This is a genomic window from Streptomyces sp. NPDC054047 (assembly GCF_055585065.1).
Genome location: NZ_JBVJKV010000007.1, coordinates 331,944 through 389,275 on the forward strand (window position 1 = coordinate 331,944; position 57,332 = coordinate 389,275).

The following is a 57,332-nucleotide window of genomic DNA, read 5'->3' on the forward strand; positions in this document are numbered from 1 at the left end:
TCCGCGTCGGCGGAGCGGATGCGGTCCATGGTGGCGAAGTGCCGGGCGATGCGGCGGGACATGGAGCGGCCGGTGCCGCGCACGCCCAGTGCGCACAGAACTCTGGACAGCGGCTGGGTCTTGGCCGCCTCGATCGCGGCCAGCAGGTTGTCGGTGCTGGTCTCGCCCATCCGCTCCAGGCCCAGGAGCTGTTCACGGGTGAGGGTGAACAGGTCGGCGATGTCGGCGACCAGGTCGGCCTCGACCAGCTGGATGACGCGGCTGGCGCCCAGCCCCTCGATGTCGAGCTGGTCGCGCCCTGCGGCGTAGGACAGCGAGGCGACCAAGTGGCAGTCGCGGCCGCGCTCGCACCGCCAGCGCTGCTCGCCGGCGTCGATGGGGGAGCCGCACTGCGGGCACACCTCGGGGAAGGCGATCGGCTGTTCGTCGCCGGTGCGCAGGTGGGCGACCGGGGCTTCGACGCGGGGGATGATGTCGCCCGCCTTGTAGACCATCACCTGATCCCCCAGGCGAAGGTCGCGCCGGGTGATGTCGGAGGGGTTGTGCAGCGTGGCGTACGTGACGGTGGAGCCGTCGATGTCGACCGGCTCAAGGACCGCGCGCGGGGCGATGATGCCGGTGCGGCCGACGTTCCACTCCACCCCGACCAGCCTGGTGATCTTTTCCACGGCCGCCAGCTTGAACGCGATCGCCCAGCGCGGGGCCCGGCTGCCGGATCCGGCAGCCTGCTGGTCGGCGGCCAGGTCGGCCTTGATGACGATCCCGTCGATCCCGAAGGGCAGTTCGGCCCGCAGGGCCGCGATCTCCTCCACCCGGGCCAGGACGTCCTCGACGCTCTCCAGCGTGAGCCCGGGTACCGCGGTACCGGCCGGGGTGTGCACGCCGAGGTCGGCGGCGTACCGCAGAAGGTCGCCGTGGGCCAGCCCGGCCAGGTGCTCGGCGGCGTCGGCAGGTGTGGCGGGCAGCGGCAGCAGGCCATAGGCAAAGAACGTCATCGGCACCGTGTAGGCGCGATCCTTGGCCCGCAGGGTACCGGCCGCCGCGTTGCGCGGGTTGGCGAACGGGGAGCCGCCGTGCGCGGTGCGCACCGTGTTCGCGTGCTCGAACTGGTCGGTGGTCATCAGGACTTCACCGCGCACCTCCACGGTGACCGGCTCGGTGAGCCGGCCGGGCAGACCCTCGATGGTGCCGATGGCGTGCGAGACGTCCTCCCCGGCGGCGCCGTCCCCGCGGGTGACCAGCCGGGTGAGGCGGCCGTCGGTGTAGCGGGCGGCGATGGCCAGGCCGTCCAGCTTGGGCTGAACGTTCCACCGCGTCACCTCCCGGCCGATGCGGCGGGCCACGGAGGCGGTCCAGGTGGTGAACTCCTCGGGCGTGAAGACGTTGTCCAGGCTCAGCATGGCCGCCGTGTGCGGCACGTCGCCCTGTACGGCCCCGCCCGCGACCTTCCCTGTCGGGGAGTCGGGCAGCACCTGGTCGGGATGCTCGGCCTCGAACGCCGCGATCGCCCGCACCAGGCGGTCGTAGGCGTCGTCGTCCAACACCGAGGTGCCGCCCGTGTAGTAGGCGGCCGCGGCCTTCGACGCGTCCTCGACCGCCTGCACGTAGGCAGCGGCATCGGCAAACACAGGAGCTGAGGTTGTCATGTGCGCCATCGTGCCTGGCGCCACTGACAATCGGCCTCAGCCTGTCGACGAGGCAGGCTGAGGCCGTGCGGGGCGGGCGGGGCCGGGCGTGGCGGCTGCGTACGCCGGGGCTTGCTGTGCCTCGGACGCCTCGGAGGAGTTCAGGTCAGGCGCGGCGCGCGGCCCACACCGTGCGTTCGGTGCGCACCGCGAGGTCACCGCGGCGCAGGACGCTGTGCGGGCCGTCGGTGTCGAGGAGTTGGTCGAGGACGATGAGGTCGTCCGGGGATAGGGCGTGGGCGGCGCCGGAGCGCAGGTGCTTGAGGCTGCTGAGCGCGTACCGGCCGACCGCCGAGCTGTGCGAGCCGTCGACGTTCACGGGGATCGTGCGCTCGCCCTCGACGGTGAACCCGGCGGCCGCCAGCTTGGGACCCCAGTCGGCGCCGCGGTGCGGCATGTGCTCGGCGTCGTGGTGCGCGAGGGCGGCGTGGCAGCGCTCCTCGAGGCCGGGCCGCTCCGGGGGAGCGTCGGCGGGCAGGAAGCGCGGGAAGCCGGCCAGCTCGACGACGGCGAACAGGCCGCCGGGCGCGAGCAGGTCGTGGACGCCGCGCAGGGTCCGGTCGGGGTCCGCCATGTGGTGCATCGACGCCGACGCCCACACCAGGTCGGGGCGCCCGAGTTCGGGCCACTCGGCGTCCAGATCGGCGAGCACGGTGCGTACCTGGCCGGCCACCCCGAGGGCTTCGGCCCGGGTCCGCAGGCGGGTGAGATGGCCGGCCGATGTGTCCACGGCGGTCACCTGCGCGTCGGGGAAACGCGAGAGCAGAGCGAAAGTGCCTGCTCCCGTCCCGCATCCCAGGTCCACGATCTGGCGCGGCTTCGTTTCGAGGGGCAGCCATGCGGTGATGGACGCGATGTGCTCGGCGAGCACCTCCGCGTCCAGATCGAGGATCTCCGCCTGGTCGTCGGCGTCCGGCTTGTGCGGGGCATGGGGGTGAGCGCCGTCGTGGGCTGCGTGCGGGGAAGCGTGGCTCATGACAGCGACGCTAAGTCGATCCTCCTGTGGCGTCATCACCGATCCCGGAGTGCGCAAGAAGAAGGCGCGCTGCACTGCCGTACGCGCAATCGGCCGGCCGGCGCGTGGGGCGTGCGCGTGCTCCTGAGGCCGTGGGCATCACGCGCTGGACTGGTCGCTGTCGCCCTTGTCCTCGCGCTGGTGGCCGCGGCGGGCGTCGCGGTCGAAGATGCCCAGGATCTCGCACGGCCCGCCCTCGGCCCCGATGGCATGCGGGAGCATCGTGGGGAACTCCGCGGCCTGATTGGTCTCGATGCGCAGGCGCCGGTTGCCCAGCAGCAGGACCGCGGTGCCGGACAGGACTACGAGCCATTCACGGCCCGGGTGGGCGCGCATGCGTGCCGGATTGTCGGGCGGCGGATTGGTCATGCGCTGGCGTACGACGCTCATGCCGGGCTCTGCCTTGATGGGCCAGCGCATGAGCCCATGGGCGCCGTCGATCGTCGGGCTGGTGATGACATCCTCGGTGGCCGTCTCGACGAGCTGGTCCAGGGAGGTGTCCAGGGCCCGGGCGAGGGTGACGAGCTGGTCCAGGGCCAGGCGGCGCTGGCCGTTCTCGATGCGGCTGAGCGTGGACTGGCTGACCGAGGCGCGGGTGGCCAGTTCCTCCAGGGACCAGCCCTGCGCCACACGCAGGGCACGGATCCGCTTGCGTACCAGGCTGTCCATCTCGCCATTGTCTTGCGTCATGGGCAACATCCTATGCCCTGTCCGCAAGTCGTGCCTATCGTCGTGAGCACAGCCCACGAATCGCTGGGGGCTCATGTGAAGGAGAGGTGCGACGCCATGTCCGGGACCACTGCCGCGTATGCGACCGAGACCAGCGCCCGTGCGAGCGACCAGCTGCCGGGCGAGACCGTCGATGCCGTGGTGATCGGCGGCGGCGCCGCGGGCTTGAACGGCGCGCTGATGCTCGCCCGCTCCCGCCGTGCGGTCGTCGTGATCGACAGCGGCAGCCCGCGCAACGCACCCGCCGACGGCGTGCACGGACTGCTCGGCCTCGACGGCACTCCGCCGGCCGAACTGCTTCAGCGGGGGCGCGACGAGGTGCGCCGCTACGGCGGCCTGGTCGTGATCGGGGAAGTGGCCTCCGCCGCACCGGCCCCTGCCTCCGCTGCACCGGCCCCTGCCCCCGCCGAAGGCGATCCGCGCTTCAGGGTCACTCTCACCGACGGCAGGACCCTGTCGGCGCGCCGCCTGCTCGTCGCCACGGGACTGCGCGATGTGCTGCCCGACGTGCGCGGTCTCGCCGAGCACTGGGGGCATGGGGTGGTGCACTGCCCGTACTGCCACGGCTGGGAGGTGCGCGACGAGCCCATCGGGGTTCTCGCCGTCGGCCCGGCCTCCGTCCACCACGCCCTGCTGTTCCGCCAGTTGACCGACGACCTCGTCTACTTCACCCGTGGCACCGATCTGGACGACGAAACCCGTGCGCGCTTCGCCGCGCGCGGCATCCGCGTCGTCGACGCCCCGGTGAGCGAGGTCGCGGCCACCGGGGACGGCGGCATCGCGGGCGTACGCCTGAGTGACGGACAACTGGTGCCCCGGCGTGTCCTGGCCGTCGCCACCACCATGTGGGCCCGCACCGAGGGACTGGAGGAACTGGGACTGGCGACGCAGGACCTGCCCGGCGGGATGGGCCGCCACTTCGTCACCGGCATGGCCGGCACCACCGACGTACCGGGGGTGTGGGTGGCCGGCAACGCCACCGACCCGTCCGCCCAGGTCGGCGCCTCCGCCGCGGCCGGCGCCCTGGCCGGTGCCCACATGAACGCCGACCTGGTCGCCGCCGACACCGACGCGGCCCTCGCGGCCACGGAGCACGGCCTCACCCGCGTCTGAGTTCCCGCACATCCCCGCCCCCCAGTCCCACCCGCAGGCCCCGCAGTCCGCTGCACGACGACGACCGTGTGCGCCCCGCGCGGGGCCTGTGCCTGCCCCCTCACCGCGGCGCCCATCGACCGATCCGGCGCTGATCTCCGCATGCCCTTGGAGAGGAATCCATGCGTACGAACCAGCCTCCACCGCTGCGTGCCGCCGAACCCGGCGGCGACCCTGGCGCGGGCGCGCCGGACGCGCGCCGGCGACGCACCACCCTGATCGCCGTCTGTGTCGCCTTGATGGCCGTGATCGCATCGGTGTCCGGGCTGAACGTCGCCCAACCCGACCTCGCCGTCGCCTTCGGCGCCTCGCAGAGCACCATCCTGTGGATCATCAACGTCTACACCCTCAGCCTGGCCGCACTGCTCCTGCCGCTGGGCGCGCTCGGCGACCGCTGGGGCCGCAAGCCCATGCTGCTCGCGGGCCTGGCCGTCTTCGGCGCCGCCAACGTGGTGGCCGCGCTTGCCTCGTCGGCCGAAGTCATGCTCGCCGCACGCCTGTTCAGCGGCATCGGCGCGGCGATGATCATGCCGATCACGCTGGCCGTCATCACCTCCACGTTCCCCGTGGAGGAACGCGGCCGGGCGATCGGGGTGTGGACCGGTGTCGCCGGCGGTGGCGGCATCCTGGGCATGTTCCTCTCCGCGGCCCTGGTCGACGTGGCGAGCTGGCGCTGGCTGTTCGTCCTGCCGATCGCGCTGGTCGTCGTGGCCCTGGTCATGGCGTTGCGGTCGGTTCCCAACTCCCGTGAGAAGTCCGGGCACAGATTCGACACCGTCGGTGCGCTGACTTCCGTCGTCGCGGTGGTCGGACTCATCTTCGTGCTGCAGGAGGGGCCCGAACGGGGCTGGACCGCCCCCGCGACGCTGCTCGGCCTCGTCGTCGGTGTCGTGGCCGCCGTCGGCTTCGTGGTCTGGGAACTGCGCCGCCGGGATGCCGCGTTGTTGGACGTGCGCCTGTTCGGCGACCGCTCGCCGGCCGGCGGCTCGCTCACGCTCCTGGCGGTCTTCGGTGTGCAGGCGGGCATCTTCGTGGTCCTCTTCCCGTTCTTCCAGGCCGTACTGGGGTGGTCGGGCCTGCTGTCCACACTGGCGCTGATGCCCATGGCCGCACTGATGATGATGGCCTCGGGCCTGGCCCCCAGGCTGGCCGTGCGCATCGGGGCCCGCTCGACCATGGCGACAGGAATCCTCGTGGCCGGCGCGGGTCTGGCGCTCATGGCCGCGTTCGTCTCCGTCGACGGCGGCTACCTCTCCGTACTTCCCGGCATGCTCGCCATGGGGACCGGCATGGGGCTGGCGATGACGCCCTCGACCGAGGCCATCACCAGCTCCCTGCCGCGCGAGCGCCAGGGTGTCGCCTCCGCACTCAATGACGTCACCCGGGAGTTCGGCACCGCGCTGGGCGTCGCCCTGCTCGGCGCGCTGCTGTCCTCCGGCTACCGCAGCGCCATCGACGCCCGGCTCGAGGGCGTCCCCCAGGGGGCGGCCGACACCGCGCGCGAAGGCGTCGCCAACGCGATCGGAGCCGCGGAGGGAGCCGGTGCGGGCGCCCATGGCCGGGCGCTGATCCGAGCCGCGCAGGAGTCGTTCGTCGACGGCTGGCAGCAGGCCATGGGGGCAGGCGTCGGCGTCATGGCCGTCCTGTTCCTCTACATCCTGGCGCGCGGACCGCGGGACCCGGCCCGTCTCCCGGCGCATCGGCCGTAGGCCGAGCCTGCCCGTCATGCCCCTGGCGAGCGGATGGCGTGGCGGGCCCCGGCGGCGTCGGCCGCGCGTTCGACGCCCGGCGGCGCGGCGTGCTGTGTCAGAACCTGGCCGCGAATGTCCAGATGCCCCGTGCTGATGACTGCGGCGGGGGTGTACTGCCTCGCACCAGAGGGCTCAACTCGCCTTTCGCCGCCGTGCCTTAGGCGTCCTCGCTTCCACGGGCCGACCTGGAGGGTGATGACCGAAGCCGCCTTCGCGGCGCCCTCGTAAGTCCCGCCCCGTGCAGTCACATCAGAGGTTCAACCGACCGGTGCGGCGCGGATCGGCGCGAAGCCAGGGCAGGGGGCTCTGGGCCGGGAACGGCTCGGTAGGAAATCCCAACTGAAGGAGTGATCTATACGCTCGGAGGAGTGATGCTCCTTGCTGGGCCGCCGCCGGTGTTGTGACCATCGCCGGATGGACGGACAGAAGCGGCAGGCCCAGCTGGACGGCGTCGCCGAGACGACGCTGTGGACGTTGCACCATCGCGCTCTGGCCGCAAAGGACCCCGGTTCGGCACTGCTGGACCCGAAGGCGATCGAGGTCATCGACGCCGTCGACTACCCCTTCGAACGGCGCTTCGGCACCGGCAACTGGGGCATGGCGCAAGGGATGGCCGTACGGGCACGCTGTTACGACCGCGAGGTGCGCCGCTTCCTCAAGGACCATCCGGACGGCACGGTCGTCTCGCTGGGCGAGGGCCTGGAGACGCAGTTCTGGCGGGTGGACAACGGCACGGTGCGCTGGCTCGGGGTCGATCTGCCCGAGGTCGCGGCGCTGCGGCAGCGGTTGCTGCCGGACGCCCCGCGTCACCGCACGCTGTCCTGTTCGGCCACCGACGCGCGGTGGATGGACGAGGTCGACGCCTCGCGCGGGGTGCTGATCCTGGCCCAGGGGATGCTGATGTATCTCCCGCGGGATGTGGTGCACCGGCTCATCGAGGCGTGCGCCGCCCGCTTTCCCGGAGCGGAGCTGGTCTTCGACACCCCGCCCGCCTGGATGGCCGCCCGCACCGAGCGGGGCCGGTGGAGCTACCCCGCCGGATACCGGCCGCCGCCGATGCTCTGGGGGATGACACCCGCGGAACAGCGCAAGCTGCGCGGGGTGCACCCGAACATCGCCGCCGTGCGCGCCGTGCGCGCGCCGCGGGGCCGGGGATTCCTCTGCGGGTGGCTCCTGCCACTCGCCGACTTTCTGCCTGCGATCCGCACGCGCAAACCACTCTGGGTCACGCGCCTGTCGTTCGGCCCGACGAAACATCACCAAGGAGTCAGCAGATGACGGATCGCCTGGAAGCCGAGCGGGAGCAGACACCCCTGTGGGCGCCGCGAGAGCCGCGCCAGGTGAAGGTCGATGAACGGCCCTCGCCGGTGCCGGAGCAGCGTGCGGTCCTCATCGAAGGCGCCACGCTGCGGCTGCGGGAGTTCCTGCCAAGCGACGTCGAGGGAGTACTCGGCATCTTCGGCGACCCCCGCACCACCCGCGAGTTCGGGATGCCGCCCTTTCAGCGCCACGACGCCGCGGCGCTGGTGGAGCAGGCCCGGGCGGGCGCCCGGCGGACTCCCCGCTCGCACTACCGCCTGGGCGTCAGCGAGATCGCCACGGGCGAGTTGATCGGCTCGGCGAAGCTGATCGTCGAGGACCAGTCGGGCGAGGGCGGGATGGTCCGCGTCGGCTACCGCAGCGCCGAGGTGGGTCTGGCGCTGCGCGCCGACCGGGTCAGCGTGGGCCACAGCGTCGAGATCGGTTTCCTGCTGGGCGTCTTGGGCTTCGACCGGCTCGGCCTGCACCGCGTCTGGTCGGGATTCATGCCGTCCAACATCGCCGCGCAGCGGGCCATCGAGAAGGCCGGCATGGTCCGGGAGGGACGGCTGCGGCACTACGGCCACGTCGACGGTGTGTGGCACGACATCGTCCAGTACTCCATTCTCGAGGACGACTGGAAGGCCCTGCGCGGCTACTGACCGGCGCGGCTACTGACCGGCGCGGCTGCCGACCCGCGAGTCGCGCGACGGTGGACGACGTCGCGGTGAGCCCTGCGCAACTGGCCTTCCGCTTCGGCAGGACGTAGGCAGGACGTAGGCAAGCCGTAGCCCGGGGATCGCGCGGCGCCGCAGTGCTTCTCGCCGCCCGCCCCGCTTCTCGGCTTCTCGGCGCGCCCACCCTATATGTCGCTTACTTGCCGATATGCATGACCCATGACCGTGTTGGTCCTGGCCCACTTCGTCGTCGCGCTCTGCGCCGCCCCGCTCGTCCGCCGCGTCGGGCCGCGCGCCTTCGTCGCACTCGCGCTGCCGCCCGCGGCCGCGCTCGCCTGGGCGCTTGGCCAGTGGGGCACGGTCACGGGCGGCGGAGCGCGCAGCGAGGTGTGGACGTGGATCGAGGCGTACGACGTCGAGGTGGCGTTCCGGCTCGACGCGCTGGCGCTGGTGATGGTGCTGCTCGCCGCCGGGATCGGTGCGCTCGTGCTGCTGTACTGCGTGCGCTACTTCGCGCAGGGGACACGGCAGTTGGGCTCCTTCGGCGGGAATCTACTGGCCTTCGCCGGAGCGATGCTGGGGCTCGTCCTCGCCGACGACCTGATGATCCTGTACCTGTTCTGGGAACTGACGACCGTCCTGTCCTTCCTCCTGATCGGGTACGACAGCGAGCAGCGGGCCAGCCGCCGCTCCGCGCTCCAGGCGCTGACGGTCACCTCGGTGGGCGGACTGGCCATGTTCGTCGGGTTCCTGATGCTGGGTCACACGGCGGGCACCTACCGCATCTCGCGGATCCTTGAGTCGCCGCCCGCGGCGAGCGGCACGCTGTCGGTGGCGCTGGTGCTGATCCTGGCCGGGGCGCTCGCCAAGTCGGCGATCTGGCCGCTGAGTCTGTGGCTGCCGAACGCGATGGCCGCGCCCACCCCGGTCAGCGCCTATCTGCACGCGGCGGCCATGGTGAAGGCGGGCGTGTACCTGGTGGCGCGCCTGGCCCCCGCGTTCGCGGACGTCGCGCCGTGGCGGCCGGTGCTCCTCGCGCTGGGCACGGCGACGATGCTGCTGGGCGGCTGGCGGGCGCTGCGCCTGAACGACCTCAAGCTCGTGCTCGCGTACGGCACCGTCAGCCAACTCGGCTTCCTGATCGTGCTCGCGGGGGACGGCACGTACAACACCGCGCTCGCCGCCATCGCGATGATCCTGGGGCACGCGCTGTTCAAGGCGCCGCTGTTCCTGGTGACCGGCATCGTCGATCACGCGGCGGGGACGCGTGATCTGCGACGGCTGTCCGGGGTGGGGCGGGCGCTGCCCTGGGTGGCCGCGGTCGCCGGCCTCGCGGGCGCGTCGATGGTCGCGCTGGTGCCGCTGCTGGGATTCGTGGCGAAGGAGGCCGCGTTCGAGGCGCTGTGGCACGGCAGCGTCGCCGAGCGGTGGGTGCTCGCCCTGATCGTGGTCGGCTCCGCGCTCACCACCGCGTACACGCTGCGCTTCCTGTGGGGCGCGTTCGCCCGCAAGCCCGGGCTCGCCGACAGTGCCGTACACCGCGTGGGCCCCGCCTTCCTCGCGCCGCCCGCGCTGCTTGCCGCCGCCTGTCTGCTGCTGGGCCCCGGCATCGGCTGGGTGGCACCTCTCTTCGAGGCGTACGCGGCGAGCTACCCCGCCCCGGACCACCCCTATCACCTGGCGCTGTGGCACGGGTTCGGGCCCGCGCTCTGGCTCTCCGCGCTGGCCTGGGCGGGCGGTGTGGCGCTGTTCGCGGGCCGGGACGCGGTGGTGCGGCTGGGGCGGCGCCTGGCGTGGCCGAAGGCGGACGAAGGCTTCGGGCGGATCGTGCTGGGTGTGGAGCGGACGGCGCTACAGGTGACGGGCGCGGTCCAGAAGGGCTCGCTGCCCGCGTACGTGGCCACGATTCTGGGCGTCATGCTCGCCGGGCTCCTCGCGGTCCTGGTCGTGGACCGGCCCTGGCGCGGTGTTCCCGCCCCGCGCGTCTGGGATTCGCCGTGGCAGGCCGCGGTCGCCGCGCTGACCTGTGCGTGCGCCCTGATGTGCCTGGTGGTGCAGCGTCGCATGAAGGCGGCCGTGCTCGCGGGCCTGACGGGGTACGGCACAGCGCTGTTGTACGTCGTCCAGGGCGCCCCGGACCTGGCGCTGACGCAGTTCGGTGTGGAGACCGTCTCGACCGTGGTCCTGGTCCTGGTGCTGCGGAGACTGCCGGTGCACTTCGGGCAGACGGCGCGGTCGTGGCGCAGCGTGGCCAGTCTGCTGCTCGCGTTCGCCAGCAGCGTCGTGGTCGCCTGCGCGGTGTGGCTGGCGGCGGGAGCGCGGACGGCGGCGCCGGCCGGGGCCGCCATGACCGAGGAGACCGCGCACCACGGCCTCAAGGACGTCGTGGCGACGATTCTGGTGGACTTCCGCGCCTGGGACACGATGGGCGAGTCGGCCGTCCTCGCGGTCGCCGTCCTGGGCGTGACGAGCCTGCTGTACGTCCACCGCAGACAGGGGCCGACCCCCGGTGCGCCGCGCGCGCTGCCCGGCGGGGTGACGGCCTGGTCGCTCGCGGCGCCCGCCATCCAGGTGCCGCTCAAGTACCGGCAGACCGCGCCGGAGCGCAGCTGGCTGATGGCCGGTGACACACTCGCGCCCCAGCACCGCTCGGTCGTCTTCGAAGTGATCGCCCGCCTGGTCTTCCACCCGATCCTGATGCTGTCGGTGTATCTGCTGCTGTGCGCGGAGAACCTGCCGGGCGGCGGGTTCGTCGGCGGACTCGTCGCGGGCGTCGCCCTGATGATCCGTTACCTTGCGGGCGGACGCCACGAGTTGGAGGCCGCCGCCCCGGTCCACCCCGGCTTCTTCACCGGCCTCGGCCTGGCCCTGTCGACGGGCGTCGCGCTCGCCGGCCTGGCCGACGGGACGGTGCTGCACGCCTGGACGTGGCACGGGCATCTGCCGCTGATCGGCGACTGGCACATGGGCACCGCCGTCCTGTTCGACCTGGGGGTGTACCTGCTGGTCCTGGGCGTCGTCCTCGACATGGTCCGCGCCCTCGGCTCGAAGATCGACCAGCAGACGGAACACCGGGCCGGACTGGCGCTCGCCGGAGAGGGGGAGCGGTGACCCTCAGCCTGACCCTGCTGGTCTGCGCCGTCGTCCTGACCGCTGTCGGCGGCGTCCTCATCCACACCCGCAGCCTGACCCGGGTGCTCATCGGGGTCATCGTCTGCGGCAACGGCGTCAATCTGTTCGTCCTGGCCACCACCGGCCGGGCGGGGGTGCCGCCGCTGCTGTACCCGGGCGTCGCATCCGCGCGGGTCACCGACCCGCTGCCCCAGGCCATCGTGCTGACGGCCGTCGTCATCACCCTGGCCACCACGGCGTTCGTGCTCGCGATGGTCTACCGCAGCAGCCAGCTGACCGGCTCGGACTTCGTGCCCGACGACGTGGAGGACCGGCGCGTCGTCCTGCGCGCGGAGATCGCCGAGGAGCGTGCCGAGCTGCGCGAGCTGCACCGCGGCGAGGGGCCGCGTGCCTGGCGCGACGAACGCCGCGAGCAGCGCCGGCGGCTGCGCGCCGACCGCGCCTTCCAGGCCCGCGCCCGGGATGCCACCGGCGATCTGTGGGACGACATCCTCGGCGCGGACCCGCCCCCACCGCCAAGCCCCGTACGGCAGGAGAACGCCCCCCGGTGAACGCCCTCGTCCCGCTGCCCGTCGTACTGCCGCTGACCGCGTGCGGCCTGAGCCTGTTCATCGGGCCCCGGCTGCGCATGCTGCACCGGCTGATCGGCATCGGCGTCCTGGCCGCCGTCCTCGCCGTCGACATCATCCTTCTCGTCGAATCCGACCGCGGCGGCCCCCTGGTCGTCCACCTCGGCGACTTCGCCCCGCCGCTGGGGGTGACGCTGGTCGCCGACCGGCTCTCCGCGCTGATGCTGACCGTCTCCGGCGCCGTCACCCTCATCGTCCTGATCTACGCGCTGGGCCAGGACATGGTCGACCGCGAGGAACGCGCCCCGATCGCCGTCTTCCACCCCGCCTACCTGGTGCTGGTCTCCGGGGTCTCGCTCACCTTCCTCGCCGGCGACCTGGTGAACCTCTACGTCGGCTTCGAGATCATGCTGATGGCCAGCTTCGTGCTGCTCACGGTGGGCGGCACCGAACCGCGCCTGCGGGCCGGTTCGACGTACGTCGTCGTCTCCCTCGTCTCGTCGCTGGTGTTCCTCGCCGGCATCGCGGTCGCCTACGCGGCGTGCGGCACCGCCAACTTCGCTCAGCTCGCCGTCCGCCTGGCCGAACTGCCCCTGGGCGTACGGACACTGATCGAGGCGCTGCTGCTGACCGTGTTCGGCGTCAAGGCGGCGGCCTTCCCGGTGGCCGCCTGGCTGCCCGACTCCTATCCGACCGCGCCCGCCCCCGTCACGGCCGTCTTCGCCGGGCTGCTCACCAAGGTCGGCGTGTACTCGATACTGCGCGCCGAGACCCTGCTGTTCCCCGGCAACCGGCTCTCCACCCTGCTGATGGCGATCGCCTTCGCGTCCCTGCTGATCGGCATCCTCGGCGCGGTGGCCCAGACCGACCTCAAACGGCTGCTGTCCTTCACGCTCGTCAGCCACATCGGCTTCATGCTCTTCGGACTCGCGCTCGGCAGCCGGGGCGGCATCGGCGGCGCCATCGTCTACACGGCGCACCACATCACCGTACAGACGACGCTGTTCCTGGGGGCCGGGCTGCTCGAACGTCGCTACGGCACCACCGAGTTGACCCGTCTGGGCGGCGCTGCGCGCACCGCGCCCCTGCTGGCCGCGCTGTGGTTCGTGCCCGCCATGAACCTCGCGGGGATCCCGCCGCTGTCCGGCTTCCTCGGCAAGCTGGGGCTGATGCGGGCGGGCGCGGCGGACGGCGGCATCGACGCGTACGTGCTGCTCGGCGCCTGCGCCGTCGCCAGCCTCCTGACGCTGTACGTGATGGCCAAGGTGTGGAACCTGGCGTTCTGGCGGGCCGCGCCCTCCCAACTCCCCCTGGAAGGAACCGTGTTGGAGGATGCCGAGGACATCGAGGACAGCGAGGATTCCGCGGGGGCCGAAGGAGGCGTGAGAGTCGGGAACGGCGGCGCGGTGGCCGTCCCCGCCACCGCATGCGTGCGCACCACGGCCCGCGTACCGCGCGTGATGATCGGCGCGACCGTCGGTGCGGTGCTGCTCAGCCTCTCCTACACCGTCCTCGCCACGCCCCTGGCCGGTCTGGCCGACCGCTCGGCCGCCGAACTCCTGGCGCGGGCCCCCTACATCACGGCGGTGCTCGGCCCGTGAGTTCCCCCGACGCCGCGCACCGCCCGCGCCGCCGCCTTGACCTGTCTCTGATCGCCTGGCTCACGGTGATCTGGATGCTGCTGTGGTCGGGCCCGACCTGGGGCAACCTGATCAGCGGCATCGTCGTCGCCGTCGCGCTGTGCCTCGTCTTCCCGCTGCCCGCCGTCGACCTCGCCCTGCGCCTGCGTCCGCTGGGCATCGTGCGCCTTGCCGGCTACATGGCGTACGACATGGTGGTCTCCAGCGCCACGGTGACCCGCCAGGCCCTGACCGGCCGCAGACGCCCCGCCGCGGTGATCGCCGTCCAACTTCGCTGCCGCACCGACCTGATGATCGCGGCGACCGCCGTCGCCACCTCCTGCGTGCCGGGCGGCGCGCTGGTCGAGGTCAACGGCGCCACCGCCACCTTGTACCTGCACATGTCCGACGCCGACGACCGCGACATGGTGCGCCGTACCCGCCGGGACGTGTGGCGTCTGGAGGCCTTGGTCGTGCGGGCCTTCGGCACCCGTGACGAGATCACGCGCGTAGCGGTGGACCCCGGACCCGAACCTCCCGCTCCTCCCACGCCTCCCGCACCTCCTGCTCCTCCCGCACGAAAGGATCCCCGGCCGTGACCGATGTGGACGACCTCCTGCTCGACGCCGCCCTGGCGGTGATCCTGCTCGCGGGCGCACTCCTGCTGATCCGTATCTGGCGCGGCCCGTCCATGCTCGACCGCGCGGTGGGCGTCGATGTCGCGGCCGCGCTGATCGTGGCGGGGATCGGGGTGCAGGCGGCCTCCACCCGGACGCGCTACTACCTGTCGATCATGTTGGTGATCGCCTTCCTCGGCTTCACCAGCTCGGTGGGCATCGCCCGCTTCATCGCCGTACGCGACCGCCCCGCCCTGCCGACCGCCCCGCCCGCGCCGCCCGTCCCGCCCGTCCCGACCGCCCCGACCGCCCCGACCAAGGAGGGCCCGTGACCACCTGGAACCACGTGGCCGACATCGGCGGCGCGGCCCTGCTGCTCGTCGGCGCCCTGGTCTGTCTGACCGGCGTCATCGGCCTGCTGCGCCTGCCCGACGTCCTTGCCCGCAGCAGCGCCGCCACCAACCCGCAGACGCTCGGCATCCTCCTGCTCACCGCGGGCGTCGCGCTGCGGCTGCGCTCGTGGGCCGACCTGGGCACGCTCGCCCTGGTCGTCTTCTTCCAACTCCTGACCAGCCCCGTCGCCGCGCACCTGGTGGCACGCGTGGCCTACCGCACGGGGCAGATCGGCGACTGTGCCCTGCTCTTCGACGAGCTCGCCGGGACACAGGCGACGACCGCAGCGAAACGGGACAACCGGCCTTGACCCAGGGAGCCGTCAGCGCGACGGGCTGAGGGTGGGTGGCCACTGAGCGTCCGCGGAAGGGGCGGCGTCGCCCGTCTTCCAGGCGGGGTCGTAGGCGCAGGGGACGCTGGCGCCGCCGGTGAAGTACTCCCGGTCCGCGTACCAGGTGAAGGACATCCGCTCGTCGCCGTCGTCCCGCTGGACGAACAGGTCCCAGTCCTTGCCCTTGGCGCCCTCGCGGTAGGACGACACCGTCCAGCCGTCGTCCTTCAGGTGCTGGTGCAGCCGGCGCAGACCGGATTGGGCCCGATCCGCGGGCACGTGGTCCAGCGCCCAACTGTGGTTCGCCGAGTAGGCGCCGTCGACGGTCTCGTCCTCCATCCCCAGCGGGCCTCCGTCGTAGCAGAGTCCGGAGCCGAACGTGTTCTCGGTGCTGACGCCGATCTCCTCGAATCCCGGCTTGACGCTGCGGGTGAACCCCAGGACGTCATAGGCATCTTCCGAACGCTGGAAGGCACGGTCGGCCATGTCCTCGGGCGCGACACGGGGAAAGTCCGTCGACCCCTCGGAGCGCAGAGCGAGCGGGACGACCAGGGCGACCAGAACGAGGACGACGAGCGCGGCGCAGCCGCTGAATCCGAGGCGCCCGAGGAGGGAAGGGGCGGAGCCGGTGGACGCGGTCGTGGGCGCGCCCTGGGCGGTGGCGGTACTGGTCGGGACGTTCTCCTGGGGCATGTGAGGACGGTATGCCGGTGGGGGAGCACGGCGGATGGGCGCGGATACCCGGCACCGGGTGGGTACGCGTACTCAGCTGATCACCGCGCGCGTCTCCGGGGCCCGGTGATGTCAGTGGGGCGTCGTATCGTGCGGAGCATGGAAGAGGTAGTTGACGGCGGCTCAGGCACCGACCGCTCCGCGGTGCTCGCGCCAGGGGTGCAGCGGTATTACGCGGAGTGGGCCGACGCCTTGGCCGAGCGGTACGAGGAGTTGACCTTCGAAAGCGTGCACGCGGAGATTCTGCATCTGCTGCCGATACCGCCTGCGAGGGCTGTGGACATCGGGGCGGGGACGGGGCGGGACGCCGCGGCCCTGGCCCGGCTCGGACATCAGGTGGTGGCTGTCGAGCCGGTGCGGGAGATGCGGCAGGCGGCGGCGCGGCTGCACCCCGAGCCGATCACGTGGGTGGCGGACGCGCTGCCGGCGCTGGCCGGGCTGACGGGGGAGTTCGACCTGATCCTGCTCTCCGCCGTGTGGATGCATCTGGACGCCGGGGAGCGGACCGAGGCCATGTCACGCCTGAGCGGCCTGCTGGCGGACGGCGGCCGACTGGCGGTGACGCTTCGGCACGGCTCGCCGCCCCAGGACAGGCGGATGTTCGACGTACCCGCGGCGGAGACGGTGCGGCAGGCCGAGGAGCAGGGCCTGCGGCTGCTGCTGCGCGGAGGCGGAGAGGACCGGCTGGGCCGCGACGGAGTGAGCTGGAGCCACCTGGTCTTCGAGAAGATCGAGGGTGCGCATGGCGGCTGACTCCTTCTACGTCGCCGATCCGACCGAGCGCGCCTCGTGGCGGCTGGCCGCGCCTGCGTGACACGTTGGCCCTCAGTTTGGGCAGGTCGGTGGGCGATGGCAGTACGGCACAGTGGATGCGTCTCTTCAGGGAGATCGCGGCGCTTTGACCCCGTCGTCTCCGCTGCCCTGCGGTAAGGGTCCGCGGGGGCGCTCGGGCGCTCCACCCGCGGATCTGAACAGGTGGACGCTCCCGGTGCGACAGCGATGTCAGTGCTGGGGACTACCCTCACCGCATGTCTGACGCACCGCTGCTGGTGAGCAGCGACATACCGTCCTCGTCCCTGATCATCGATGTCTCGGTGGTTCAGGTGGGCGGCGGGCCGCTGGTGGTCTGCGCCGATCGCAACGATGTCGTGTGGACCTGGGATCCGCTGCGGGACGTGTGGCAGAAGCGGCCCTTGGCGTATGGCTTCGCCGAAGATCCGCTCGCCGCCAAGTATCCCGATGCTGACAACGAGCTGGAATCGGTGACCGCGGCCGTCTCCGGCGGGCGCGTGCTGCTGGCGGCCGGCGGTCATGAACAGGGCTGCGCCCTGTGGGACTTGGACAGCGGCGAGCTGCTGCGGGGGGCCATGTACGAGGACCCCTACGTCGGGGCCATGACCACCGTGAGGGGGGAGGAGCGGCCGCGGTTCGTGACCGGTTCGTTCGACGCCGGAGTCCTGGTGTGGGGAGCGTCCCCGGACGCGCCCCCGGTGCAGCTGCCGGACAGTGACATACACGGCATCTGCACGATCGCCGCCGCACTGGTCAGTGGCCGCACGCTGGTCGCGGCGGGCGGCAGCGATGTGGGGGTGTGGGACCTGACGCGGAACGAGATGCTGGCGTCGTTCTACCCGGACCACGGCGGGATCTCAGCGATCGGCCTGTCGCGGATCGCCGATCGTCCGGTGGTGGTCGCGGCGGCGGACGTGGACCCGGGAGAGCTGTACGTATGGGGGCTGCCGGGCGACGATGGTGACGAGGACGGTGAGGTCGGTGAGGTCGGTGAGCCGCTGTACGGTCCGATCACCGGTCACGAGGGCGGCATTTCCGCCCTGGACACGACCATGGTCGATGATCGCCCCTTCGCGGTGACCGGGGGCACGGACGCGACCGTACGCGTCTGGGACCTGGGCAAGGGCGCGGTAGTCGGCGCTCCTCTCCTCGGCCACCGGGGCAACGTCGCGGTGGTACGGACCGCCGTGCTGCGTGGCCGCGAAGTGGCTGTGAGCGCGGGTGAGGACGGCGTGATACGCGTCTGGGACCTGGCTGGGTTGGTGCCGTAGAGGTCGGCTTCGGCTTAGTGGTGCGTGCTGGTCGCAAGGCGAGCCGGGCCTCGGCGGTCGGGCCGGGTGCCGTAGCGGGGGGACTTCTTTCCGAGGCGCCATTCCATGACGGTCCGGTCGCCTTTCGACAGGTTGCAGTCGGGGCAGGCCGGGACCAGGTTTCCGATGCCGTCGACTCCGCCCCGGGAGATCGGGACGACGTGCTCCTGATGCAGGGACGGGGACCTCTCGCCGCAGTAGGCACAACTGCCCTCGTACCGGCCCCACAGCCGTGCGAGATCTCGGTCGCTCACGCTGTACCGCTTGGCACGGGCGAGCATCGCCCGGCGCTGGTGGTTCCCGCGACGCTTGGCGGCCCGCACCCTTTCCGGGTTCGCCTCGAAGTAGGCGCGGCGGGAGCAGCGGCCCGAGCAGTAGACGCGAAGGGCCGAGCTGAGCGGCATTCTGTGTCCGCAGTAACCGCACGGACGTGAACGAAGAGCGGTACCGACCTTGCGCTTGTACTGGGCCTTCAAATGGCAGGACTGCCCGCAGAACTTGGCGTCACCCCGGCGGTGGGCCATCGAGCCACCGCACCACGCGCAGCCGTCAGCCTTCGGTCTGGGCACGTAGTTGGCGCGATACCAGCAGCCATGACCGCAGTACTTGCGGAGACCGTGCTCCCGCATCTCGATCGGCTGACCGCAGACCGCGCACTCCCGTTCTCGTTTTGCCTCCGCACGCTCGATCTTGCGCCGCTCGGCCTGTGCCCGGTTGTTCCTGGCGACCTGGCAGTCGACGGAGCAGTAGAGAGCGAGAGCGCCTCGCTCGGCCGGAACGGTCAGGCCACAGCCCTTGCAGGCATGAGGCCCCGAGCGCACCTGCGCCTTGTCGAGATCCCGGCATGACGGGCAGCGCTGCGGCTTGCGCCCAGGCTTGTCGCCGGGCACATCGAAGGGGGCCCCGCAGCGCTCGCACTGGAGAGTGATCGACACCGGCCGCGCGGCGGCCCTCCTCTCACGCCGCCTGAGCAGTCGCTCCTCGCGTGACACGGGCGGCTGCTGCGGAACATGCCCCTGGGCGTCATAGCGGCACTGCCCGCCGCAGTACCTCGCGCGGGGACGGCGGTGGTTGATGTCAGCCCCACAGACCTCGCACCTCCTGTCCCCCCGCAGCAAGCGAATCTCTTCCATACGGGCCTCGTGATGGGACCTGGCCCTGCGGGCTGCCGCGGTGGCCCTGTGTTCCTCGGAGCAGTAGCGGGGAGGGGCACCAGGGCGGTTCGGCCGAACGAACGAGGCCGCGCACTCCTCGCAGATGAGCATGGCGGGGCGGCGCGCTTCCAGGGCACATGTGTCGGAGCAGTACTTCGCAAGTCCGTGTCGGTGACTGATGTCCGCCCTACATACAGCGCATCTCCTCACGGGGCGTACCTCGTTCTCCACGCATGGCCTGTACGGCACCTGATCCTGGTTGGACCGCAAGGTAGCCCACGGCACTGACAGCCGTTGCTGGACAAGCGAGTTGTCCCCGACCACGTCCATACGAGCTGCCTCCTGGACTCGTCCAGGGCTCGGTCAGTTGCGGACAGGGTCCAATACGAGGTCCAAGGAGCGCGGGGGAGGGCAGAATCCTGGACTGTGATGATCAGCGCGCGTGAACTCAACCGGGCGACCCTCAGTCGCCAACTACTGCTGGAGCGTCAGTCATTGACCGTCCAGGACGGAGTGCGGCGCGTGGTCGCGCTCCAGGCGCAGCACCCGGCCTCGCCGTACCTCGCTCTGTGGAACCGGCTCGCCGGGTTCACTCCGGCCGGGCTTGATGCCGCTTTTGCCGACCGCTCGGTGGTCAAGGCGACACTGATGCGGATCACGCTGCATGCCGTGCACGCCGAGGACTATCCCGTCTTTCGCGCGGCGATGCAGCCCACTCTTCATGCCTCCCGGCTCGGTTTCCGCTTCGCCGCCGCGGGACTGAGTCCTTCGGATGCCGAGGAACTGGTGCCGGAGCTCCTGGACTTCGCGCGCGAGCCGCGGACTTCGGCACAGATGCAGGCATGGGTGGAAGAGCGGCTCGGCGCCGAGAAGAAGGACGGGGCGTGGTGGGGGCTGAAGGGGTACGCGCCGTTGCACCACGCCCCGACGGACGCGCCCTGGTCCTTCGGCCTGCGGCCGTCCTTCGTCGCCGCCCCAAGCGGCCCTGGGCTGCCTGTGCAACCTGTGCCAGGAGGGCGAGCGGCGGACCCCCAGGCGCTGAGGACCCTGATCCTGCGCTATCTGGCGGGGTTCGGGCCTGCGTCGGTCGCGGACGTGGCGCAGTTCGCCATGGTGCAGAGGACTCCCGTCCGTGCGGCGCTCCTTGCTCTGGGGGACACCGTTGAGCAGCTACAGGGCCCGGACGGGGTGGTGCTGTTCGACCTCCCTGGCTCGTCCCGGCCGCTCGCGGAAACCCCCGCCCCGCCGCGGCTCATGGCCATGTGGGACAGCACTCTGCTGGCCTACGCCGACCGCAGCCGGGTGATACCTCCGGCCTACCGACCACGGGTGATCCGGCGCAACGGCGACGTACTGCCCACCTTGCTGGTGGACGGTCATGTCGCCGGCGTGTGGCGTCAGATGGAGGACGGCATCGAGGCCACGGCTTTCCACCCTCTGGCACCCGCCACCTGGGACGGACTTGCCGAGGAGGCCAAGTCCCTGACAGCGCTCCTCGACGAGCGCGAAGCGTCGGTCTACAGCCGCTACCACCACTGGTGGGCAAAGCCCCCCGAGGCCGAGGCCGAGGCCGAGGTACGGATTCTTTGACCGGGTCCCGGGACCGGCCCCTTAGGCCGGGTTCCTGCCGGTTCGGCCAAGTCCTTTTGCGAGAAGCCTGATCAGCAACCCCTATGCAAGGGCTGCCCACCCGTAGATCCTCTGTCGTGTGACCGATACGACGAGCGATCCCGCGTGGCCCACCGGCATCAGTGCCATCACCTTGTTCGTCGAGGATCTGGAGGCCACGAAGCAGTTCTATCGCGAGGTCTTCGGGCTGCCGGTGATGTTCGAGGACGGCAACTCCGCCGTGTTCGGCTTCGGGGGCACCCTCATCAATCTGCTGAAGACCACAGCCGCACAAGAACTGATCGATCCGGCGCGGGTCGCCGCGCCCGACGACGGCTCACGCCTCCAGCTCACCCTCCCCGTCGACGACGTGGACGCGATGTGCGAGGAACTCGGCGCCCGTGGCGTGAAGTTGCTGAACGGACCGTTGGACCGGCCCTGGGGGATCAGGACCGCCAGCTTCCGCGATCCCGGCGGCCACATCTGGGAGATCGCCAAGTGAGTGGGACTTCGGACCCTGAGGTCCGGGCTCTCCTGTCGTTCCTGGACGGGCAGCGCCGCCACGTCCTCGGCATACTCGACGGGCTGGACGCGGAAGCCTTGCGGCGGCCCGTACTGCCCTCCGGGTGGTGCTGCCTGGGGCTGGTCCAGCACCTCGCCCTCGACGTCGAGCGGTTCTGGTTCCGTGCGGTGACGGTCGGCGACGAGGAAGTCATCAAGGCTCTGGACGAGGTCGACGACGCGTGGCAGGTGGGGCAGGACGTTCCCGTGGCCGATGTCCTGGACCGGTATCGCACGGAGACGCGCCTCGCGGACGCCGTCATCGCCGCTACGGCCGCGGACACGCCGCTGGCCTGGTGGCCCCAGCACCTCTTCGGCGAACCACACCTGCACACCTTCCGGGACGTCCTGCTGCACGTCATCACCGAAACCGCGTGCCACGCCGGCCATCTCGACGCGGCCCGAGAACTCATCGACGGCCGACGGTGGTTGGTCCTGACGTAGCCGCCTGACTGCTTCAGGTGAACTGGGATGGCTTTACACGCGGCGGAGGGATGGCTTCGGGGGCCGAGGATCACCGGGACGTGTGTGTCCACGTGCCCGGGGTGTGGCCGAAGGTGCGGCGGAACGTGTCGATGAAGGCGCTGGCCGAGGACCAGCCGCATTGGTGTGCCACCGCCGTGACGGGGGTGTTCTGGGCCAGCAGGACCAGTGCGTGGTGGAGGCGTAGTTGGGTGCGCCACTGCGGGAACGTCATGCCTAGGTTGGTGTGGAACAGGCGGGACAGGGTGCGGGCGCTCGCCCCTGCCTCGCGGCCCAGTTCGCTCAGGGTGCGGTTGTCCGACGGGTCGGCGCTCAGGATGGCGCACAGCGTCCGCAGCAGGGGTGCGGTCGGTGTGGGCAGGTGCAAGGGCTCCTGGGGCGAGGCCCGCAGTTGGTCGAGCAACACCGCGCGCAGGCGGGCCCGTTCGGGGCTGTCGTCCTCCGGGGAGCGTGTGTAGGCGACGATCAGTTCGCGCAGCAACGGGCCCACCGAGAGCACCGTCGGTGTCTCCAGGGCGAGCGGGTTGTCTGCCGTCGGCAGGCCCACCAGGTGCAGTTCCAGTTCGCCGTGGGCCTGATGGGCGTGCACCGTACCGGCAGGGATCCAGATGGCGCGGGTGCCGGGAGCGACCCAGGAACCGGCGTCGGTGGTGACGGCCAGCACGCCGCGGCCCGCGTAGACGATCTGGTGGTCGTCGTGGCGGTGGGTGTCGATCGCGGCGCCGGGTGCCAGTGACTGGGTGCGGGTCGGGGCGACCGGCTGATGGCGGATGTTCGTCATTGTCTGGCAGATTATCGGAAGTGCGTCATGGTCCCCGGCGTCGACCATGACGGGGTGCGAAGGAATCGATCCATCACCCTGTTGTCCGCCGGGCACGCCTGCGTCGACCTGTACCAGGGCGCCGTGGCGTCCCTGGTGCCGTTCTTCGTCGCCGAGCGCGCCTACAGCTACGCCGCCGTGTCGGGCATCGTGCTCGCCGCCTCCCTGTTGTCGTCGGTGGCGCAACCGGTGTTCGGCGTCCTCACCGACCGCTGGGCGATGCCGTGGCTGTTGCCGGTCAGCACAGTGCTGGGCGGCGTGGGCATCGCGCTCAGCGGGGTGAGCGGCTCCTATGCGCTGACCCTCGTGTTCGTGGCGGTGTCCGGGGTGGGCGTGGCCGCCTATCACCCCGAGTCCGCACGGGTGGCCCGCCTTGCCGGCCGGGGCAGCCACAGCGGGATGGCCTGGTTCTCGCTCGGCGGCAACCTCGGCTTCGCGGTGGCCCCGCTCGTGGTCACCGCCGTGGTCGCCACGGGGGGCCTGCGCCTGACGCCACTGCTGGTACTGCCGGCGCTCGTCGGTGCCGTGTTGTGCCTGCCCGTGCTGCGGGCCCTGGAGCGGCAGCGGGCTGCCGGGGCCCGTGCGGCGGTGCCGGTCGGAGGCGGCGACGACAGGGCGTCGTTCGTGCGCCTCTCGCTGGCCGTGGTGTGCCGGTCGATCGTCTTCATCGGCTTGAGCACGTTCATCTCGCTGTACGTCACGGAGCGCATGGGCGGCAGTACGGCGGCGGGTACCGCCGCGCTGTTCGTGCTCTACCTCGGCGGCGCGGTCGGCTCCGTGCTGGGGGGCGCGTTGGCGAACCGCTGGGACCGGGTCACCGTCGCGCGCTGGTCGTACCTGCTCTCGGTCGGGTGGGTGGCGGGTGTGGTGTTCGTACCCGGCCCGGCGATGTATCTGTTCGTGGCGCTGACCTCGGCCGGTCTGTACGTCCCGTTCTCGCTTCAGGTCACGCTCGGGCAGGACTATCTGCCCTCCCGCATGGGCACCGCCAGCGGGATCACGCTGGGTCTGACCGTCAGCATCGGCGGTCTGGTGAGCCCCCTCATCGGCGGCTTGGCCGACGCGACCTCCCTGCGGACCGCCCTGGCGCCCTTGGCCCTGATGCCCGCACTGAGCTGGCTGCTGTTCCGCACGCTGCCCGAACCCGCCGTGCCGCACCTTGTGGATGCGGCCCATCCGAATGCCAAGCAGGACGGCACTGATGCCGCGCTCTCTTCCCGCCCGGCCGATCGCCGCTGACGCCCGGCCCGACCCCGCTGACCGGCCCGCACCGCCACGGAGTCGGCTCAGGGCTCCCGTCGCGCCGTCGCGGCCAGTGAGCCGAGGAGCGCGAGTGCCTCGCTGCTGGGTGAGGCCGGCTCGGCGTGGTAGACGACGAGTTCCTGGCCCGGGGCCGCGCGGACGTCGAAGGTCTGCATGGTCAGCGTCAGCGGGCCGACCTCGCGGTGCTCGAAGCGCTTGCGTTCCAGGGCCTTGCCGCGGGCGTCGTGGCGGGCCCACAGGTCGGCGAACTCTGCGCTCTGCTCGAGGAGTTCGCCGAGCACCTGCCGCACCCGTGGGTCGTCGGGCGCCGCGCCGTGCCCCAGCCGGAAGCCGGCCACGGAGTTGCGCGCGACATCGTGCCAGTCGCGGTAGAAGGCGCGGGCCGCGGGGTCGGTGAACAGGACGTGCAGGAGGTTGCGCGAGTGCGCCCAGCCGTGGAAGAGCGCGTCGGCGATCGTGTTGGAGGCCAGGACGTCGTACGCGCGGTTGTAGACGACGGCCGGGTTGTGCGGCCAGGCGTCCATGAGCGCAAGCAGGCTCGGCTCGACCCGGTCGGGCACGGCAGAGGCCCTGGTGCGCGGACCGACGCCGGCGAGCCGGAACAGGTGCAGGCGGCCGTCCTCGTCCAGGCGCAGGGCGGCGGCCAGGGCGTCGAGCACCTGCGCGGAGGGCGAGCGCTCCCGGCCCTGCTCCAGGCGTACGTAGTAGTCGGCGCTGACCCCGGCGAGCAGGGCCACCTCCTCGCGCCGCAGTCCCTCCACCCGGCGGTGCCCCGTGGAGGGGAGGTTCACCTCGGCCGGGGTGACGTGGGCGCGCCGGGCGCTGAGGTAGGTGCCGAGCTCTGTGCGGGCCATGCCGTCATGCTAGATCGAGGGCCGCCGCGGTTCCTGGGTGCGCCGCACCCAGGAGAACGCCGCCTCTCCCACGGGCGCTCACGGCGGGCCAGCCTCAAAGGCATGACCACACAACAGCACCCGGCACAGCAGCACCCGACACAACAACACCCGGAAAACGCCGTGCAGGTCGACCGCAAGGTCGTCCTCGTCACCGGCGCCAGCAGCGGCATCGGCGCGGCGATCGCCGCACGACTCGTGGCAGCGGGACACCACGTGGTGGCCGGTGCGCGCCGCACCGACCGCCTGAAGGCACTGGCGGACGACACGGCCGAGGCCGCCGCCCACTCGGGCGGCAGCCTGCATCCCGTACAGCTGGACGTGACGGAACGGGCGGACGTCGCGGCCTTCGTCCAAGCCGCTCGCGAGCGCCACGGCCGCGTCGACGTCGTTGTCGGAAACGCGGGCGTCATGCCCCTGTCGCGGCTGGACTCCCTGCTCGTCGACGAGTGGGACCGGATGATCGACGTGAACGTCCGCGGCCTGCTGCACACGATCGCCGCGGCCCTGCCCGTGTTCGCCGCGCAGGGCGCGGGGCACTTCGTCACGGTCGCCAGCGTCGGCGCCCACGAGGTCGTTCCCACCAGTGCCGTCTACAGCGGCACGAAGCACGCGGCCTGGGCGATCACCGAGGGCCTGCGCCAGGAGTCCGACCCGTCGATCCGGGTCACGACGGTCTCGCCCGGCGTGGTCGAGTCCGAACTCGCCGGCACCATCACCGAGGCCGGTGCCGCCGAGGCGATGCGCACCTATCGGGCCCACGTGATCGGGGCCGACGCCATCGCGGGCGCGGTGTCCTACGCCCTGGCGCAGCCGGCCGACGTCGACGTCAACGAGATCGTCGTACGGCCCGTTCGCCAGCGGTAGTCGACCGCACCGCGCAGCCTCGCCGGCCCGTGGTCGGCGAGGCTCGGCCGGCTGCGGTGTCAGTGGCTCCGCGTACGGTCTGCGCATGGTTGATCGAGACTCTTCCTCGCCCTCGGTGCACGACTTCGCGACCTGGGAGCCCGTGCTGCGACTGCTGCGGGACAGCCGCGCCACCGAGCAGGCTGACAAGGCCGTCCGCGTGGGAGGGCGGATCGGCCGGGAGAGCTGGAATCTGCCCCTGAAGCGCAGGGTGCCGGCGCCCGGTCAGGACGGCCAGGTCGAGGACACGCGGGACGAGAAGGCGGCGGTGGAGCGGGTGCGTCGAGCGCTCGCGCACGCCGGTGTCGACGAGGTCCGGTTCACGGCGAAGATGTCGCCGGACGGGGCGAGTCGGCTCCGTCTGTGCGGGGCGAGCCCTGCCGTGGAGTCGGGCACCGACACCCCGCACCCGGGCGCGCTGCTCCTGGTCGAGGGGGCCGTTCCCCAGCCCTGGCGCCGTCTTCCCGATCCGGTGCCCGGCGCGGTGCGGGCGCCTTCGGCGGATCCGGCGTTGCTGGAGCGCACGCTGCGTGAGCGGCTGCCCGACGCCATCGGTGCGACGGAGGCGGAGATCGCCGCCGCGGAAGCGCGCCTGGGTGTCCCCTTGCCGGAGGAGCTCAAGGCGCTCTACCGGGTGACCCGGCTGCGGGCGGAGGACCGGGATGATGACGACGATGCCGCGGAACGTGCCTGCATGGCCGTCGGCGGCGAGCTCTTCGCCCTGGAGGACCTGTACGTCGCCAACGCGTCCTCCCGGCCCAGCCGTTGGGAGTTCGCGGCGATGGAAGCGGTCGTCACCCCGCCCGACGCCGCGGTGCAGGGCCTGGTCGGCTCGCCCGGCTGGATCGCCTTCGGGGACAACGGCGGTGGCGACCGGCTCGCGGTCGATCTGACCCCCGGCCCGTGCGGACACGTCGGGCAGATCATCATGCTCAGCCACGAGGAGAACGTCGGCGCCGCTCTGGTCGCCGCCTCGCTCACCGACCTGGTGCTGGACCGGCCCGGCGGGCGGCGTCAGGGATCGGGCGCGGACCGGCCTCCGGCCGTGGCCCACGTCAACAGCCGCCGCCTGCCGAGCATCGAGGCCGCCGCACACCCCGCCCTGGAGGTCTTGTCCATCGGCGTATGGGAGGCCGAGCCGCTCAGTCTCGCCCCCGTCACCGAGCTGCCCCGTCTGCGGACCCTTGCCGCCTACCCCGGCACGCTCGCCGATCCTCTGGAGATCGCCGAACTGGGCACGCTGGAGTTCCTGGCGCTCGGCCCGGAGGATTGGCGCGTCCTCCTGGACGCGGGAGCCGTCCCGCGCAGCTTGTCCGCCGCCCTCGTGAAGGTGCACGGCTGTCCGGACCCGCCGTCCACCGTGGGCATGGCCAATGAACTCCTGGCCCTGTGGGGGCGGCCCCAGATCATCCAGGCGGTCGTCGAAGGCGACCTTGGCCCCATGACGTAGAAGTCGCCTTCGCGGCAGCCTGCCTATGATTTCGAGACGGCCCGGTCAGTGGCCGTCGTCGCCCCTCACCGCCCCGAGGCACTCATGGATCCCCGTACACGGCCGTCGCGTTGGCTGGTCCGCCGCCGTGAGCGCCCCGAAGCGCCGCTGAATGTCTACGTCTTCGCGCACGCGGGCGGCTCCAGCGCCGAATATCTGCTGTGGAGCGAGGAACTGACGGAGGTTCAACTGTGGGGCGTGCAGCTGCCCGGCCGCTCGGCGCGCCGCGCCGAGCCCGCGCACACCGCGATCGGCCCCCTCGTCGCCGACCTGATCGCCCAGTCCGTGTTCACCGCGCCCTACATGCTGCTCGGTCACAGCTTCGGCGGCCTGCTGGCGTACGAGACGACACGGGCGCTGCGCCGCGCGGGACGCGAACTGCCCGAGCATCTGATCCTGTCCTCCTGCCCCGCCCCGCACACGTTCGGCACCGGAGGACCGGCCGGCTCGCTGCACACCCTCTCCGACGAGGACCTGATCACGGCGGCCGAGGGGCGCTGGGGCCCGCTGCCCGAGCAGGTGCACGCGCACGCGCGGCTGCGCCGGCTGGTCCTTGGCCCGCTCCGCGCCGACATCAGCGTCTTCGAGACGTACGTCCACCAGCCCGAGCCCCCGCTGGAGGTTCCGGCGACCCTGCTGTGCGGCACGGGGGAGCAGGAGCGGCTCGTCGGTGAGAGCGCGGGCTGGGCCCGGCACCTGAACCGCATCATCCGTCAACGCGTCCTGCCCGGCGGGCACTTCTACTTCCGCGAGAACCGCGCGCCCCTCCTCGACGTCATCCGCGAGGTGGCCGGGGAAGCCGGCGTGGGGCGGCGGCGCGCGAGCACCTGACGGACCCGCCGAGCCGGTCTGCCGCCTCCCGGGCGTCCGCACCGGCCTACCAGGCGTCCTCGTCCAGGGTCATGAGGACACGGTCCTCGCGGTCGGCGATCTCCCGCTGGGCCGCGACCAGCGGGAGCACCTCCTGGGCGAAGAACACCGCTGTGGCCACCTTCCCCTGGTAGAAGGAGCGTTGGGCCCGGCGTGTCCCGGCCGCGGGGTCCGCGAGGCGCCGGGCCGCCACGCCCGCCTGCCGCAGCAGCAGCCAGGCCACCAGGACGTCGCCGGCCGCCAACAGCAGGCGGGTCGTCCCGCGCCCCACCTGGTAGATGGCCGCGGGGTCCTCGAGCGAGGTGAGCAGGTGCCCGCCCAGGCCGGTAGCCATCGCCTGGAGGTGGGCCGCGGACCGGCCAAGCAGCCCGTGCGCGTCGGCGAGTTCGCCGCTCTCCGGCGCGTCCGCCGCGGTCTTGTCCACCTCGGCGATCAGCGCGGCGAGCGCTGTGCCCTGATCCCTGGCGATCTTGCGGAAGAAGAAGTCCATGCCCTGGATCGCGGTGGTGCCCTCGTACAGGGTGTCTATCCGGGTGTCGCGGATGTACTGCTCCAGCGGGAAGTCCTGCGTGTACCCCGCGCCGCCGAGCGTTTGCAGGGCGTGCCCCAGCTGCTCGCAGGCCTTCTCGGAGCCGTAGCCCTTGACGATGGGCAGCAGCAGGTCGTTGAGGGCGTGTGCCGCGTCGTCGCGGGTGCCCGCCGCCTCGGCCTCGGCGATCCGGTCCTGCACGGTGGCCGTGTGCAGGACAAGGGCGCGCAGCCCTTCCGCGTACGCCTTCTGCAGAAGCAGTGAGCGGCGCACGTCGGGGTGGCGCAGGATGGGCACCCGGAGAGCGGACTTGTCGGCGAGAGCGGTCAGATCAGCGCCCTGAGTGCGGATCTTGGCGTACTCCAGGGCGTTGAGGAAGCCGGTGGAGAGCGTCGCCATCGACTTGGTTCCGATGATCATCCGGGCCTGTTCGATGATGAGGAACATCTGCCGGATGCCGTCGTGCTGCTCGCCCAGCAGCTCGCCGACCGCGGGGCTCTCGGCGCCGAAGGTGAGCTCGCAGGTGGCGGACGCCTTCAGGCCCATCTTGTCTTCCAGCGCGGTGGCGAACACGCCGTTGCGGGCCCCCAGTTCACCGGTCCCCTGGTCGATCACGTGGTACTTCGGGACCAGGAAGAGGGAGAGCCCCTTGGTGCCGGGGCCGTGGCCCTCGGGCCGGGCCAGGACGAAGTGCAGGATGTTCTCGGACAGGTCGTGCTCGCCCGAGGTGATGAACCGTTTGACGCCCTCGATGTGCCAGCTGCCGTCCGCCTGGGGGATCGCCCTGGTCCGGCAGGCCCCCACGTCGCTGCCCGCCTCCGGCTCGGTGAGCACCATCGTCGCGCCCCAGGCGCGCTCGACGAGCACCCGCGCCAGCCTGCGCTGCTCCGGTGTGCCGAGGCGGTCGAGCATCTTCGCGAAGCCGACGGTCGACTGGTACATGTACAGGGCCGGATTGGCCCCCAGCACCAGCTCGGCGACGGCCCAGCGCAGCGACGGCGGCACCCCCGCCCCGCCGAGGGACTCGGGCAGGTCGATCAGGTGCATGCCGGAATCGGCCCAGCGGGCGCAGGCCTTCTTGAAGGACTCCGGCAGTGTCACCGTGCGGTTCTCGGGGTCGTACGTCGGCGGGGTGCGGTCGGCCTCGACGGCGGAGTCGGCGAGTTCGTGGACGGCCAGGCGCTCCACCTCGACCAGGAGGTCGCGGGCGGTCTCGGGCGTGGTGCCCGAAAAGGCGCCGTGCCCGTAGGCCTGCGCGCGGCCGAGGACCTCGAAGAGGTTGAACTCCACGTCCCTGAGATGCGACTTGTAGTGGCTCATCGCCGGGCTTCTCCTTGTGCGGTCTTCCGGACTCGGGTGGAACAGGCGGGACAGGGGGGGGCAGGGGGACAGGCGGAACGGGTGGATCAGGGCAGGCGTGGCGGACCCGGGAACGCGGAGGGCCCGGCCGGTCCGCAGACCTGACCGAGCCCTCGCCGGCTGCTCGCTTCGGTCAGGCGAACGTCACCCGTGCCACGGGCACGAGTTGCCCCTCGTCGAGCAGCGCGCGGCAGCGGAACCGCTGGATCTTTCCGCTGGGCGTCTTGGGGAGCACTCCGCGCGCCAGGAACAGGCACTCCGCGAGCGCGACCCCGGCCTTCTCCAGGGCCAGCGAGGCGGCCTCCTCGGCGATGGGACGGAAGTCCTTGGGGTTGCCCTGGGGTTCCACCATCAGCACGAGCCGGGACATGCCCGAGTCGCCCGCGTCGACGACGGCGGCGCAGCCCTTGCGGACGTTCCTCAGGGAGTCGACCGCCGACTCGATCTCGGAGGCGTAGACCTTCCGGCCGCCCACCGAGAGCATGTCGTCGGCCCGGCCCAGGACGTACAGCTCGTCGTCGCGCACGAAGCCGAGGTCGCCGGTGTGCAGCAGGCCGTCCTTGAAGCGCGCGGCGGTGCGCTCGGGGTCGGCGTAGTAGCCGGTGGCCAGGCTCGGTGACGACACCAGGATCTCCGAGATGCCGCCGCCGCTTCCGGCCCGGACCGAAACCCCGGGCAGGGTACGGCCGTTGGAGACCAGCCGGGCCGCCTTGGGATGGTCGGGTGCCACCTCGATCACCGAGCCCTCCACCAGGGCGGGGCCGTCGAAGGCGAGCGCCTTGGGTGCCTGGTCCCAGGGTTTTCCGCTGACCGCGAGCGTCGCCTCGGCCATGCCGTAGGCGGGCTGGAACGCGGTCTCGGACAGGCCGTAGGGCCGGAACTTCTCCGTCGCCGCCGCCAGCGTGTCCCAGTCGACGCGCTCGGCCCCGATCACGGCCGCGCGCAGCTTCAGCTCCTTGGGCAGCGCCCCCCGGCCCTGTGCCCGCGCCGCCAGGTAGACGGCGGTGCTGGTGCCCGCCGTCATCGTCGCCTCGTACTCCGCCATGTCCCGGAACCACGTACGCGGCGCCATCCCGAACCGGTCGGGGGTGGACAGCACGAAGTCGAAGTCGTAGGCCCAGGAGTACAGCAGGCAGCCGAACATGCCCATGTCGTGCGAGAGCGGCAGCCAGGAGGCGACGGTGTCGGCGCCGGGGCGGCCGCCGGTCAGGTGCAGGATGATCTGCAGCTGCTGCTCGATGGCCCGGGTGGTCAGCGCGCAGCCCTTGGGGGTGCTGGTGGAGCCGGACGAGTACTGGATGAAGGCCACGTCGTCCCGGCCCGGCGGGCTCGGCTCGATGCGTCCCCCGCCGCGCAGCGCCGACCAGCCGTGGACCGGCAGATCCTTGGCGAGCCGCGCGGGGACCATGGCGGTGAGCCAGTCGTCGACCAGCAGCAGCGTCGGGTCGAGGCGCGCGGAGAGCGCCACCAGCTGCTCGCCGTAGGCCTCCTGGCTCTGGCCGCGGGTGGGCAGCGGCAGCGAGGCCGCCGCGCCGCCGGCCAGCCAGATCGCCAGCAGGCCGCGGACCGTGTCGGGGGTGTTGGTGAGGATGGCGGCGACCCGGGTGCCCGGCCCGACGCCCAGGGTGCGCAGCTCGGCGGCCATGCCGTGGGCGTCCCTGACGACATCGCGCCAGGGGGTGTGCTCGAACTCCTCGCCCGTCCACTCGTGCAGCACGCCGTGCGAGGCCCCGTTGGTCAGGGCGTGGAAGAAGTCCATGTACGTGATCCCCGTCTGGTTGTCGGCTCGTGCGGTGGCCGCGCTATTCCACGTCCACCAGCGAGGTGTCGCTCTCGCGGGTCTCGCGGCGGCGTTCTGCCATGGGCGCGATGTTCTGCTGGGTCTCCAGGAGTTCCTTCTTGTCCAGGGTGGCGGCGTTGACGCGGCTGACACCGGCCTCACGCATCTCCATGCGCTCGGGGTCGATGCGTACGACCTTCCAGGCCAGGTGGGTCTTCTCCAGGCTCCAGATGAGGATCGCGGAGAGGTCGACCTCGTACCACCGCATGCCGTGGCGGGCGGAGCGCGGGAAGGCGTGATGGTTGTTGTGCCAGGCCTCGCCGAAGGAGGGGATGGAGAGCCAGGCGACGTTGCGCGACTGGTCGGTGGTCTCGAAGCGGCGGCGGCCGAAGACGTGGCCGACGGAGTTGACCGCGTAGGTCATGTGGTTGATCAGGAAGATGCGGACCAGGCCGCCCCAGAGCATGCCGGTCAGGCCGGCCTTCCAGTCGCCGCCGGTGATGGCGTAGGCGATCAGGCCGGGCAGCACGACGCTGGAGGCGGTGACCAGCAGGAGGTTCTCGCTGAGCCAGCGCAGCGGCTTCTCGCGCACCAGGTCGGGGCAGTAGCGCATCGGGTCGGAGGTGAGGTTGACGTCGAAGAGCCAGCCCAGGTGGGCGTGCCAGAGACCGGCCATGGTGCCCTTGAAGCCCGGTTCGAAGTCCAGGTGGGGGCTGTGCGGGTCGCCGGGCTTGTCGGCGACGCGGTGGTGCTTGCGGTGGTGGGCCGCCCAGATCAGCGGCGGGCCCTGTCCTGCCATCACCCCGGCGGTGGCCAGGGCGACGCGGATGGGCTTGTACGTCTCGAACGAGCGGTGGGTGAGCATCCGGTGGTATCCGGTGGAGATACCGAAGCCGGAGATCGCGTACATGATGACCAGGACCACCACGTCCGACCAGCCGAAGATCTCGTTCCACAGCAGGGCCATGGCGCCGAACACCGCGACCAGCGGTATCAGCGACGCCCCGAGGATGAACCAGCGGTGCTTCTTGCCGTCCATGTTCCTGTACCTCTCACTTACGGAAGTTGCGGAAGTTGGGAGTAGCGCCTGACGGATGGGCGGGGGTGTCGTTGCGCGCGCCGCGGAAGACGGGCAGCACCGCCGCGCGCAGCACGGGAAAGAGCAGTGGGCGCGGCGTGTGCCGGCCCGCGAGGTACTGGGCCTTGGCGACCGGCCCGGGGACCACCAGGCGGCGCCCCTGGGCCAGGCCGCGCAGGCCCGCCTCGGCGACCCGCTCGGGCGTCAGCCAGGCCAGGAACTTCTGCTCCTGGAGGCGTGCCATGCCGCCCACCGCGTAGAAGTTGGTGCGCACCGGGCCCGGTGCGAGCAGGGTGCAGCTGACGCCGGTGCCGCGCAGTTCGACGTGCAGCGCCTGGGCGAAGGTGTTGGCGAACGCCTTGCTGGCCGAGTAGGTGGCCGCGGTCGGCACGGGCTGACAGCCCGCGGTCGAGCCGGTGACCAGGATTCCGCCGCGCCGCCGGGCGAGCATGCCCGGCAGCAGCGCCTGCGTCAGCGCGTGCAGCGCGACGACGTTGACCTGGACCTCGGCGCTCTCCTGGGCGGGGTCGTTCTCGCTGAAGGGCCCGCAGGTGGGAAAGCCGGCGTTGGCGCAGAGCACCGAGACCGGTTGGTCGGCCAACTCCGCTTCGAGGGACCGCCGGGCGGCCGGGTCCGCCAGGTCGCAGGGGCGCACGTGCACCGGCACGCGGTGGCGGTCGCGCAGCTCCTTGGCGAGCAGCTCCAGGGCGTCCGTGGAGCGGGCGACGAGCCACAGACCGTGGCCCCGCGCGGCCAGGCCCCGGGCGAGTTGCTCGCCGATGCCGGAGGAGGCGCCGGTGACCACCGCCCAGTCGGCCGGGCCGCTCACGCCGCCACCGCCGACGGGGAGGTGAGGTGCGTGGCGAGGCGGCCTGCCGCGGCGCGGCCCGTGCGGGCGCACGCCTCGATGGACACGCCCTGGATGTAGTCGCCTGCGAGCTCCAGGCCCGCGACGCCCGCGACGTTCTCCCGCACCTCGGCCAGGAAGTCGGCGTGGTGCGGAAGGTAGCCGCTGTAGGCCGCCTTCCAGTGCTTGACCAGGAGGTTGACGCGCTCGGCGCGGGGGGCGCCCAGGTAGGTCACCAGGCGCTGTTCGGTCTCTGTGGTCAGCCGGTCGATGTTCTGCGGGCTGAGGTCGGTCAGGCGTCCCTCGCGTCCGCTGTAGGTGTAGCGGACGATGTGGCGCTCCTCCATGCCGTAAGAGCCGGCGTTGCTGCACGGCCCGTCGTCCATGGCCAGCGCGCGCACGTCGTGGCCGAAGATGGGCCGGTCGTACTCGACGAGGACCACGGTGGAGGGGAAGTAGTTCACGTCCGACAGGCGCCGGGCGAGCGCGGGCCGTGCGGAGCGCACGATCTCGGCGGTGGCGTAGGCCGGGGTGGCCAGCACCACGCCGTCGTAGTCGCTGGTGCTCGCGGGCGCCCCGCCCTGGGAGATGCGCAGTCCGCTGACCTTGCCGTCGCGGATCTCCAGGCCCTCCACGGTGGCGCCAAGGCGCACCGGGACCCGCTTGGCGAAGGCCTCCAGGACGGGCTGGATGCCGCCGGCCAGCTGGTCGTAATGGTCCATCAGCATCGCCAGGTTGGTGCCGAACGTGCCGGGGTAGACCTCGTCGGGCTCGGCCCCGTTGTTGCGGATGACCATGGGGCGCACCAGCATGTCCGTCATCTCGCGCCCGAAGAACGAGCTGAGCGGGGCATGGTCGTGGCGCCGTGAGATGCCGCTGAAGTGGCGCGAGCCCAGGAAGCGGTTGCGCTCGTCGGCGCGGATCCGTGCCGCCATCGCCGCCATCCGGGCGAAGTCGCGGGCCGAGCCCATCCGCCGGATGTTCTTCAGGGTCTGGCCGCGCCGCTCGCTGTCGAGGGTGAGGATCTCGCCGTCCTTGATGCGGGAGGCGTTGTAGCCGAAGGACTCGTATGCGTCCGCGCCGAGCTCCGAGGTGAACCAGCGGAACGTGTGGTAGCGCCGCCCGATGTTCTTCCCGCCCGTCATGACCTGCCGGTCGCCGAGCTTGTCGAGGCCGAAGCGGCCGCCGAGGACGTCGGCCGCCTCGACGAGTTCGACGTCGTAGCCCAGGAGGTCCAGGCGCAGCGCCGCGGTGAGGCCGGAGATGCCCGCCCCCACCACGGCCACGCGACGCCGGTTCCGTGCGCTGTCACCTATGTGTGCCACTGTCATGGATCAGACTCCGTGCGCTTGCGCGGTCGTTGGGGCTTGCGGGGTCGCGTCGGGAAGCAGGTCGATGCGGCCCTCGACGATCGGTTTGCCGAACTGGCGCAGGACCACGGCCACCGGGACGCGGCCGTCCGCGCCCCTCGGACCGACGGTCGCCTCGTGGACCAGGTCGGCCTCGAACTCGGCGAAGTCCAGGAAGGCCGCCTCGCAGCCGACGGCGAGGGCGTGCGGGGTGGCAAGGGCCCCGGCTCGGCAGGCCGCGGCGACGGCGGCCTGTCGCATGCCCTCGACCATCAGGGGGCCGGGCACGTGGTCGTACTCGTGGTCGAAGAAGGCGGGGTGGTGCGGGTCGGCCGCCAGCAGGTAGCGGAAGGTGCCGTCCTCGGGTCCGCCGTCGGGGCCACCGTCGGTGTGCGTCTCGTGTGCGGGCAGGCCGATGACGACGTTGCGCGGGATCTGACGTCCCAGCAGGGGGGCCTCCAGGCGCCGCACGGGGGTCGGGCGGGCGTCGGCCACCGGCTTCTGTGCCCGTTGGAAGGCCCGGAAGATGTCGTAGTCCTCCCGCGACATGAAGGCGAGCACCGCGCTGAGGGTCATGGCCGGGCGCCCGCCGATCTCCATGACGCCTTCGAGGACCATGCTCACCACGTCGGAGCCCTTGCCCTGACGTTCGGCGACCCGGTAGTGCACATACCCCTGCAGCGCGGAGGTCCCGTCGTGGGCGTACGCCTGCGGGTCGGTCACCCGCAGCGTGATCCGCTGGAGGCTGAAGGGCAGCCCCACGGGCACCCCGACGTGGCGGTGCAGCAGCACGAAGATGGACTGCCGCGCGGCCTCCGCGGACGCGAACGGGTCGTGGAAACCGACCCGTTGGTCCGACCAGAGGCTGTGCGCGCGGGGAATCTGGAAGGCGAGGTGGAAGGCGTCGTCGGACCCCTGCGCGGAGTCGGTGACGAACACCTCGCCGACCTGCCGGCGGTGGGCGATGGAGCGGGGCACCGTCTGCTCGAAGGTCAACTCGACGGCCGGGGGCGGCAGGTGGCCGCGCGCGGCGGTGGGCGGGATCGTGCTGGTCATCGGCTCAGCTCCGGTTCGGGCGTGTCCTGCTGGACGGGGCGCGGCGCCGGGCCGCTCTGGAAGACGGGCTTGCGCATCGCGTTTCTGCGCCGGATCTCGGTGGTCGCGAGCTGACCCAGTTCGCCGAGCGTGGCGCGGCGCTGGCCGGGGGCGCGCAGCAGATGTCCGCCGGTGGCGCCGAGCACCCGAGCCGGGGTGAGGACCTCCAGGACGGAGGCCCGGTGGCTCAGCAGGTTCAGGACGCCGTCGACCTTGCCGTGCGCGTGCAGCCCCCGCACGACCCGCGGGACCAGGCCCGCGATGGGTCCGGCCACGCCGAGGTCCGCGGCCAGGCCGTAGTACTCGGCGTAGGTGCGGTCGCGCCAGCGGCCGAACTCCGTGACGGCGCGGTCGAGCCGGACGTCCGACCCGATGGCGTCGCCGACCGCATCGGCGAGCCGCTGCGCCTGGTGGAAGGCGTCGCCGATGCCGCGTCCGCCCGCCGGGTCCTTGAAGTGCCCGGCGTCGCCGAGCAGCACCCAGCCGGCCCCCGCCGCCTCGCGGAAGTAGCCGAAGAAGCGCCGGATGCCGTAGATCTTGCTCGCCCGGGTGGCGCCGGTCAGCGCCTCGGCGATCGGAGCGCAGCGCATGGCGTGGGCGCGCACGGAGCCGTCGAGGTCGGCGCGGAAACTCTCGCGCTCGTGGCGCTGCGGGGAGACGCCCACGATGTAGAGGCCGTTGTCGGCGGGGCCGCCCAGCATGTGCCGGTCGCCCCAGCGGTGGAAGACGAACGTGGGCCGCGGCCCGGTGTCCGCGCCCTTGAAGTACGTCCAGTAGTAGCTGCGTTCGCCCGGACTGACGTGGTACATGCGCGCCCCGCACACCTCGGCGACCTTCGAGGTGCGTCCGTCGGCGCCGACCACCAGGCGGGCCCGCAGCCGTGTCTCGACGCCGCCGGACACCGCACGGACCCCGGTGACGCGATGGCCGGCACGGGTCACGCCGACGACCCGGGTGCCCAGGCGTACGTCGGCGCCGGACGTGCGGGCGGCGTCCACCAGGACCGGGTCGAGGACCTCGCGGCGGATGCAGGCCGCGCCGCCCACGTCACCGGGCTCCTGCGGGAACGCGGTGCGGCAGCGGAACTCCTCCAGGCGCATGTCGACGTGGCTCATGGTGGTGACACCGGCCGCCCGCAGCTGCTCCATCACGCCCAGGCGGTCCAGGAACGCCAGGGAGTCGGCCTGCAGGATGTTCGAGGAGAGCGTCGAGCGGATCTCGGTGGCCTGGTCGAGCACGGCGACCCGCAGCCCGCGGCGCGCCAGGAGCGCGCCGAGGGTGGCCCCCGCGCAGCGCGCACCCACGATGATCACGTCGAACTCCCCGGCCTGCGGGGACGGCTGGCTCATGAGGCGCCGTTCCAGCGCACCGCCGCGGCGGCCGCGAAGTCACCGGCGTGCGCGAAGCCCGACATCACCACGAGGTCGCCGTCGCGCAGGACTCCGGCGCGGGCCGCGCTGTCGAGGGTGACGGGCACGGCGGCGCCGTACAGGTTCCCACACCGGTCGAAGGTGTCCAGGTGCCGTGCCGGGTCCAGCTTCAGGGCCTGGTGCCAGTTCTTCAGGAAGATCCGGTTGGGCTGGTTGGTGACGAGCACGTCGATGTCCGATGGCTGCTCGCCCAGGTCGGAGCAGAGCTTGCCGACGAGCTCGGGCACCAGGGTGTTGCCGCGTTGGAGGATCTCCGCGGACTTCTCGGCGTCGAAGCCGATGTCCATCTGGCCCTCGCCCGGCTCCCAGTACTTGCGCCCGTCGGAGGTCTTGATGCCCAGGTCCACGGAGTACGCGGGGATGCTGCGGGTGCGTACGCCCAGGATCGGCGAGCCCGCGCCTGCCTCCAGGTAGGCCACGCCGCAGCCGTCCCCGGGGATCGGCGCGTGCGACAGCTTGCGTACCTGGGTCTGGGCGAACATCTGGCCCGCGGTGTTCTGCACGTTGGCGATCAGCGCGGTGCGGGCCGCTCCGTCGGCCATGATCTTCTGGGCCAGGGAGAGCATGTAGGGGAACGAGGCGCAGCCGCTGTTGTGCAAATCCACGATCCACTCGGGATCGATGCCGAGGGCGTGCGCGGCCTGGGCGCCGACGCCCATGAACGGCTCGTCGGGCAGCAGCACGTTCGTCAGCAGCACGTCGACCTGGCCCGCGGGCGCCTTGCCCAGGCGTTCGAAGAGCGGCCGGGCCGCCTTGGCGATCATGTCGGCGGCCCGCTCGCCGGGGGCGACGTGGTGCCGGGTCGGGGGCACGCGGAACAGCGGGGTGTTGGCCAGCGGGTCCACCGGGGCGTTCTCGTCCAGGAAGAACTCGGGCCCCACCACGTTCTCGGGCAGATAGCTCCCGAAGTCGACTATGCCGACGGGCTGCATGACAGTTCCTTTCGAAGCCAGTCCTCGACGGTGCGTGCCGTGTGAGCGGCGTGTTCCTCGAGGAGCGAGAAGTGGTCGCCGGTGACGGGCGTGACGGTGTCCGCTGCCTGCCACAGTCGCCAGGCGGCGCCGTCCGGCGCGTCGGGCCCCTGTTCCGCGGTCAGCAGCAGCGCGGGCGCCGTCAGCGGGTCGGGCGCCCAGGTGTCGAAGAGCCGCAGATAACCGCCCATGGCCAGCACGCCGTCGTCGTCGAGGTCGCCGAGCGCGCCGTCCCGGGCGAGGATGCGGCCCATCGCCCAGGCGAAGACCGCCTGCTGCTGGGCGGGTTCGGGCTCGTACGTGTCGATCAGTACGACCCCTTCGACGCGGTGCCCGGCGCGCTCAAGGGACGCGGCGGCCGCGTGCGCCAAAACCCCGCCGATGGAGTGCCCCACCAGGACGAGCGGGGCTCCCCCCGCGGTGTGCAGCGCGGCGGCGGCCAGGGCCTCGACCGCGGCGCGCCACGAGCCGGGCAGCAGCGGCGAGGTGCCGAGGCCGGGCAGGGTGAGCGCGGACATCCGCGGCCGGTGGGCGAATCCGGCGGCGAACCGCGCGAACTGGTGCGGGCCCGACCCGGCCAGAAAGGACGGCACGCAGACCACGGCGGGCGTGGCCGGGCCGTCGGAGACCAGCACGGACTCCGGCGGCCCCGCGGGCCGTTCGCCCGTGGCGAAGGTGGGCCGCCCCGCGGCGGCGGCCTGCAACTGCGTGACGGCGTGGGCGAGTTGCCCTTGCCGGTGCAGGTCCTTGAGCAGGTCGGCGGGGCCGTGCGGGGTGTCGGCGGCGCTGGGGGCGAGCAGCGGGCGCAGGTGGTCGGCGAGGGCCGCCGGGGTGGGGTGGTCGACCAGGAGGGTGGCGGGCAGGTCGAGGCCGGTGACGGCGGCCAGGCGCCGCTGGAAGCGGACGGCGCCGAGCGAGTCGATGCCGAGCTCCAGCAGGGTCAGGGCGGGGTCGATGTGCGCGCCGTCCTCGTAACCGAGCACGAGGGCCGCCTGGGTGCGGACCAGGCCGAGGACGTCGTGCTCCTGGTCTGTCCGCTGCGGCCCGTCCGTGCTCGGCCCGTCCGTGCTCGGCCGGTCCTGCGCGGCCGGGGCCCGGCCGGTGGACGGGGCGTGATCCGGGGAGGGGCCGGCAGCCGGGTCCCGGACGGTCTGCGGTGCGTCGATCCAGTGGCGGCGCGGCTGGAAGGCGTAGGTGGGCAGGGAGACGTGGCGGGCCGCGTCGTGGGGGAGGAGCGCCGCGAGGTCGCCGCACGCGCCGTGCGTGTGCAGTTCGGCGAGCGCGCTCATCAGCGCGACGGGCTCGGGCGCGCGCCCGTCGAGGGCGGGGGCGAGCACCGCGGACCCCGGGTCGCGCAGGCAGTGCCGGGTCATCGAGGTCAGCACCCCGCTGGGCCCGATCTCCAGGAACGCCGTCGCCCCGGCGCCCTCCAGGAGACGTACCCCGTCGTGGAAGCGGACGGGCCGCTCGGCGTGGCGCACCCAGTAGTCGGGGCTGGCCAGGGTGGCGGTGTCGGCGAAGGCCCCCGTCACGTTTGAGACGATCGGCACCCTCGGCGCGTGGTAGCTCAAGGAGCCCGCCACGGCGGCCAGTTCATCGAGCATGGGCCGCATCAGCGGCGAGTGGAAGGCGTGGCTCACCTGGAGCCGGCGCGTGCGGCGGCCCTGCTCCTGCCACGGCCGAAGCCAGGCCGAGAGGGAGTCGGCGGCGCCGGAGACGACCACCGAGCGGGGCCCGTTCACGGCGGCCACGGCCAGCTGCCCCTGGCCGCGCAGGCTCTCCAGGACCTCGTCCTCCGTCGCCTCCACGGCGACCATCGCGCCGCCGTCGGGCAGGGCCTGCATGAGCCGGCCGCGCGCGGCGACCAGCGCGCTCGCGTCGGCCAGGGACAGCACCCCGGCCACATGCGCGGCGGACAGCTCGCCGATCGAGTGGCCCAGCAGGAAGTCCGGCGTGAACCCCCAGGACTCGACCAGGCGGTAGAGGGCCACCTCCAGCGCGAACAGCGCCGGCTGCGTCCAGCCCGTGCGGTGCAGCAGCTCCCCGTCGGGGGTGGCGTCGGGGGCGTCCATCACCTGGCGCAGGGGCAGTTCCAGATGCCGGTCGAGCTCGGCGCGGACCGCGTCCAGGGCGTCGGCGAACACCGGGTGGGCGGCGGCCAGGGCGCTGCCCATGCCGGCCTGCTGCGAGCCCTGCCCGGAGAAGAGGAAGGCGGTCTTGCGGGCCCGCCCTGCCATGCCCAGGACGGCGTTGCCCGGCAGCTCCCCGGCACCGAACGCCGCCAATCCCGCCAGGAGTTCGGCGCGGGTGGTGGCGGTGAGCGCGGCCCGGTGGTCGAAGCGGGCGCGAGTGTGGGCGAGTGCGGCGCCGATCTGGGTGGCCGTGGCGTGCGGCTGGGCGGTGGTGAGGTGGGTGTGCAGGCGGCGGGCCTGGGCGCGCAGGGCGGCCGGGGTCTTGGCGGACAGCAGCCACGGCACCACCGGCAGAGCTGCCGGCTCCGGCTCGGACTGCGCTGCTCCGGCGGCGAGCGGCGCCTCCTCCACCACCACGTGCGCGTTGCTGCCGCTGATGCCGAACGAGGACACCGCGGCCCGGCGCACCCGCTCGCCGCGCGGCCAGGGGGTGGCCTCGGTCAGCAGGGAGATGCCGCCGCCGGACCAGTCGGCCTTGGGCGTGGGCCGGTCCACGTGCAGGGTCCGGGGCAGGACGTCGTGACGGAGCGCCTGCACCATCTTGATCAGTCCGCCGACACCCGCCGCGGCCTGGCTGTGCCCGATGTTGGACTTCAGCGAGCCGAGGCGCAGCGGGCGGGCGGCGGTCCGCTCGCGGCCGTAGACCGCCGCGAGGGCGTCGATCTCGATGGGGTCGCCGAGGGTGGTGCCGGTGCCGTGCCCCTCGACCGCGTCGATGTCGTCGGGACCCAGCCGCGCCGCGGCCAGCGCCTGCGCGATCACGCGCTGCTGGGAGCCGCCGTTGGGGGCGGTAAGGCCGTTGCTGGCGCCGTCCTGGTTGACCGCGGAGCCCGCGATGACCGCCAGGACACGGTGATGGTTGCGGCGGGCCTCGCTCAGGCGCTCCAGCAGGACGACCCCGACCCCCTCCCCCCAGCCGGTGCCGTCGGCGGCCTGCGCGTACGAACGGCACCGGCCGTCCGGCGAGAGCGCGCGCTGCCTGCTGAACTCGGTGAAGACACCCGGCGTGGACATCACCGTCACGCCGCCCGCCAGGGCCAGTTCGCACTCGCCCTGGCGCAGCGCCTGGACCGCCAGGTGCACGCCCACCAGGGACGAGGAGCAGGCCGTGTCGACGGTCAGGGCCGGGCCCTCGAACCCCAGCACGTAGGAGACGCGGCCGGAGAGCACGCTGCCCGCCGAGCCGATGCCCCAGTAGCCCTCGAGGTCGTCGGGACCCGACCGCGCCACCTGCGCGTAGTCCTGGCCCGTCGTCCCCACGAACACACCGGTGCGCGAGCCGCGCAGGCCGCCGGGGTCGATGCGCGCGTCCTCCAAACACTCCCAGACGCTCTGCAGGAGCAGCCGCTGCTGGGGGTCCATCGCCAGGGCCTCGGTGCGGCCGATGCCGAAGAACTCCGCGTCGAACTCCGTGGCTCCCTCCAGGAAACCGCCGGCCCGGGCGTACGTCGTGCCGGGGTGATCCGGGTCGTCGTCGAAGAGCCGCTCCAGGTCCCAGCCGCGGTCGGCGGGGAAGTCGGCGACCACGTCGCGTCCGGCGGCCACCAGGTCCCACAGTTCGTCGGGCGACGTCACGCCGCCCGGGTAGCGGCAGGCCATGCCCACCACCGCGACCGGTTCGTACGCACGCTGCTCCACCTGGCGCAACTGCTCCCGGGTGGCCTGAAGTTCGGCGGTGACCCGCTTGAGGTAGCGCAGTGTCTTGTCGTCGTCGGGCATGGTTCAGCCCACCCCCAAGTCGTTGTCGATCAGGTCGAACAGGTCGTCGGCGGAGGCTTCGTCGATGCGCTTGGCGTGCGGTCCGCCGCCGTCCTTGCCGTCCTGGCCGTCGTCGAGGGCCGCGAGCAGGGACCGCAGCCGCGTGCGGACGGCCGCCGCGTCGGACCGGGCGACCGACGGGAGCAGCCCGGCGAGGCGGTCCAGATCCGCGTGCACGTCGGGCGCCGCCTCCCGGCCGCCGGAGGCACGCTCGTCGAGCAGCGTGCGCAGGTGCGCGGCCAGCGCGGGAACCGTCGGGTGGCCGAAGACCAGGGTGGACGGCAGGGTCAGGCCCGTCACCTGGCTCAGCCGGTTGCGCAGCCGCACCGCGCCCAGCGAGTCCAGGCCCAGCTCCTTGAAGGGACGCTCGGGGTCGAGCGCGCCGGTGTCCTCGTACCCCAGGACCACGGCGACCTCCGCGGCCACCGCCGCCAGCACCAGCGCGTCGCGCTCCTCGGGCGCGGCGGCCGCGAGGCGTGCGGGCAGCGTCGCCCCCGAGGGCCCGGCCGGCCCCTGCGCGGCCGGCACCAGGGCCCGTAGCACGCTGGGCAGCAGGCCCTCGCGGGACTGGGCCCGCAGGGCACCCAGGTCGAGCCGGGCGGGCAGCAGCAGCGCGTCCTCGGTGCCGTGCACCGCGTCGAACAGGCGCAGCCCCTCGGCGCCGGCCAGCGGTGCGAGACCCGACCGGCCCAGCTGGGCCACCTCGGCGTCCCCCAGGTGCCGGGTCATGTCGCTCGCCTCTTCCCACAGGCCCCAGGCCAGCGAGAGCGCGGGCAGCCCCTGGGCGCGCCGCCACTGCGCGAAGGCGTCCAGGAAGGTGTTGGCCGCCGCGTAGTTGCCCTGTCCGGGGCCGCCGATGGTGCCCGCGACCGAGGAGAACAGGACGAACGCGGCCAGCGGCGTGGACGCGGTCAGCTCGTGCAGGTGCAGGGCCGCGTCCACCTTGGGCCGCAGCACACGCTCCAGCCGCTCGGGCGTCAGCGCCTCCAGGAGGCCGTCGTCCAGCGCCCCCGCGGAGTGCACGACGGCGGTCAGCGGATGCGCGGCGTCGACGGAGGAGAGCAGCGCGGCTGTCGCCGAGCGGTCCGTGACGTCGCAGGCCGCGACGGTGACCTGGGCGCCGAGAGCGGCCAGTTCGGCCGTCAGCTCGGCCACGCCCGCCGCGTCCCGGCCGCGCCGGCTGGCGAGCAGCAGGTGGCGGGCGCCTCGTTCGGCGGCGAGATGCCGGGCCAGCCGGGCGCCGATTCCGCTGGTGCCACCGGTGATCAGGACCGTGCCGTCCGGGTCGAAGGGGAGCGGCCCGCCAACGGCACCGCGGACACGGACGGCACGGGGTACGTGGAGCACGCCGTTGCGCACGGCGATCTGCGGCTCGTCGGCGGCGAGCGCGACGGGCAGGACGCGCGCGAGATCGTCGCGGGCGTCGTCGGCCAGATCGACGAGCGTGAAGCGGCCGGGGTGTTCGGACTGCGCGGTCCGCACCAGACCCCACAAGGGCGCGAGGACCGGGTCGAGGTCCGCGCCGGGAGCGGTGGCCACGGCGTCGCGGGTGACCAGCACCAGGCGCGCCTCGGCCAACCGCTGGTCGGCCAGCCAGCCCCGCAGCAGCGCGAGGGTGTGCTGAGCGCGGGAGCGTGCTGCCGCCGCGGTGGGGGTGCCGTGCGCCGCGGGGATGAGCGCGACGACGGTGTCCGGCACGGGGCCGCCCGCGTCGAGCGCGGCGGAAAGGCCGGTCAGGGCGGGGTAGGTGGCAAGGCGCGGGGCGGTGGAGCCGTCGGGGGCGTCCCCGGCCTTGCTGTCCGACGAGCCGCTCACGGCAGTGGGGTGCGCCAGGGTCGACCCGTCCTCGGACAGGACCGCCCAGCGTCCGCAGACGGCGGCCGGGCCGGGCTGCGGGGTCCGAGCCGGCTGCCACTCCAGGCGGAAGAGGGAGTCGGCCGGCCCGCGTGCGCCGGCCAGGCGGGATGGGGCCACCGGGCGGGCCACGACCGCGTCGACGGTGACCACCGGGTTGCCCGCGGCGTCGAGCGCGGACATCCCTACGGTGCCTTCGCCGAGCGGGGTGAGGGACACCCGCAGGTGCGTGGCGCCCGGTTGCACCAGGCGTACACCGGACCAGGTGAACGGCAGCCAGGCCTGCCCGGACGCTCCGTCGGGACCGGCCAGGTCGGTCAGCTGGGCGTGGAACGCGGCGTCGAGCAGGGCCGGGTGCACCCCGTACCCCTCGGCGCCGCCGTCGGCCGTCGCGGTGTCCACCTCGGCGAGCAGCCCGCCCTCGTGCCGCCAGGCCGCGCGCAGCCCGCGGAAGAGGGGGCCGTAGCCGAAGCCCCGGTCGGCGAGCCGGTCGTAGAGGCCCTCGACGTCCAGCGGGTCGGCGCCCGGCGGGGGCCAGGCGGCGGGAGCGGGGGAGGCGTCGGCGTGCGCCGGGTCGGGCGCGAGGAAGCCGGCCGCGTGCCGCGTCCAGGCCTCGACGCCGGCCGCGTCGGCGGGCCGGGAGTGGAGGGTGATCGGCCGCCGCCCTTGGGCGTCGGGGGCGCCGACCGTCGCCTGCAGGTCGGCGGCACCCTCCTCGGCCAGCACGAGCGGCTCCTCCAGCGTCAACTCCTCGACCACGTCGCAGTCGACGTACGAGGCGGCCAGGACGGCCAGGTCCACGAAGGCGGTGCCCGGCAACAGGACGGTGCCGTAGACCGCGTGGTCCTCCAGCCAGCCGTGGGTGTCCCGTGAGACGCGCCCGGTGAACAGCCACCCACTGCCGTCGGCGAGTTCGGCTCCGGCGGTCAGGAGCCGGTGCCCGGTGGAGTGCAGTCCCGCTGCCCCGGCGTGCCCCGCGGCGGTCCGGGCCGTCGCCCAGTAGCGCGTCGACTCGAAGGCGTACGTGGGCAGGTCGACGTCACGCGCTTGGGCCGGGTCGAACACCGCGTCCCACTCGACGGGCACCCCGTGGGTGTGCGCGGCGGCCAGCGAGGCGGCGAACTGGGCCTGTTCCTGCTCGCGCCGTGCGGAGCCGAGTACGGCCGCGGCGGTGCGGCTGGTGGCGCCGTCCCGTCCCCGGGAGTGCTCGGCGGCCTGCTCGGCGGTCTGTTCGGCGGTCTGCTCCACCGCGAAGGTGAGGATCGGGTGCGGGCTGACCTCGATGAACGTGGTGTGTCCCTGGTCGAGCAGCGCGCGGACGACCTCCTCGAACCGCACCGTCCGGCGCAGGTTCCGATACCAGTAGTCGGCGTCGAGGCCGCTGGTGTCGAACTCGCCCGCGGTGACCGTGGAGTGGAAGCGCACCTGTCCCGAGCGCGGCGCGATCGGCGCGAGGACCTGCCCCAGACGCTCCTTGAGCGACTCGACCTGGGGGGAGTGCGAGGCGTAGTCGACCGGCACCCGCCGGGCCCAGATGTCCTGGGCGGCGCAGCGGGCGAGCAGCTCCTCCAAGGCGTCGGAGTCCCCCGAAACCGTCATGGAGGAGGGGCCGTTGACGGCGGCGACGGATATGAGTCCGTCGAAGTCTTCCAGGAGCGGCCGCAGCCGCTCGGGCGAAGCCGTCACCGATGCCATGCCGCCGTCGCCCGCCATCCGCGCGATGGCCTGGCTGCGCAGCGCCACGACGCGGGCGGCGTCCTGGAGGGAGAGGCCCCCGGCGACGTACGCGGCGGCTATCTCGCCCTGCGAGTGCCCCACCACGGCGTCCGGGTGCACGCCGTGGTGGCGCCAGAGCGCGGCCAGCGCGGCCATCACCGCGAACAGCGCGGGCTGCACGACATCCACTCGCTCCAGCGGGGCGGCGCCGGGCGCCCCGCTCAGAACGTCGTCGAGCGAGTAGTCGGTGTAGGGCGCCAGCGCATCGGCGCACGCGCGGAACTCCTGGGCGAACACCGGGTGGGCGGCGGCGAGTTCGCGGCTCATGCCGATCCACTGGGAGCCCTGGCCGGGGAAGACGAAGACGGTCTTGCCGGTGCGGGCGCGGGACCGGGTCACCTGATCCGCCTCCTCCCCCCGGGCGAGTGCGTCCAGCGCGTCGAGGAGTTCGGCGCGGGTGGTGGCGGTGAGCGCGGCCCGGTGGTCGAAGTGGGCGCGGGTGTGGGCGAGTGCGGCGCCGATCTGGGTGGCCGTGGCGTGCGGCTGGGCGGTGGTGAGGTGGGTGTGCAGGCGGCGGGCCTGGGCGCGCAGGGCGGCCGGGGTCTTGGCGGACAGCAGCCACGGCACCACCGGCGGAGCTGCCGGCCCCGGCTCCGCGTTCGGCGCCGTCCCGGCATCGAGCGGCGCCTCCTCCAGCAGGACATGCGCGTTGGTGCCGCCCACTCCGAAGGCCGACACCCCCGCCCGGCGCACCCGCTCGCCGCGTGGCCAGGGGGTGGCCTCGGTCAGCAGGGAGACCACATGGCCGGACCAGTCGGCCTTGGGTGTGGGCCGGTCCACGTGCAGCGTGCGGGGGAGCACCTCGTGGCGCAGCGCCTGGATCGTCTTGATCAGTCCGCCGACGCCTGCCGCGGCCTGGCTGTGCCCGATGTTGGACTTCAGCGAGCCGAGGCGCAGGGGCTGTCCGGCGGGGCGGTCCTGGCCGAAGACGGCCGCGAGGGCGTCGATCTCGATGGGGTCGCCGAGGGTGGTGCCGGTGCCGTGCCCCTCGACCGCGTCGATGTCGCCGGGGCGCAGACCGGCGTCGGCGAGCGCCTGGGTGATCACACGTTGCTGGGAGCCGCCGTTGGGGGCGGTAAGGCCGTTGCTGGCGCCGTCCTGGTTGACCGCCGTGCCCGGGATGAGGGCCAGCACGCGGTGGTGGTTGCGGCGGGCCTCGCTGAGGCGCTCCAGGAGCAGCACGCCGATGCCCTCCGCCCATCCGGTGCCGTCGGCCGCCTGGGCGTAGGAACGGCACCGGCCGTCCGGCGAGAGTGCGCGCTGCCTGCTGAACTCGGTGAAGACCTTCGGCGTGGCCATCACGGTGGCGCCGCCCGCCACGGCCAGCGTGCACTCGCCCCGGCGCAGGGCCTGCACCGCCAGGTGCACGCCCACCAGGGACGAGGAACAGGCCGTGTCGACGGTCAGGGCCGGGCCCTCGAAGCCGAAGGCATAGGCGACGCGGCCCGACAGGACGCTGCCCGCTGACCCGATGCCCCAGTAGCCCTCCAGTTCGCCAGGGCCCGAGCGCGCGACGTTCTCGTAGTCCTGGCCGCTGCTGCCCACGTACACGCCGGTGGGCGACTTCTTCAGCCGGCCGGGGTCGATGCCCGCGTTCTCCAGGGACTCCCAGACGGTCTGCAGGAGGAGCCGCTGCTGGGGGTCCATCGCCAGGGCCTCGCGGCGCGCGATGCCGAAGAACTCCGCGTCGAAGTCGGCGACCGGGTCGAGGAATCCGCCGGTGCGGGCGTAACTGGTGCCGGGCGCCTCGGGGTCGGCGGAGAAGAGGCCATCGAGGTCCCAGCCCCGGTCGCGGGGGAAGTCCGTGACGGCGTCGCGCTCGGAGGCCACCACCTCCCACAGACCGTCGGGTGAGGTCACGCCGCCCGGGTAGCGGCAGGCCATGCCCACGACGGCGATGAGGTCGTCGCCGTGGCCGGGGCCGGCGTCGGCCGTCGGCGTCTGCGGGGCGTCGTCCTGGGGCTGTGCGAAGCCCAGCAGGCCGAGCAGGTGCTGGGCCACGGCGGCGGCCGTGGGGTGGTCGAAGAGCAGGGTGAGCGGCAGTTCCAGGCCGGTGGCCCGGCTCAGCCGGCCGGTCAGCTCCACGGCCGCGAGGGAGTTGTAGCCGTAGTCGCGGTAGGCCAGCTGCGGGTCGATGTCGAGCGGGTCGGTGCCCGCCAGGCCCGCGGTCTCCTCGCGGACCAGGTCGAGCAGGGCCGCCGCGCGGTGGTCGGCCGGCAGTCCGGCCAGGCGCCCCGCCAAGTCCTCGCCCGGTCCGGGCTCCTCGGCCCGTACGTCCTTGTCCGGCCCCGTCCGCCGGGTCCGCTCGTCCATCGGGTCAGCCATGCGGTCCTCCACGTCGTCTCCCTGCGCCCCCGCGTCCCGCCGCCGCTCCCCAGGTAGGGGGTGCGGCCACAGAGTTCCGTCGTCCGCCCTGCTGTCGGGCCGTCTCCCTGCCGGGAGGCATGCCTCCTACGAGGAGGCGGCCGTGCCCGTCCGCAGGAAGGAGCGGATGTGCTCGCTGAGCTGTTCGGGCTGGTCCTCGGGAATGAGGGTGTAGCTGTCTTCGATCTCGACGAGCTGGCCCTTGGGCAGCAGCTCGGCGAGCTTGCGCCCGTGCTCGGGCGGCATCACCTTGTCCTCGGCGGCCCACACCACGAGCGCGGGCCGGTCGAAGTCGCGCAACTTGTCGGCCCAGCCGAGCAGTTCACTCCTGGGCGGCACTCCGAGCACGTACTTGCGCAGGTCGCGGCGGATCTCCTTGGAGGTCCACAGCGGTTCGAACCAGGCGTTCATCACCTCGGGCGGCACCGGCCGCTTGCTCATCCAGCCCCAGGTCATGGGCAGTCGGCGCATCGGCTTCCACTTCAGCAGCTTGAAGGCGAAGTTGATGCCGCCCGGCAGTTTCGCCGAGGTGAAGAGGTTGCTTCCGGGTACGCCCGGGGGGAAGTTGTCGAACGCCTCGCACGAGGTGATGACCAGGCGTCCGATCCGCTCGTCCCTGCCCTCGGCGACCAGGGCCTGCGCGCCGCCCCAGTCGCTCATCACCAGCGTGACGTCGCGCAGGTCGAGCCGGTCGAGGAACTCCGCGACCAGCCGGGCCACGCCCGCGATCGACAGGTCCGCGTCCGGCTTCATCGGTCGGCGGTGACCGCCCAGCGGCAACGTCGGTACCACGCAGCGGAATTCGGATCTCAGAGGTGCCACCACGTTCCGCCACAGGGAGCCGTCCATCGCGACACCGTGCAGCAGGACCACGACCGGCCCCTCGCCGCCGGTGTCCTGGTACTCCACCGTGCCAGCCGAAAGATCTACCTCAGCCATTTCACATCTCCTCGGAGCTGTACGCGTTCGGGGGGTCGCGCAGGGACGTTCGCACCGGACGCAACACTGGATGCCCAGTTGGGCGGCATGGCAGCCGCTCGGATGGGCGAGCCGGGTTAAGCAAAACACCTCAGGCTCTTTTTCGCCAGCAACAAAACGACCACGAACGATCATTGCCCTAAAGGGCAATGGCCGGTCGACGGCCGTCTGGGTATCGTGACAACTCCCGTGCCGGAGCCGTCCGCCGCAAGGTTCAGGACGAGTGCACGGACGAGGAAATCCGTGCGGCTTCAGTCCGCATCCCAGAGGTCCTTCATCCGGAATCCCACCCGCGATCCCTCGGCGCAGCAGCCGGATAGCGGGCGCACAGAACATCGGTCATCCCATCACCGTGCATCGGAAAGGCTGTCCCGTGATAACTGCTGAAGAAGTATGTGTCCGCATTGCCAAGAAGCTCGGCAGCAAGGCGAATTCGTACACCTTGAACGAGGACACCTCCTTTGACTCCGTGGGCCTGTCGAGCCTGCAGATCGCCGACATCGTCTACACCATCGAGGACGACCTCGAGATCGAATTCGACGAGAGCAGGGCCGCGAGCGTGAAGACGGTCGCGGATCTGGTGAAGCTCGCCGAGGAGACCAAGCAGGGCAGCGCCGCCGCGTGACGATCCTCGACTACCAGGGCGCCACCGCAGAGTCGATCAAGCATCACTACGACGTCTCCAACGACTTCTTCGCGCTGTGGCTGGACAAGGACCTCACGTACACCTGCGCGCTGTGGGAGGAGGGCGACACGCTCGAAAGCGCCCAGAAGCGCAAGCTCGACCACCTCATCGAGGGGGCGCGGGCGACCGGCGCGCGCCGCGTCCTCGATGTCGGCTGCGGCTGGGGAAGCCTCCTGGATCGGCTGGTGCGCACGCACGGAGTGCAGCAGGCCGTCGGCCTCACGCTCAGCGACAGCCAGGCCGAACGCCTGCGTGAGCTGGCGCTGGAGCGCACCGAGGTGCGGGTGGAGAACTGGCTCGACCACGAGCCGGCCGAGCAGTACGACGCGATCATCTCCATCGGGGCCTTCGAGCACTTCGCGCGCACCGGCCTCTCGCGTGCCGAGCGAGTGGCCGCCTACCGCGAGTTCTTCGAGCGCTGCCGCTCCTGGCTGCCCAAGGGCGGCAGGATCGCACTGCAGACGAACATCAAGGGAAACAACGTCCAGATGGACAAGCGGACCGTACGGGACCTGCTTTTCATCATGGACATCATTTTCCCGGAGTCGGAGATTCCGGCGCTCTCCGAGGTTCTCGAATCGAGCGAGAAGCGCTTTGACGTCGTCCGTCTGCGCAACGACCCGGATCACTACAGCCGCACCTGCCAAGAATGGTACGACCGGTTGCGGGCCAACCGCGATCAGGCCGTGCAGGTGGCCGGTGAGGAAAACGTCGCCAACTACGAGCGGTATCTGAGCTCCACGGTCGGCCACTTCAGGAACCGTCATCTGGGCCTGTCGAGGATCATCCTCGAAGCCGTGTGACCGTCAGCTGCACCGGCGGGTCCTCTCGAGGAGCACTCATTTGAACGCGTACAAGCACGTCGTCTATTGGCACGACACCGAAAAGGTCACCGTCGAGGCTCCTTTGCGCGAGCGCGCCGACTGCGATGTCTGCATCGTCGGCGGCGGATTCACCGGGCTGTGGACCGCCTATTTCCTCAAAGAGGCCGAGCCCGCGCTCGACATCCGCATCGTCGAGGCCAATTACTCCGGCTACGGTGCCTCGGGCCGCGCCGACGGTTTCGTCACACCAACCATCGGCAAAGACATTCAAGCCTTGGTAGAGGAATTCGGTCTCCAGCGCGCGCTCGAGGCGTCGCAGGCGGTCGGCCGGTCGATCCTGGAGATCGGCAGGTTCGCCCGCAAGAACCGCGTCGACGCGCAGTACGAGGCCAACGACTACCTGATGGTGGCCACCGACGCCGCCCAGCTCAAGCGGCTCGAGCAGGACCGCGCACTCGCCGAGCGGATGGGCGCCGCGCAGGCGGAGATCCTGCCGCGCGAGGAGTCCCAGGCCGTCATCGGCTCACCCGCGGTGCTCGGCAGCATGCGCACCGGCGGCGCGCTGGTCAACCCCTTCAAGCTCTCCCGCGGCATCGCCCGCGTGGTGCGCGAGAAGGGCGTGACCATCTACGACAACTCGCCCTGCCTGCGGGTGGAACCGGGCACACGGCCGACCGTCGTGACCGCCGGCGGGCAGGTCACGGCCGACAAGGTCGTGCTGGCCACCAATGTGCACATGGACGCCTTCCCGCCGTTCCGCAGGAAGGTCATCCCCATCTGGACGTACGCGATGGTGAGCGAGCCGCTCACCGACGCGCAGCTCGGGCGGGTGAACTGGGAGGGCCGCGAGGGCCTGGTCGAGGCCAAGTCGCTGCTGACCTGCGCCCGATTCACGCACGACAACCGCATCATGTTCGCCGGCGGCCCGGCCCCCTACTACTACGGCAGGGACAAGCGGCAGCGGAACATGAACCGGCCCGAGGTCTATCGCGAGATCCACCAGGAGTTCATGCGGTTCTTCCCGATGTGGGGAGACGTCGAGTTCACCTACGCCTACGGCGGGACCGCCGATGTCGTGCGCGACTTCGCCCCGCACTTCGGCCGGCTCGGCAACGGCAACATCCTGTACGGATACGGCTATTGCGGCAACGGCATCGCGGCCACCCACACCGGCGGCAAGGTCCTGCGCGACCTCACGCTCGGCAAGGACACCGACCACACGCGGCTGCTGTTCGTGGACGACGAGCGGCGCAAGCCGCCCGCCTCCTTCCCGCCCGACCCGCTCCTGTACGCCGGAGCGCGTGCCGTGGCACGGCTGATGGACTGGAAGGACGCGCGCGCATGAGCCCCACCCTGAGCAACGGGAGCGGCGCGGCCCGCCCCACCGTCCTGCTGACCGGCGCGTCCGGGGTCGTCGGACGCTCCCTGCTGCGGGAGCCGCGCGGCCCGCGGTTCGTCGTGGCCACCCACAGCACACCGGTGCCCGATGCGGGCGACGCGCGCTCGGTGTCCTTGGACATGACCGCGGAGCGCTTCGGTCTCGACGAGGACAGCTACGCCGCCCTGGCCGCCGAGGTCGACGTCGTCATCCACTCCGCGGGCCTCACCGAGTGGGGCCGCCCCGTCGAGGACTACCGCCCGATCAACATCGAGGGCACCCGGCGGGTCGCCCAGTTCGCCGAACGGGCCGACGCACCCGTCCACTTCATGAGCACGGCGTTCGTCGCCGCGCTCGCGGACAGCGCACCCGTGCCGCTGGGCGCGGACAACGTCTGCCGCAACTACATCGCCTCCAAGCGGCAGGCGGAGCAGGTCCTGCGCGACAGCGGGGCGCGGCACACCGTCTTCCGTCCCACCAACCTCATCGGCGACTCCATCACGGGCTGGACCTCGCAGGGCCAGATCGTGCAGCTGATGTCGGACTGGCTGAGCCGCGGCAAGGCGCCCTTCATCCCCGCCCACCCGGGCATCCGGATGGACTTCGTCCCGCAGGACCTGCTGTCCAAGGCGGTGCTGCGCGCCATCGAACTGGGCGACGACGCGGGCGAGTTCTGGGTGACGTACGGGCCCGAGGCCATGGACATCGAGGACTGCCTAGGGGTGCTGGTCAAGCACGCCGCCGGGCGCGGACGTTCGCTGACGCCGCCGCCGGTGGTGAACGCCGACGAACTCGCCCCGGGTGCCATCGAGAACACCGCCCCGCGCACCCGCTCCTTCCTGTCGGTCCTGCGTGACGTCAGCGAGGTCACCCGGTGCAGCGGCGGTGTGCTGCCCACCTCCATGCCCCAGCTGCGCGAGCGCTACGGCATCCCTCAAGTCGACGACACGACGGCGTACCTGGCGAGCCTGGAGTACGCGGCGGAGCACCTCGGCTAGACCCGACGGCCGGACGGCCCGACGAACGGAAGGACAGTGCTGTGAACGAGGAATGGAACGCGCCGGACCTGGGCGGCAAGGTGGCCGTGGTCACCGGCGCCAGCCGGGGTGTGGGCCGCGGCATCGCGCTGGCACTCGGCGCCGCGGGCGCCACCGTGTACGTCACGGGCCGCAGCACGCGCGACGGCGCGCGCACCGAGGGTCTGCCCGGCACGGTGGACGACACCGCCGACGAGGTCACCGCGCGCGGCGGCAAGGGCATCGCCGTGCGCTGCGACCACGGGGCGGCCGCGGACAACGAGGCGCTCGCCGCCCGCGTCCAGGCCGACCACGGCAAGCTGGACCTGCTGGTCAACAACGCCTGGGGAGGCTACGAACGCTCCTCCGAGGTCCGCTTCGACGCGCCCTTCTGGGACCAGCCGATGTGGCGCTACGACCTGTTCGAGACGTCGCTGCGCGCGCAGTACGACGTCACCCGCCGACTCGTCCCGCTGATGCTGCCCCAGCGGAGCGGCCTGGTCGTGGGCATCAGCTTCTCCGACGGCGACATCTATCTCGGCCAGGTCGGCTACGACGTGTTCAAGTCGGGCTCCGACCGCATGTGCCGGGGCTTCGCCGCCGACCTGCGCAAGAAGGGCGTCGCGGCGCTCTCCCTGCACCCGGGCTTCGTGCGCACGGAGCGGGTGGAGGCGGCCTGGGAGGCGATGGGCGACGGCCCCGCGTCGGTGGTGCACTCCCCGGAGTACGTGGGGCGGGCGATCGCGGCCCTGCTCGCGGACCCCGAGGTGATGGAGCGCACGGGCACGGTGCTCAGCACCGGCGACCTGGCCGTCGAGTACGGCTTCGCCGACGTGGACGGCCGCAGGCCGCCGGCGTTCCGCCTGGAGGGCCGGATGAGCCTGGCGACCCGGATGCACCGGCTGAACAAGGTGGTCAAGTCGGCGGCGGAGCAGTAGGGCGGGCCGGTCCGACGGCGTCCGGCCAGGCCATGTACGTCGTCTCGCCGCGGTCGTTCGAATCACTCGAGAAGCAGTCGGGAGGTACGCATGGTGGGGAGCCGGTCGTGACCCGAGGGATCCCGCAGACGCAGGGCGAGGGCCGCGTGGTGGCCCTCGGGCGCGGGCACGTCGAGTACGGCCCAGCCTTCGGGCACCGGCGGTGTCCAGGGCGGGGCCAGCGCCGCGGCGAGCCCGACGTGATGGGCGCCGACTCCGCCGGGCAGTCCGGTGCCGATCCCTTTGAGGAAGGCTTCCTTGCGTACCCAGCAACCGAGCAGCGCCTCTTGGCGCACCGTCGCGGGCAGGGTGTCCAGGGCGCGCCGCTCGGCGGGGTGCAGACGCCTGGCCAGGCGTTCGAGGCCGGCGCCGGCCAGCTCCAGGGACTCGATGTCGGCCCCGACCGGCGAGGCGGCCAGCGCGTAGAGGACGGCGTCACCGGCGTGCGAGAGCGAGAAGTGCACCCCGGGGTGACCGGCGACGGCGGGACGGCCGTGCGGCTTCTCGCAGCCGGGCATCCCGCACCGCTCGCGGACGAGGACGACGTCCTGGGGAGCGGTCCCCAGCCGGGCGCCGAGCAGCACGCGCAGCCCCACGTGGGACGTGACGAAGCGCGTGCGTGCCGCCGGGTCCTGGAACCCGGCGGCACGCCTGACCTCTTGGGCGTCGAGGACCCCGGTGCGCGCGGCGGCTGCCGCGGCGTGATCCGGAACCCACAGCGTCCACACGTCGACGGCATCGCCCCTGTTCGCCCCGTCGAGCGGATCGTCCGCCGCTCCCACAGGAAGGGACTGAGTCATGAAAGTGCCATTACGCCCTGTCGAGGCCCTGGGAATCGGACCGCAATTCTTCGGACCACTCCGCCGCCAGGAGTGCGGCCTCCACCCGGGACCGCAGCCCCAGTTTCCTCGTGATGCTGGTCAGATGGGCCTTGACCGTCCGCTCCGCGATGCCGAGCCGGCGGGCGAGCTCCCGATTGCCCTCGCCGTCCGGCAGCACGCTGAACACCTCGAGTTCCCGTGGCGTCAGCACCCGCAGGGCGGAACGCTCCACCCTTGCCAGACGGCCGCCGCCGGCCCCTATGCGTGTCTCGACGCCCCCACCGACCTGAATCTCCCCGTTCATGCGTTCTCCCACTCCTCCAGGAACTCGTCACCGAGGGAGGAGCCGTATCGATTTATTAAACACAACCGCCATTCCCCCGTTGACTCGACAGTAAATAAGGCGGCGCCCGAACTGGCCGGTCGCCGTCTGGACTTGCGTGACTCGCACTGTACCCCCATGGCGAGGGCCGTCAGCCGAAAGTGGAATCCATGCACATCCACCTGGGGCCACCCCGGGAGAGGGTGGCGCGGCGGTGACCCGTTCACGCTATTGACCGGCGGGCCCGATGATCGCGATCGTAACTAGTTCAGCGCTCAACACAGCATGGTGGCAGGAGTGTTCACCGCGGTGGGGTGGCCCGGTCCGGCCCCGCGGCGATGGGTGCCGAGGGGCGATCGTGCACCTTTTGAGGCTCGTGCGGAATTCTTTGCAGGGGTGGCGTCGTGCAATCCGCGCCGCAATCCGGCACGCCATGCATTCCTCTCCGCTTCGCGGCCGCGTACGGAGACGGATACGGGTAGGGGAAATTCTTCGTCAAGTGGAATTGACGGCTCCGTGCAGAACGCCGCACGGCATTCAGGGTTCCCGGAGGATCGAATTCTCGGTGCCCTCCGGACCGTCCGCCGCCGCAGACAGCTCGAGGTGACCGCATGTTGTCCAATTCATCTGATCTGGCCGGGTTCGACGCCATGGCCGGCTCCCGGATCGCAGCCGTCGCCGGCGTCCGCCCGGAACGGGTCGTCGGCAACGACGAGCTGGGCAACGGCCTCGGCGTCACGGCCGAGTGGATCGAGCGGCGGGTGGGCGTCCGCGAGCGGCGGTTCGCCGGAGCGGGGGAGACCGTCACGGCGTTGGCGGCCGGCGCGGCGGCCAAGGCGCTCTCGGCGGCGGGCCTCACCCCCGGCGACATCGATCTGCTGGTCCTGGCCACCTGCTCCATGCCTTCGCCCATGCCGAGCGGCGCGGCGTCCGTCGCGGCACTCCTCGGCGTCCCGCACATCGCGGCCTTCGACGTCAACGCGGCCTGCGCGGGCTTCTGTTACGCCCTCGGCGTCGCAGACGGCCTCATCCGCTCCCGCACCAGCCGCCGCGCCCTGGTCATCGGGGCCGAGCGGATGACCGACTGGGTGGACCCGCACGACGTGGACACCGCCACCGTCTTCGCCGACGGGGCCGGTGCCGCGGTCGTCGTCGCCGCGGAGCAGGCGGGTATCCACCCGGTGGAGTGGGGCGGGGACGGCGACAAGGCCGGACTGATCGCCATCCCCGACCGGCACGGCAGCGTGACCATGCAGGGCCGGGCCGTCTACCGCTGGGTGACCTCGGAGCTCGCCGCGGTGGCGGCTGCGGCCTGCGCACGCGCCGGCATCGCCCCGGCCGACCTCAAGGGCTTCGTGACGCACCAGGCGAACCTGCGGATGATCGAACGCCTGGCGACGAGCCTCGGCGCCACGAACGCCGCCGTGGCCCGCGACATCGTGGAGACCGGCAACACCTCGGCGGCCTCCGTCCCCCTGGCCCTGACCCGCCTGATCGACCTCGGCCAGGTCCGCCCCGGCGACCCGATCCTCCTGATGGGCTTCGGCGCGGGCCTCAGCTACGCGGCCCAGGTGATCGCCTGTCCTTGACGGGGCGAACCGAACGGGGCGTTCGCGGTCCGTTCCGCCGCGACCCCGCGCAGCTGGGAGGCGGACTCCACCAACGACATGTCCGCGCTGACCGTCGACGCCGACAGGAACGGCAAGAAGCTCACCGACGTCGTGGGTGTCCAGGACATCGCCTTCAACCGTCCCGTCGGCGGCACCGTCTCCTCGTCACCACCGGCAAGGGCGTCCTGGTCTCGGTCAACAGCTCGCTGGACTCCCTGACCCCGACCAAGATGTACGGAGAGGTGTGGGGAGCCACGGCCAAGAAGGTGTACGACCGGGCCCAGCAAGGCTGAGGGCGGCCCGGCAGCCCCGCCGTCAGACCGGTTCGGGCTGGGGTTCGGGTCGGAGCGCCGGTGCGGCCTCGGGTTCCCACCGCCTGGTGGTCCGTACGTAGCCGTAGATCACCGAGACCATCGCCAGGACGAGGAGGGGGCCGAACACCTCGGGGTGTCTGGCCATGTCCATCGGTAGATAGCGGTAGGACACCAG

46 protein-coding genes and 1 pseudogene (2 of these 47 cut by a window edge) are annotated in these 57,332 nt (G+C 72.2%); 26 read left to right on the top strand and 21 right to left on the bottom strand.

Annotation, left to right across the window (positions count from 1 at the left end; all coding sequences use genetic code 11):
• From ligA to ACZ6ZP_RS26115, 3 genes are all read right to left on the bottom strand, one after another.
• Positions 1–1,655, bottom strand: the 5' portion of a protein-coding gene (gene ligA / locus ACZ6ZP_RS26105; protein ID WP_469408586.1) for an NAD-dependent DNA ligase LigA. Its footprint begins 448 nt before the window's first position; 1,655 of the gene's 2,103 nt are visible here — the first part of the coding sequence; it begins with the start codon at positions 1,653–1,655; its stop codon lies beyond the left edge, outside the window.
• A gap of 136 nt (positions 1,656–1,791) precedes the next feature.
• Complete coding sequence (locus tag ACZ6ZP_RS26110; RefSeq protein WP_469408587.1) at positions 1,792–2,661, bottom strand: class I SAM-dependent methyltransferase; 870 nt, start codon at positions 2,659–2,661, stop codon at positions 1,792–1,794.
• 138 nt (positions 2,662–2,799) lie between these two features.
• Positions 2,800–3,390, bottom strand: a complete 591-nt coding sequence (locus ACZ6ZP_RS26115) for a helix-turn-helix domain-containing protein (protein ID WP_366461771.1) — start codon at positions 3,388–3,390, stop codon at positions 2,800–2,802.
• A gap of 96 nt (positions 3,391–3,486) precedes the next feature.
• Here ACZ6ZP_RS26115 and ACZ6ZP_RS26120 point away from each other — a divergent pair, with 96 nt between their 5' ends.
• The 10 genes from ACZ6ZP_RS26120 (at position 3,487) to mnhG (ending at position 14,948) form a co-directional block, all read left to right on the top strand.
• Complete coding sequence (locus tag ACZ6ZP_RS26120) at positions 3,487–4,542, top strand: NAD(P)/FAD-dependent oxidoreductase (RefSeq protein WP_383821893.1); 1,056 nt, start codon at positions 3,487–3,489, stop codon at positions 4,540–4,542.
• 161 nt (positions 4,543–4,703) lie between these two features.
• Complete coding sequence (locus tag ACZ6ZP_RS26125) at positions 4,704–6,290, top strand: MFS transporter (protein WP_383821896.1); 1,587 nt, start codon at positions 4,704–4,706, stop codon at positions 6,288–6,290.
• A 456-nt stretch (positions 6,291–6,746) separates the two neighbouring features.
• Positions 6,747–7,610, top strand: coding sequence for a class I SAM-dependent methyltransferase (locus tag ACZ6ZP_RS26130; protein WP_351166054.1), 864 nt, complete (start codon positions 6,747–6,749; stop codon positions 7,608–7,610).
• Positions 7,607–8,293, top strand: a complete 687-nt coding sequence (locus tag ACZ6ZP_RS26135) for a GNAT family N-acetyltransferase (RefSeq protein ID WP_351166056.1) — start codon at positions 7,607–7,609, stop codon at positions 8,291–8,293. The genes ACZ6ZP_RS26130 and ACZ6ZP_RS26135 overlap by 4 nt, the downstream gene beginning before the upstream one ends.
• A 234-nt stretch (positions 8,294–8,527) precedes the next feature.
• On the top strand, positions 8,528–11,419 hold the full coding sequence (locus ACZ6ZP_RS26140) for a Na+/H+ antiporter subunit A (RefSeq protein ID WP_469408589.1): 2,892 nt from the start codon (positions 8,528–8,530) through the stop codon (positions 11,417–11,419).
• The gene (locus ACZ6ZP_RS26145) at positions 11,416–11,991 is read left to right on the top strand and encodes a Na(+)/H(+) antiporter subunit C (protein WP_351166060.1); all 576 of its coding nucleotides are present in this window, start codon (positions 11,416–11,418) and stop codon (positions 11,989–11,991) included. Before ACZ6ZP_RS26140 ends, ACZ6ZP_RS26145 begins: the two co-directional genes overlap by 4 nt.
• On the top strand, positions 11,988–13,610 hold the full coding sequence (locus ACZ6ZP_RS26150; RefSeq protein WP_351166062.1) for a Na+/H+ antiporter subunit D: 1,623 nt from the start codon (positions 11,988–11,990) through the stop codon (positions 13,608–13,610). Before ACZ6ZP_RS26145 ends, ACZ6ZP_RS26150 begins: the two co-directional genes overlap by 4 nt.
• The gene (locus ACZ6ZP_RS26155; protein ID WP_469408590.1) at positions 13,607–14,227 is read left to right on the top strand and encodes a Na+/H+ antiporter subunit E; all 621 of its coding nucleotides are present in this window, start codon (positions 13,607–13,609) and stop codon (positions 14,225–14,227) included. Before ACZ6ZP_RS26150 ends, ACZ6ZP_RS26155 begins: the two co-directional genes overlap by 4 nt.
• Positions 14,224–14,577 (top strand): MrpF/PhaF family protein, encoded by a 354-nt coding sequence (locus tag ACZ6ZP_RS26160; RefSeq protein WP_469408592.1) that lies wholly within the window; start codon positions 14,224–14,226, stop codon positions 14,575–14,577. Before ACZ6ZP_RS26155 ends, ACZ6ZP_RS26160 begins: the two co-directional genes overlap by 4 nt.
• Positions 14,574–14,948, top strand: coding sequence for a monovalent cation/H(+) antiporter subunit G (mnhG, locus tag ACZ6ZP_RS26165; RefSeq protein WP_366461766.1), 375 nt, complete (start codon positions 14,574–14,576; stop codon positions 14,946–14,948). Before ACZ6ZP_RS26160 ends, mnhG begins: the two co-directional genes overlap by 4 nt.
• 12 nt (positions 14,949–14,960) lie before the next feature.
• Here mnhG and ACZ6ZP_RS26170 read toward each other — a convergent pair whose 3' ends face one another.
• Positions 14,961–15,662, bottom strand: a complete 702-nt coding sequence (locus tag ACZ6ZP_RS26170) for a hypothetical protein (RefSeq protein WP_366461765.1) — start codon at positions 15,660–15,662, stop codon at positions 14,961–14,963.
• 138 nt (positions 15,663–15,800) lie between these two features.
• Here ACZ6ZP_RS26170 and ACZ6ZP_RS26175 point away from each other — a divergent pair, with 138 nt between their 5' ends.
• Entirely contained in the window at positions 15,801–16,454 is a 654-nt protein-coding gene (locus ACZ6ZP_RS26175) for a class I SAM-dependent methyltransferase (protein WP_469408594.1), read from the top strand.
• A 275-nt stretch (positions 16,455–16,729) separates the two neighbouring features.
• Positions 16,730–17,764: a WD40 repeat domain-containing protein gene (locus ACZ6ZP_RS26180; RefSeq protein ID WP_351166074.1), complete on the top strand. Its 1,035-nt coding sequence runs from the start codon at positions 16,730–16,732 to the stop codon at positions 17,762–17,764.
• A 14-nt stretch (positions 17,765–17,778) separates the two neighbouring features.
• Here the strand turns inward: ACZ6ZP_RS26180 and ACZ6ZP_RS26185 are convergent, their stop codons facing one another.
• The gene (locus ACZ6ZP_RS26185; RefSeq protein ID WP_351166076.1) at positions 17,779–18,738 is read right to left on the bottom strand and encodes an HNH endonuclease; all 960 of its coding nucleotides are present in this window, start codon (positions 18,736–18,738) and stop codon (positions 17,779–17,781) included.
• 645 nt (positions 18,739–19,383) lie between these two features.
• On the opposite strand from ACZ6ZP_RS26185, the gene ACZ6ZP_RS26190 reads away from it, so the two are divergent.
• From ACZ6ZP_RS26190 to ACZ6ZP_RS26200, 3 genes are all read left to right on the top strand, one after another.
• Complete coding sequence (locus ACZ6ZP_RS26190; RefSeq protein WP_469408597.1) at positions 19,384–20,547, top strand: winged helix DNA-binding domain-containing protein; 1,164 nt, start codon at positions 19,384–19,386, stop codon at positions 20,545–20,547.
• Positions 20,548–20,665: 118 nt separating this feature from the next.
• Positions 20,666–21,067, top strand: a complete 402-nt coding sequence (locus ACZ6ZP_RS26195) for a VOC family protein (RefSeq protein ID WP_469408599.1) — start codon at positions 20,666–20,668, stop codon at positions 21,065–21,067.
• On the top strand, positions 21,064–21,570 hold the full coding sequence (locus tag ACZ6ZP_RS26200; protein ID WP_383821924.1) for a mycothiol transferase: 507 nt from the start codon (positions 21,064–21,066) through the stop codon (positions 21,568–21,570). Before ACZ6ZP_RS26195 ends, ACZ6ZP_RS26200 begins: the two co-directional genes overlap by 4 nt.
• 70 nt (positions 21,571–21,640) lie before the next feature.
• On the opposite strand, the gene ACZ6ZP_RS26205 is transcribed toward ACZ6ZP_RS26200, so the two are convergent.
• A complete protein-coding gene (locus ACZ6ZP_RS26205; protein WP_383821927.1) occupies positions 21,641–22,390 on the bottom strand; it encodes an AraC family transcriptional regulator in 750 nt (249 codons plus the stop codon).
• A 54-nt stretch (positions 22,391–22,444) separates the two neighbouring features.
• Between ACZ6ZP_RS26205 and ACZ6ZP_RS26210 the strand changes: the two genes are divergently transcribed.
• Positions 22,445–23,668, top strand: a complete 1,224-nt coding sequence (locus ACZ6ZP_RS26210; RefSeq protein ID WP_366461758.1) for an MFS transporter — start codon at positions 22,445–22,447, stop codon at positions 23,666–23,668.
• Between the two features lie 47 nt (positions 23,669–23,715).
• Here ACZ6ZP_RS26210 and ACZ6ZP_RS26215 read toward each other — a convergent pair whose 3' ends face one another.
• Positions 23,716–24,546 (bottom strand): helix-turn-helix domain-containing protein, encoded by an 831-nt coding sequence (locus tag ACZ6ZP_RS26215; RefSeq protein WP_351166086.1) that lies wholly within the window; start codon positions 24,544–24,546, stop codon positions 23,716–23,718.
• A gap of 102 nt (positions 24,547–24,648) precedes the next feature.
• Between ACZ6ZP_RS26215 and ACZ6ZP_RS26220 the strand changes: the two genes are divergently transcribed.
• The 3 genes from ACZ6ZP_RS26220 to ACZ6ZP_RS26230 all read left to right on the top strand — a co-directional run bounded on the left by ACZ6ZP_RS26220 (position 24,649) and on the right by ACZ6ZP_RS26230 (position 27,811).
• Positions 24,649–25,452, top strand: a complete 804-nt coding sequence (locus ACZ6ZP_RS26220) for an SDR family oxidoreductase (protein ID WP_383821930.1) — start codon at positions 24,649–24,651, stop codon at positions 25,450–25,452.
• Positions 25,453–25,537: 85 nt separating this feature from the next.
• A complete protein-coding gene (locus tag ACZ6ZP_RS26225; protein WP_383821933.1) occupies positions 25,538–26,941 on the top strand; it encodes an SMI1/KNR4 family protein in 1,404 nt (467 codons plus the stop codon).
• 84 nt (positions 26,942–27,025) lie between these two features.
• Positions 27,026–27,811, top strand: a complete 786-nt coding sequence (locus ACZ6ZP_RS26230; protein ID WP_383821936.1) for a thioesterase II family protein — start codon at positions 27,026–27,028, stop codon at positions 27,809–27,811.
• 46 nt (positions 27,812–27,857) lie between these two features.
• On the opposite strand, the gene ACZ6ZP_RS26235 is transcribed toward ACZ6ZP_RS26230, so the two are convergent.
• The 11 genes and pseudogenes from ACZ6ZP_RS26235 to ACZ6ZP_RS26285 all read right to left on the bottom strand — a co-directional run bounded on the left by ACZ6ZP_RS26235 (position 27,858) and on the right by ACZ6ZP_RS26285 (position 49,171).
• Positions 27,858–29,699: an acyl-CoA dehydrogenase gene (locus ACZ6ZP_RS26235; protein WP_469408603.1), complete on the bottom strand. Its 1,842-nt coding sequence runs from the start codon at positions 29,697–29,699 to the stop codon at positions 27,858–27,860.
• Positions 29,700–29,871: 172 nt separating this feature from the next.
• Complete coding sequence (locus tag ACZ6ZP_RS26240) at positions 29,872–31,497, bottom strand: AMP-binding protein (protein WP_469408606.1); 1,626 nt, start codon at positions 31,495–31,497, stop codon at positions 29,872–29,874.
• 43 nt (positions 31,498–31,540) lie between these two features.
• Positions 31,541–32,557, bottom strand: coding sequence for an acyl-CoA desaturase (locus ACZ6ZP_RS26245; RefSeq protein WP_351166098.1), 1,017 nt, complete (start codon positions 32,555–32,557; stop codon positions 31,541–31,543).
• 13 nt (positions 32,558–32,570) lie between these two features.
• Positions 32,571–33,425 (bottom strand): SDR family oxidoreductase, encoded by an 855-nt coding sequence (locus ACZ6ZP_RS26250; protein WP_351166100.1) that lies wholly within the window; start codon positions 33,423–33,425, stop codon positions 32,571–32,573.
• A complete protein-coding gene (locus ACZ6ZP_RS26255) occupies positions 33,422–34,774 on the bottom strand; it encodes a protoporphyrinogen/coproporphyrinogen oxidase (protein WP_361465785.1) in 1,353 nt (450 codons plus the stop codon). Before ACZ6ZP_RS26255 ends, ACZ6ZP_RS26250 begins: the two co-directional genes overlap by 4 nt.
• Positions 34,775–34,777: 3 nt before the next feature.
• Complete coding sequence (locus ACZ6ZP_RS26260) at positions 34,778–35,848, bottom strand: AfsA-related hotdog domain-containing protein (protein WP_469408608.1); 1,071 nt, start codon at positions 35,846–35,848, stop codon at positions 34,778–34,780.
• Positions 35,845–37,236 carry an NAD(P)/FAD-dependent oxidoreductase gene (locus tag ACZ6ZP_RS26265; RefSeq protein ID WP_469408610.1) on the bottom strand — a complete coding sequence of 464 codons (1,392 nt, stop codon included), beginning with the start codon at positions 37,234–37,236 and terminating at the stop codon, positions 35,845–35,847. The genes ACZ6ZP_RS26260 and ACZ6ZP_RS26265 overlap by 4 nt, the downstream gene beginning before the upstream one ends.
• Positions 37,233–38,249: a 3-oxoacyl-ACP synthase III family protein gene (locus ACZ6ZP_RS26270; protein WP_361465777.1), complete on the bottom strand. Its 1,017-nt coding sequence runs from the start codon at positions 38,247–38,249 to the stop codon at positions 37,233–37,235. The genes ACZ6ZP_RS26265 and ACZ6ZP_RS26270 overlap by 4 nt, the downstream gene beginning before the upstream one ends.
• On the bottom strand, positions 38,231–42,199 hold the full coding sequence (locus tag ACZ6ZP_RS26275; RefSeq protein ID WP_383821949.1) for a type I polyketide synthase: 3,969 nt from the start codon (positions 42,197–42,199) through the stop codon (positions 38,231–38,233). The genes ACZ6ZP_RS26270 and ACZ6ZP_RS26275 overlap by 19 nt, the downstream gene beginning before the upstream one ends.
• Positions 42,200–42,202: 3 nt before the next feature.
• Positions 42,203–48,193: pseudogene (locus ACZ6ZP_RS26280) on the bottom strand (type I polyketide synthase); the annotation flags it as partial.
• Between the two features lie 126 nt (positions 48,194–48,319).
• Complete coding sequence (locus ACZ6ZP_RS26285; protein WP_469408612.1) at positions 48,320–49,171, bottom strand: alpha/beta fold hydrolase; 852 nt, start codon at positions 49,169–49,171, stop codon at positions 48,320–48,322.
• A 412-nt stretch (positions 49,172–49,583) separates the two neighbouring features.
• Here ACZ6ZP_RS26285 and ACZ6ZP_RS26290 point away from each other — a divergent pair, with 412 nt between their 5' ends.
• The 5 genes from ACZ6ZP_RS26290 to ACZ6ZP_RS26310 are packed head-to-tail and all read left to right on the top strand — an operon-like array spanning position 49,584 to position 54,051.
• Positions 49,584–49,835 carry an acyl carrier protein gene (locus ACZ6ZP_RS26290; RefSeq protein ID WP_383821955.1) on the top strand — a complete coding sequence of 84 codons (252 nt, stop codon included), beginning with the start codon at positions 49,584–49,586 and terminating at the stop codon, positions 49,833–49,835.
• On the top strand, positions 49,832–50,698 hold the full coding sequence (locus tag ACZ6ZP_RS26295; protein ID WP_351166118.1) for a cyclopropane-fatty-acyl-phospholipid synthase family protein: 867 nt from the start codon (positions 49,832–49,834) through the stop codon (positions 50,696–50,698). Before ACZ6ZP_RS26290 ends, ACZ6ZP_RS26295 begins: the two co-directional genes overlap by 4 nt.
• A gap of 40 nt (positions 50,699–50,738) precedes the next feature.
• A complete protein-coding gene (locus tag ACZ6ZP_RS26300; RefSeq protein ID WP_361465760.1) occupies positions 50,739–52,064 on the top strand; it encodes an NAD(P)/FAD-dependent oxidoreductase in 1,326 nt (441 codons plus the stop codon).
• Positions 52,061–53,095: an SDR family oxidoreductase gene (locus tag ACZ6ZP_RS26305; RefSeq protein ID WP_469408615.1), complete on the top strand. Its 1,035-nt coding sequence runs from the start codon at positions 52,061–52,063 to the stop codon at positions 53,093–53,095. Before ACZ6ZP_RS26300 ends, ACZ6ZP_RS26305 begins: the two co-directional genes overlap by 4 nt.
• A 41-nt stretch (positions 53,096–53,136) precedes the next feature.
• On the top strand, positions 53,137–54,051 hold the full coding sequence (locus ACZ6ZP_RS26310) for an SDR family NAD(P)-dependent oxidoreductase (RefSeq protein WP_351166124.1): 915 nt from the start codon (positions 53,137–53,139) through the stop codon (positions 54,049–54,051).
• A gap of 62 nt (positions 54,052–54,113) precedes the next feature.
• Here the strand turns inward: ACZ6ZP_RS26310 and ACZ6ZP_RS26315 are convergent, their stop codons facing one another.
• Together ACZ6ZP_RS26315 and ACZ6ZP_RS26320 are read right to left on the bottom strand one after the other, a co-directional pair.
• Positions 54,114–54,890, bottom strand: a complete 777-nt coding sequence (locus tag ACZ6ZP_RS26315; RefSeq protein ID WP_366461746.1) for a 4'-phosphopantetheinyl transferase family protein — start codon at positions 54,888–54,890, stop codon at positions 54,114–54,116.
• Positions 54,891–54,900: 10 nt separating this feature from the next.
• Complete coding sequence (locus ACZ6ZP_RS26320; RefSeq protein ID WP_351166128.1) at positions 54,901–55,215, bottom strand: response regulator transcription factor; 315 nt, start codon at positions 55,213–55,215, stop codon at positions 54,901–54,903.
• 668 nt (positions 55,216–55,883) lie between these two features.
• Between ACZ6ZP_RS26320 and ACZ6ZP_RS26325 the strand changes: the two genes are divergently transcribed.
• Both ACZ6ZP_RS26325 and ACZ6ZP_RS26330 read left to right on the top strand, forming a co-directional pair.
• Positions 55,884–56,822 (top strand): beta-ketoacyl-ACP synthase 3, encoded by a 939-nt coding sequence (locus ACZ6ZP_RS26325; protein WP_351166280.1) that lies wholly within the window; start codon positions 55,884–55,886, stop codon positions 56,820–56,822.
• A 78-nt stretch (positions 56,823–56,900) separates the two neighbouring features.
• Entirely contained in the window at positions 56,901–57,062 is a 162-nt protein-coding gene (locus tag ACZ6ZP_RS26330) for a hypothetical protein (protein ID WP_468615585.1), read from the top strand.
• Positions 57,063–57,158: 96 nt separating this feature from the next.
• Here the strand turns inward: ACZ6ZP_RS26330 and ACZ6ZP_RS26335 are convergent, their stop codons facing one another.
• On the bottom strand, positions 57,159–57,332 hold the final stretch of the coding sequence (locus tag ACZ6ZP_RS26335) for a phosphatase PAP2 family protein (protein ID WP_383822165.1). It continues 1,155 nt past the right edge of the window; only the last 174 of its 1,329 coding nucleotides appear in the window; the start codon falls outside the window, past its right edge; it ends in the stop codon at positions 57,159–57,161.

Coding starts and splice junctions, on each gene's coding strand:
- ACZ6ZP_RS26110 (WP_469408587.1), bottom strand. CDS start 2,661: ATGAGCCACGCTTCCCCGCACGCAGCCCACGACGGCGCTCACCCCCAT.
- ACZ6ZP_RS26245 (WP_351166098.1), bottom strand. CDS start 32,557: ATGGACGGCAAGAAGCACCGCTGGTTCATCCTCGGGGCGTCGCTGATA.
- ACZ6ZP_RS26240 (WP_469408606.1), bottom strand. CDS start 31,497: ATGGACTTCTTCCACGCCCTGACCAACGGGGCCTCGCACGGCGTGCTG.
- ACZ6ZP_RS26330 (WP_468615585.1), top strand. CDS start 56,901: ATGTCCGCGCTGACCGTCGACGCCGACAGGAACGGCAAGAAGCTCACC.
- ACZ6ZP_RS26125 (WP_383821896.1), top strand. CDS start 4,704: ATGCGTACGAACCAGCCTCCACCGCTGCGTGCCGCCGAACCCGGCGGC.
- ACZ6ZP_RS26275 (WP_383821949.1), bottom strand. CDS start 42,199: ATGCCCGACGACGACAAGACACTGCGCTACCTCAAGCGGGTCACCGCC.
- ACZ6ZP_RS26175 (WP_469408594.1), top strand. CDS start 15,801: ATGGAAGAGGTAGTTGACGGCGGCTCAGGCACCGACCGCTCCGCGGTG.
- ACZ6ZP_RS26285 (WP_469408612.1), bottom strand. CDS start 49,171: ATGGCTGAGGTAGATCTTTCGGCTGGCACGGTGGAGTACCAGGACACC.
- ACZ6ZP_RS26170 (WP_366461765.1), bottom strand. CDS start 15,662: ATGCCCCAGGAGAACGTCCCGACCAGTACCGCCACCGCCCAGGGCGCG.
- ACZ6ZP_RS26205 (WP_383821927.1), bottom strand. CDS start 22,390: ATGACGAACATCCGCCATCAGCCGGTCGCCCCGACCCGCACCCAGTCA.
- ACZ6ZP_RS26115 (WP_366461771.1), bottom strand. CDS start 3,390: ATGACGCAAGACAATGGCGAGATGGACAGCCTGGTACGCAAGCGGATC.
- ACZ6ZP_RS26265 (WP_469408610.1), bottom strand. CDS start 37,236: ATGAGCCAGCCGTCCCCGCAGGCCGGGGAGTTCGACGTGATCATCGTG.
- ACZ6ZP_RS26140 (WP_469408589.1), top strand. CDS start 8,528: ATGACCGTGTTGGTCCTGGCCCACTTCGTCGTCGCGCTCTGCGCCGCC.
- ACZ6ZP_RS26135 (WP_351166056.1), top strand. CDS start 7,607: ATGACGGATCGCCTGGAAGCCGAGCGGGAGCAGACACCCCTGTGGGCG.
- ACZ6ZP_RS26305 (WP_469408615.1), top strand. CDS start 52,061: ATGAGCCCCACCCTGAGCAACGGGAGCGGCGCGGCCCGCCCCACCGTC.
- ACZ6ZP_RS26180 (WP_351166074.1), top strand. CDS start 16,730: ATGTCTGACGCACCGCTGCTGGTGAGCAGCGACATACCGTCCTCGTCC.
- ACZ6ZP_RS26315 (WP_366461746.1), bottom strand. CDS start 54,890: ATGACTCAGTCCCTTCCTGTGGGAGCGGCGGACGATCCGCTCGACGGG.
- ACZ6ZP_RS26230 (WP_383821936.1), top strand. CDS start 27,026: ATGGATCCCCGTACACGGCCGTCGCGTTGGCTGGTCCGCCGCCGTGAG.
- ACZ6ZP_RS26270 (WP_361465777.1), bottom strand. CDS start 38,249: ATGCAGCCCGTCGGCATAGTCGACTTCGGGAGCTATCTGCCCGAGAAC.
- ACZ6ZP_RS26215 (WP_351166086.1), bottom strand. CDS start 24,546: ATGGCCCGCACAGAGCTCGGCACCTACCTCAGCGCCCGGCGCGCCCAC.
- ACZ6ZP_RS26120 (WP_383821893.1), top strand. CDS start 3,487: ATGTCCGGGACCACTGCCGCGTATGCGACCGAGACCAGCGCCCGTGCG.
- ACZ6ZP_RS26235 (WP_469408603.1), bottom strand. CDS start 29,699: ATGAGCCACTACAAGTCGCATCTCAGGGACGTGGAGTTCAACCTCTTC.
- ACZ6ZP_RS26320 (WP_351166128.1), bottom strand. CDS start 55,215: ATGAACGGGGAGATTCAGGTCGGTGGGGGCGTCGAGACACGCATAGGG.
- ACZ6ZP_RS26220 (WP_383821930.1), top strand. CDS start 24,649: ATGACCACACAACAGCACCCGGCACAGCAGCACCCGACACAACAACAC.
- ACZ6ZP_RS26325 (WP_351166280.1), top strand. CDS start 55,884: ATGGCCGGCTCCCGGATCGCAGCCGTCGCCGGCGTCCGCCCGGAACGG.
- ACZ6ZP_RS26255 (WP_361465785.1), bottom strand. CDS start 34,774: ATGACAGTGGCACACATAGGTGACAGCGCACGGAACCGGCGTCGCGTG.
- ACZ6ZP_RS26260 (WP_469408608.1), bottom strand. CDS start 35,848: ATGACCAGCACGATCCCGCCCACCGCCGCGCGCGGCCACCTGCCGCCC.
- ACZ6ZP_RS26225 (WP_383821933.1), top strand. CDS start 25,538: ATGGTTGATCGAGACTCTTCCTCGCCCTCGGTGCACGACTTCGCGACC.
- ACZ6ZP_RS26130 (WP_351166054.1), top strand. CDS start 6,747: ATGGACGGACAGAAGCGGCAGGCCCAGCTGGACGGCGTCGCCGAGACG.